Genomic DNA, 57,671 nt, shown 5'->3' on the forward strand with positions numbered 1-57,671 from the left:
TTGTTGATTGCCCCCACTCTTATCCACCGCAACCTGGTAGAAACTCCCAACGATTTGAACAACCTTTGGGCACTGGGTTTTGGTGGGCGCTTTAAACTAAACAAAAGATTGGCATTGAACGCCGAGTATGTAGTACGAAATCCACCTGCCGACGAATTGAAAAGGGCACGCTTTGACAATTTCCAAGACTCTTTTTCTATAGGGTTTGACATAGAAACCGGGGGGCATGTATTTTCGTTGCACCTCACCAACTCCCTCTCTATGATAGAAAAAGGTTTTATTGCTGAAACTACCGAATTATGGGAAAAAGGAGGGATTCATTTTGGTTTTAATATTAGTCGGGTATTTTCTCTGTAGTTGTACCCCATATCATGAGTTCATAGACTAAGAAGCCATCTCGATTTTTAGGATGTTGATGAAAATGGTTGCTTTTGTTCGATAATGATGAAATTTTTTTGAAACATAGCAGTGTTATGGTGATAAAAAACATCGAAGCTAGTGGATAAAATGAGTGCTATCTAATTCATTACTAAAAGTCGATATAGCTTCTAGCTAATAAATTCGCAATTTTCTGAAAATTAAGCGTGTTATGAATTTGTTAGCTACCTATGGAATAGCACCGATATGCATCGGCATCTAAGGACTTGCCCCTGTTAGTTGCTTATAGAATAGGGTGTACCTAGCACCTAGAGCCTAGTCGCTAGAACCCTGTCGGAGTTTCTAACTTAAAAAAACTTTATCATAATTTTTTACATACCAATGAAAAAAACTAATTGTATTTCCCTTATGCTGGCTCTAGTGCTGGTGTGGGGTGTAGGTGTATTGAAGGCACAAGACCGCTTTTTTTTACAGAAGTCACAAATCACGTTTGAGTCTGAAACTCCCGTAGAAACTATCAAGGCAGTAAATGCCAGTAGCCAAGGCGTAGTAATTACTGGCAAAAATAAGTTTTTGATACGCGTGCCTATTCAGGCATTTAAATTTAAGCGAAGACTACAGCAAACCCACTTTAACGAAAACTACCTGGAAAGTAACAAGTACCCCAATGCAGTTTTCAGAGGGCAACTTGATGGCAATTATGATTTGACCAAAGAAGGGACTTACCAGGTAAAAGCAAAAGGAAAACTAGATATACATGGGGTAAAAAAAGACCGTACGGTACCTGCTACTATTACCGTAAAAAATGGATTGGCCAATCTTAAGGCTCAGTTTATAGTAAAACCAGCGGATCACGGAATTAAAATACCTAAAGTAGTGGCAGGCAAAATAGCCAACGAGATTAAAGTAAATATACAATCAGAGTTGAAAAAGAAATAAATTGACGAAATAATGTTTTTGATACGATATATCGTGTAAAAACAGCGGTTCTGATAATCAAAGTTTTTCGTGAAAGTAAAAATATATAAATTTATTTAATTGATAGTCAGTAAGTTAAGAGTTGGTTTCTGGCCATGTTGGTTTTTGGACTTTGGTTTGAATAAAGAGTAATCAAAGATATTTAATAAGCTTTGTGGTTAGGAAAGAAAAACGAGACTCTGTTAGGGCCTCGTTTTTTACTTTAGAGCTTGTTACTATTTAGAAAGTTTTCCCTCCAAATTAAACCTTGACTTTTTCAAACAATCTAAGCAAGCAAAACACTTAGATCACTTATGAAAAAGATTATTTTCCTCATCGCTTTATTTATTATTACTACCGGAGTTCAAGAGGCAGACGCTCAGAGAAGACGTGCGCCCCGCCACCGCCATAAAGTAAGGCATCATAACAAAAGAGTACATCGGGCTAAACGTCGTCAAACTCGACGAGTTATCCGTCGAACAACGTTTCGTAGAGCAAGGCTGGTATACCGGGTGCGTCCTCGCCGAGCCACTGTTAGAACATTGCCTGTGGGTTATTTAACGTTCAATCATCAACGCCATCGGTTTTTCTTCCACAGAGGACGTTACTACAGACCAGTACCTGCGGGCGGTTATGTAGTAGCAGTTGCACCAAGAGGATTAAGAGTCAGGGTGTTGCCAGTGGGGTATCATCGTGTAGTAGTGAGCTCACGCCCTTATTACTATTACCAAGGTACTTACTATACTCAAGTAACCGATCAGAACAAACAAACTGCTTATGAAGTAGCCGCGCCACCTGCCGGAGCTGTAGTACCTGATTTGCCCGACGATGTGGCTCAGGTAACCATTGATGAGCAAGACTTGTACGAATATGACAATACACTTTACCGAAAGGTAGCAACCGACGAAGTAGAAGGCTATGAAGTGTATGGTAATGTGAGTGGCAAAGACTAACGAACGAATTATTCTATATAAATATGGTTGCGCAGTGCATGCGTGCATTGGGCAACCATAAAAAAATAGACAAGCCTCAACGAACCTTGTCTATCTGATACTATAATATATACTATGGTTAAAATATATTACAAACACACGATTTTGTAATGTTTTGTCTCATCTCAGCGATTGTATTGAGTTAATTATCTACACATCGATTACTCCCCCTCGTTTATCATTGTATAAAGTTTCCATTTTTTGATGCTACTCATTTCTGAACCTCAACTCCTTGGTTTTAGTCATTTTTCACGGTACAATTTTAGGAAAAGTAAGATGAAGTTTATAATTCTATATTGCATATAATTATGCTATATTGAATGTAATAGGGTTTTTAATGAAATATAAAGTAAATTTGGTGTTAGTAATGAAGTATATATAGGCAAAGTCATTGGCATCAATTACTCTACCCAGCTTTTAACTTCGCTTAGCTCAGCAAAGTAGCACTGCACCTTTGGTTTTTAAAAACACCGTCCTCGCCAACCAAGCGAAATCTTAAAATAAGCTGTTTTTTGGGTGGTTTGATTTAGCTTTGCTGAGCACCGATATACGTTGGTATCTTAGGGCTTATCAATTCAGTTGTGAGGACAAATCAAAGCGAAAAATAGTAGGATAGACATCAATGTGTTACTTTTTATTTAATATTTTGAATAAACATTTAAATCTGTGTTTTTTATAAATATTTGACAGATAAACCCAAATTATCGCATAATAAAATAGCATTTGCTTATATAAAAGGTGTTTTAGAGAGGTGTTGTCATGTATAAAGTTAAATTGTTAGAGAGAGGTTGTTTAGGTAATCACCTTCACTGTTGTACTATATCAAGATAGAGTATCTTGAGGTTAAGTAAATCAGATTCCACACAAGTTTTTAAACCCTATTGAATTAGACAATGAAAAGAATGGCAGTATTTACCTCTGGTGGAGATGCTCCAGGTATGAACGCCTGCATACGAGCAGTGGTGCGTTCTGCTACCTACCACAATGTAGAGGTTTTTGGCGTAATGAGAGGCTACGAAGGTATGATTCGCGGACGGCTACATCGCATGGAGTCAAGCGCAGTGAGCAATACCATTCAAAAAGGAGGCACTATATTAAAATCGGCGCGTAGCAGTGAGTTCAAAACCCATGAAGGTCGAAAAAAAGCCTACCAACAACTCCGTCACTTCGACATTGAGGGCTTGGTAGCTATCGGAGGAGACGGTACCTTTACTGCCGCCAAAGTATTTCATGAGGAGTTTGGGTTGCCCATCATTGGTTGCCCTGGTACCATCGACAACGACATCTATGGAACCGACTATACCATTGGCTATGATACTGCCGTAAATACGGCACTAGAGGCCATTGACAAAATACGTGATACAGCCGACTCACACAACCGGGTTTTCTTTATAGAGGTGATGGGACGCGACTCAGGCTATATAGCTGTACAATCGGGCATTGGCGGTGGTGCCGAAATTATAGTATCGCCCGAAAACAGCAACACTACCGAAGACATTATCAATGCCTTGCGTAAAGGAAAACTGCACCACAAAGCCTCTGCTATAGTATTAGTGGCCGAAGGAGAAGTAATGGGCAATGCTACTAAACTTGCCGCTGAAGTACAGGCAGCTACCGAAGGGCTAGACATACGAGTAACCACACTGGGACATATTCAGCGAGGAGGGTCACCCACCGCAAGCGATCGTATCCTTGCCAGTCGTACAGGTGTAGGTGCAGTAGAGGGGCTGCTCAATGGTAAGACCTCGGTCATGGCAGGTATTCAAAACAACCACTTGGTATATACACCTTTTGATGAAGCCATCAACAAGAAAAAACCTATCAATCAAGAGTTGCTAAGGATGGTGAAAATTTTGAGTATATAACAAATACGTTCTCCCCAATGGTTTGAGCATCTTGCTCAGGCCAACTTAAAAGCCCCTACAGGGGCAAGCTTTAAGCGACAAGTCGCAAGCTACACCCTGTCCATAGGGAGCTAACAAATTCATAGTATGCTTATTTTTCAGCGGGTTATAAATTTGATAGTTAGAAGGGGCAGTCACCACAGGGCTAATGATCGCTGATAGCCTTATGCTTTACTTTTGTCAATTGCCTGCCTTCGGCAAAAGCAAGCCCACCCACTACTATGATCTGTAGTACCAAAACAATTTTGCCTAAAATGGATGCATTGCCAAAGTGTAGGCAAAGCAAGCCCACACTAATAAGTGCCCAAAGCCAATTGGCGTATACCAGTACAAGTACTAAGCGAGCAATGGTGTTTTTCATAAGAGCCAGCCCTAGTGCGTTGAGCGCATATACCAGAGTAATTGCTGAAACCCATACAATAAATAAGTAAGGCAGACCTAATAGATTGGTGAGTTGGTGGCTAAACATCAGTCCAATGACACCCGTAGAAGAGCCTGCCACAAAGTCAGTCCAGAGGATCTTTTTCAATATTACCGGGTTTTTTATTTCGTATGTCATTGCATTTTACTTTTACTTAAATGTTATTTAATATAAGTTCGGTTTATAATTAGGTCAATAGTATTGCCCAGTGATAGGAGGCAAAAACTGTAAATCCATTTTATTGTATTAATATTGATCAACCATTTTTAGCACAAATAACTTTTTTATGATGATAAAAAAAATAGGCAACTTGTTGATCACCATAATTATTGCAGCACAAACTGCTTGTGGACAACCCCCCAATAACGACCAGGTGCTATATGAAAAAATAAACAAAACTGCTTACTTGCATGCCCCTGTGCCCAAGCCCGGTTACCGCGATTGGCTTACTTTGCATAAAGAGTCAGGACAAAGCTTTAAACAATACAGTGCCTTGGCGCGAAAGTTCAAAAAAAACTCCGCCAATATCTTTTACATTCAGCCCATTGGCAAGTTCAATAACAAACAGCAGGAAATACTCCAACTAACAGGCAAATATCTGAGCATATTTTATCAGTTGCCAGTCAAGTTTTTGCCCTTGATTTCCCCCAAAGAAATTCCGGCAAACGCCCGCCGAAAAAACCCTCATACCAAACAGCCCCAAGTCTTGTCTACCTATTTGTTGTCTGAGGTGCTCAAAAAAAACTTTCCCAAAGATGCTGCCTTGGTCATAGGTTTTACCAGCGAAGACCTATACCCCGCTCCCCAATGGAACTTTGTCTTTGGGCAGGCATCACTCAGCGATAAAGTAGGCGTGTGGTCAATGAGTCGTTTTGGTGATCCCTCGCTGGTAGCTAACTATAATTTATGCTTGTTGCGTACTTTCAAAACTGCCACTCACGAAACTGGGCACATGTTGGGCATTTATCATTGCGTAGCCTATCATTGCAACATGGGCGGTAGCAACCATTTGCAGGAACTAGACAAGAAGCCAGTATGGTTTTGCCCCGAATGCCTCGCCAAAATTTGTTGGAAACAAGGCATTGACCCAGCCAAGCGTTACAACGATTTGGAAAGGTTTTGGCGGATACAAAAGTTTAGCGACTTCAAGAAGTTTTACCGCAAGGCAAGCAAGATAGTCAGGTAATCCTTAGCAAATTGAAAAAAATGTAGTCTTTGTTTATCAAAATATAGAAATTAGCGTTTGAGAATAAAGTTAGACAGGAAAAATAAAAAACAACAAGCAATGAAAAAAAACAAAATATATATACTCATTTTAATCTTTGTATTACCCGTATTGTTAGAGTCATGTCGCCCTTACCGCGATCGTCGTCCGTGGATGCCCAAAAAGCACAAAAAGCAAAAGCTCTCGTCGAAACCGCGTCGTCGATAGTAACCACGTCAAATTACTTACTAATCAACGCCCTATGAATTTTCAAAGAGTGATAAAATATAGCCTCATGATGCTGTTTTGCTTTTCGCTGAGCCTAACGGTAGAGTCTTGCACCACCAAGTCGAGACACAAACGTTACCGCTCTGCCAAGCGCAAAACCCGTAAGCGTCATAAAAAAATTCCCCGCAAGGGCAGAATCCCTTGCCCGATTAAAGATTGTTAATACCTGAAATCAGGAAAAATAAAAACATAAAAAAAGCCCTTGTTATTTGTCGTGGCAAGGGCTTTTTGTGTTACACTTTCGTGTAATTATTTATCTTGATGATTGAATGTGATCTGTCTTACAAGCCGCTTAGTGCAACCAGCCATTTAGCCATACAATCATTACTTGTTTGATAGCATAAGTATGGGCAAGTCTTTTTAGTGGCTCAACGTTACTTATCGCTTGAGGCTAATAGCTAGCTTGTTACTATTTGCCTTAGGTCAACTTCTTATACCTAATTCGCTTAGGACCTTCGTCACCCAAACGCTTCTTACGGTTAATCTCATAGTCAGAGTAGTTACCCTCAAACCAATATACCTGAGAGTCGCCCTCAAAAGCCAATATATGGGTAGCAATACGGTCTAAGAACCAGCGATCGTGAGAAATGATCACTGCACAACCTCCAAAGTTTTCTAAGGCTTCTTCCAAGGCACGCAATGTGTTCACGTCCAAATCGTTGGTAGGTTCATCAAGCAAAATCAAATTACCCCCTTGCTTGAGTGCCATTGCCAAGTGTACCCGGTTGCGCTCTCCTCCCGATAAGTCGCCCACCTTTTTCTGTTGGTCGGTTCCCGCAAAGTTAAAACGACTTACATAAGCCCTGGCATTCATTTCTTTGCTCCCCAATTGAATAATCTCATTGCCTCCCGAAATAGCTTCATAAACGGTGTGTTCCGGTTTCAGGTCATTGTGTTCCTGGTCTACATAAGCAATGTCTACAGTTTCGCCTACTTCAAAACTTCCCTCATCGGGGGTTTCTTTGCCTGTAATCAGTTTAAACAAAGTAGTTTTACCTGCACCATTGGGACCAATGATTCCCACGATTCCGGCTGGAGGAAGGTTAAACGACAGGCCTTCAAACAAGAGTTTGTCGCCATAAGCTTTCGATACACCATTTACCTCAATTACTTTGTTGCCCAAACGTGGCCCAGGCGGAATAAAAATCTCAAGCTTGGCTTCTTTCTCACGAGCATCTTCTCCCAGTAGTTTTTCGTAAGCACTCAAGCGCGCCTTCGATTTAGATTGGCGTGCTTTGGGCGTCATTCGTATCCACTCAAGCTCTCGCTCCAGCGTTTTCATGCGCTTGCTTTCAGTTTTTTCTTCTTCCGACAAACGTTTTTGCTTCTGATCCAGCCACGACGAATAGTTTCCTTTCCAGGGAATTCCTTCCCCACGGTCGAGTTCCAGAATCCAGCCCGCTACATTGTCTAAAAAGTAACGGTCGTGAGTCACAGCTATTACTGTACCTTTATACTGTTGTAGATGTTGCTCTAGCCAATGCACCGACTCAGCATCTAGGTGGTTGGTAGGTTCATCTAACAACAACACGTCAGGCTCTTTGAGCAACAAACGGCACAAGGCTACACGTCGTTTTTCACCCCCTGACAAATGTTCTATTGTAGCATCAGCTGGTGGAGTACGCAAAGCATCCATGGCTCGCTCTAGCTTAGAGTCAAGTGACCAAGCATCGACATTATCCAGTTTTTCTTGCACCACTCCCTGACGTTCTATGAGCTTGTTCATATCGTCATCGCTCATAGGTTCGGCAAACTTTAGGTTGATTTCATCAAATTCTTTTAATAAATCTACCACTTCTTGCACACCTTCTTCTACGATTTCCCGTACTGTCTTTGTAGGGTCAAGTTGAGGCTCTTGTTCGAGGTACCCCACCGAATAACCCGGTGAAAAAACCACCTCTCCCTGATAGTCTTTGTCTATACCAGCTATAATTTTGAGCAACGAAGACTTACCAGAGCCGTTTAATCCCAAAACACCTATTTTGGCACCGTAAAAAAAAGATAAATAAATATTCTTTAAAACTTGCTTTTTAGGAGGATATATTTTATTTACTCCTGCCATTGAAAAGATAATAGTTTCTTTACTCATCTTTTATGTGTAGTTTTACATCTAATACCCTAAAAACTAACAATTAAGCATTTTTTGGTGAACATTTCACTAAACTTGCATAATTATCGAATAATGATCGTTATGAAAAATATAACAAAAGCCAAACTTAGCCGATGGAAGAAATGAACACAACCGATACCACAGCGCACGAATATGGCTACATTCGTGGCAATGAGATTTATTTAAAAGGCTTTTTAGACTTTCCAGACAGACAAATTGGACAAGTAAAAGAATCAGAAGAAGCCTCCATCAAATACTTTGAAAAAAGATTTGACCTGGCAAAAAAGAAAGTGCAAGATCTTGAAACTATGATAGATGAGGCGCAAAACAAAGGTTCATATTTAATGAAGCTTGTTCATATGCGTAAATATCTAGCACAGTTTGATGGTTTAGGAGATTATGTAGCCCTGTTTAAAAAATTAGACGAGCTTGAAGCAGAATTAAGAGAGCTGATTGCCGTTAATAGAATCAAAAATCTCGAAATTAAGAGAGCTTTGATTAGAGAAACTCATGACATTCTGGAAGATGTACAAGATTGGAACGATGCCACCGAGCTGATTCGTGAGGTAAAACTCAAGTGGATCAAAACGGGAGCCGTGAAGAAAGACTTCCAGGAGAGTATTGAAGAAGACTTTAACGAAATGGTGAGAGTTTTCTTTGACAAACGCAAAGATTTCTACAAGAGTAGAAACAACGAGGTAAAAGACCGGGTGCGTATGTACCGTGATATTGTATATCGCGTAGAAAAAATGAAAGACTCTGATCGTTTTGATGAGACTTTCGAGCAGTTCCGTGATTTGCAGCAGCGTTGGAAAACCATAGGAAAAATTCCACACAAACGTGCTGTAGAAATGTGGGATAAGTTTAAGAAAAGTAACGACTACTTCTTTAAGCGTTATAAGTCTTACAAAGCCTTGCGCGAAGAGCACGCAGAGGATGAAGCACCTACAGAGGAGTTTCGTGATATGATTGTGCGCAAAATGTGTGTGAAAGCTGAAGACTTGCTCGAAGATCCTGACATAGACTCGAGTGCTGATCAGGCAAAGGAATTGTTGATGAGCTGGAAGCGAATCAGTGGTATATTCAAAGGCATTGATCGCCACATGAGTAGCCAGTTCAGAAATGCCTGTGACCGCATTTTTGAGATAAAATACCTCATGCGGGTAATCAAAAGAAAGTATCCTTACTTTGATGATAAGCCCCGTGAAGATCAATTACGCATCAAAATTAGTTTTATGCGTGAATTGATTCGTCGTGATGAGCACGATGTACAGTTTGCTGAAAGCAAATTGAGCCAGAGCCAAAGTCAGTATGACAACCGTGGTGGTGGTTATAACAACAACAGGTACGACAACCGTGGAGGTGGTGACCGTTATAACAATAACCGTGGAGGCGGTGGAGGTTATAATAAGTATGACAACCGCGACAAGTACGACAACCGTGGAGGTGGTGACCGTTATAACAATAACCGTGGAGGTGGCGACCGTTACAACAAATATGACAACCGTGGAGGCGGAGGTTATAACAAGTATGACAACCGCGACAAGTACGACAACCGTGGAGGTGGCGACCGTTACAACAAATACGATAACCGCGACAAGTACGACAACCGTGGAGGCGGTGACCGTTACAACAAGTATGATAACCGCGACAAATACGATAATCGTGGAGGTGGCGACCGTTACAACAAATATGACAACCGTGGTGGCGGTGGTAGTTATAACAACAACAGGTATGACAACCGTGGAGGTGGCGACCGTTATAACAACAACCGTGGAGGCGGTGGAGGTTATAATAAGTATGACAACCGTGGAGGTGGCGACCGTTATAACAATAATCGTGGCTATCAAGACAAGGATGAACGCCAACTTCGTAATACGCTTGCCATTCAGAAGCGTAAAATTGAGGTGAAAAAACAAATTTTGGCAGAAATGGAGGCTGAATTGGCAGACTTAATGAATTAAAAATGTAGCTAAAAAGCCTGTTTAAAGAACGTATTTATACATTTTAGTCAACAGGCTTAAAAAAACTATTTTTTTTGTCAAAAAAGAATGGAATTTGTTAAAACAAATTCCTCTGTCAGATAGTATCTGAAAATAAATAGATGTAGAACAATAACCTTTTTCAATTTCTATATATGTACTGGACATTAGAATTAGCTTCATATTTAGAAGATGCTCCGTGGCCTGCCACAAAAGAGGAGTTAATAGACTTCTCTCTTCGAACGGGAGCCCCTATGGAAATCGTGGAGAATCTTCAACAAATTGAAGACGACGGCCAACCTTATGAGAACATTGAGGAAATCTGGCCAGATTATCCAACAAAAGATGATTTCCTTTTCAATGACGATGAATATTAGCGTATGCTTATAACTTCGTATGATTTCAAGAATAGCTATTTATAGACTTCGGTTTATAGGTAGCTATTTTTTTTTGCGTATTTTTAAATATGAGTTCTCTAAGATTTACATTGTTATTTCACTTCATTACACTATCAGGGTGGTTGGTGTCCTGTACTGAAGCAACCACTTCAAGCCAGCCAAAACAGCAAACCGATACGCTGGAAGCCACACCTTATGGCAAACTTTACCTACGGTCTAACCAGCCTCTTGTAAACCTGTTACCCAATGTACCTGACATATTGCCTGATGTGGGCATAGCTACTTTCCCAAAGCAAAAAAAACGTGCAATGATTCGGCTACCTTTTGCTAATAACACTTCTCTGAGAAAATTATTAGTCATTGATAAAAAAACAGTCTGGCAAATTCAACCCTGTCAGGCATTATTGTTTGGCAGTGGTATGAGCATTGACGCTGATGGTTCGCCAAGGGCTTATCACCCTAAAAACACTGGGATTGACGACTTGAAACACGCAGGTAAAGGAGGTAAATGGTGGGCGATTGCTACAAAAAATGGTAAACCAGTAGTGCAGAAAAGTGGTTATTATGTATCTATGACCAGTCTGCAAGATTTTAGGTATGCTCCCTGGGATCAGCGGAGGTATGTCAATGCTGAGACAATACCTTATATAGTATTGCCTCCTAAGGTAAAGCAAAGTGGAAGGGTAAAGTTGGGTGATGTAGCAGTAGTCTATAACACTCGCAACAAGCGTTGGGCGTATGCCATATATGCCGATACAGGTGCCAACACCAGAATAGGAGAAGGCTCTATAGCTTTGGCGCGTTTATTAGGTGTAAATGCCAATGCACGTACTGGAGGCGTAGCAAACGGGATTATTTATGTAGTTTTTCCTGGAAGCGGTCAGGGTAAACCAATGATGTACTCGACCATCCGGTCAATTGGAAAGCCTTTGTTTGATCAGCTGGGTGGGGCAAGGGGCTTGTTGTCCCTCAGTAAGGGGATTCTAACGCCATAGCCCTTGTTGTAAGTAAAAAGAGAGAGGGCAATTTTTCTTGCCAAGTCATCAGTTTTGTATAATAAGCCTCTTTTTTCGTATAAAATTTAATCTTTTATCACCTGACATGAGTTATATTTAAAGTAACACGATTTTAATTGCAAGTATTACTATTATTTATTGAAGTAAAACTTAAAAATGTACATTATGAAACACTACACTTTAATTACTTTGAGTATTATGGGCTTATTGTTTAGTTCTTGTACTGTGGTAAGGCAAGATATGGTAGGGGTGAAGACTAAGTTTGGTAAAGTCAAGCCACGAACTTTAGAACCTGGACTTTATTCCATTAACCCGTTTACCACTAAAATGTTAACACTCCCCGCCAGGTCTATTAATATGGAGCTGAAAATAGATTTACCAAGTAAAGAAGGGCTCACTATTTCTTCAGACATATCTATACTTTATCGCATAAAAAAAGAGGATGCGGCTGAAATACTTAAAAATGTAGGATATGGATATGAGAAAACTCTTATATTACCAGTTTTTAGATCGGCTTCTGCCGATGTGTGTGCCAGGTTTTTTGCCAAAGATATGCATTCAGGAGAGCGGTCGGTCATAGAAAATAAAATTCAAGAGCGCATGAAAGAGCTACTTGATAAGCGAGGTTTTTTGATAGAAGCAGTATTGCTCAAAAGCATAAGTTTACCTGCGAGAGTATCCAAAGCGATCGAACAAAAACTTGCTGCTGAACAAGACGCTATGAGAATGCAGTTTGTTTTACAGCGTGAGCAACAAGAAGCAAAAAGAAAGCGAATTGAGGCTGAAGGAATAAAAGACTTTCAAAAAATCATTTCAAATGGATTGACAAAAGAAGTACTTCAGATGAGAAGCATTGAAGTGATGAAAGAATTGGTGAGGTCTGGCAATTCTAAAGTAATTATTACTAACGGAAAGACTCCTTTGTTTTTGGATGATAAATAGCCTTGATGTTGCTAATAAGAGGGGACAGTAACAGCTCAGGAGAGTTTATAATTTTATTTTTTTTGAACAAAAAAGCTGCGGAGTTGTTATTTTGGTAACATATAACTTTTTTAAAAGGTTATTTTTGATAATAGAGAAAGGCTGACTAGATGGCTATTTTTGCGTTCTATAGGGCATTTGGTTAAATGATAGGTAATTTACTTAATCAATAATGTTAATTTAATATTTTTATTACATTAATAAATTGTTAATTTTGCTTCAGAATTGATCACAATTAGTCAACTAACTAACAAAATAACTGAAAAAACAAGCAGTAATAAAAGTATAAATATAAGAAGAGTTACAATACAGAAAGTATAGGAGAGCCTAAAATACTATCAATCCTAATGTTGTTAGTAACGAACGTACTAATGAGTAGGGTAAGCGCCTAGTAAAAGAAACAAAAACAAAGGTTATCAGTGAGGTAACCCAGCAAGATAATAAGATTACAGCTAATCCGATTTCAGAGGCTATAAAATCTGAAACAGTAGCCAAGCCTTTAATAAAAAGGAAAAAAAGGCTACATCAATTAAAATAAAAGTTTAAAAACATAAAATCCAAAAATATGAAGAAAGCTATCAAAAAAGCAAAATCTAAAGCTGAAAAAGCAGTAAAAGAAGCCAATACTAAAATGCAAGAAAAAATAACTGATGCTAAGAAAGAGGCTAAAAAAGCTAAAGCTGAAGCCGAAAAGAAAGTAGAAAAAGCAAAGGCTAAAGTAAAAGCAGAAGCTAAAAAAGCTAAAGCGGAGGCAAAAGCTAAAAAATCAAAGAAGAAATAATAAAAACAAGCTCTAGAAGCGTAAAAAACAGGCAATGAAAATTGCCTGTTTTTTGTCGGATTCACCTTAATAATTCAGTATGTATAGCCTCTTCAATGACTGGTATACGTATTGCCTACTGCTGATTGCATGATCGGCTCCAGTAATAAAACTAGCCATCAGGCTAAGAAGAAAGCAGTAAAAAGAAAAAATACCACTACCACCTCAGCTAGTACTCCCACGTGCTGATCGAACCGCCAAAGTTTACACATTGAAAGACGCTTTATGGGTAGGTAGGGTAGAGTAGCTAGTGCACTGGGGATTCAATAAATGTGCTATTTATTCGAGGGTATTTTGTTTGCTGACGCACTTAAAAAAGTGCGCAGAGTTAGTTTACAATTCCGATGTATATCGGAACCGGAGCTACGCAAACTTTTTGAAGTAAAGTCAGCGGGCTAAAGACTCCGAAGAACCGAGCCTATTTCTAAATCCCGATTCATTTCATCGGGGCAGCTATGCTGTGGCGAGCTCTGCGAAGCTAACATGGTAGGAATTTAGTCCCCAGTGCACACTAGTACCTTAAATATTAAATAATGGGTTAGGTATTAGGGGGAGCAAAAATAAATACTAAAGAGTCGCTTCTTTAATATTTAAAAAAATAACTTTAGTAATCAAAGTTACAACTAACCATTGTTTCACAATTCCTAAAAAGTGAAACGGTAGCCAAACTTCAATAAAAGTACGCTACAACAATAAAACAAAAATCAAAAATAAAAGTTTTAAAAAATGAAAAAAGCCAAAGAACAAATTAAAAAAGCCCAAGCCAAAGCAGAACAAAAAGCTAAAGAAGCAAACGCTAAAATGAAAGAAAAAATAGCTGAGGCTAAAAAAGAAGCTAAAAAAGCTAAAGCTGAAGCCGAAAAGAAAGTAGATAAAGCAAAGGCTAAAGTGAAATCTGAAGCTAAAAAAACCAAAGCTAAAGCCAAGAGTAAAAAAGCTAAAGCGAAGAAAAAATAATAAATACAAGTTCTAAAATTAAAAAAAACAGGCAATTTTCACTGCCTGTTTTTTTTATGTATTTAGAAAATATACATTGAGAAGTATTCTAAGGAAACAAAATACCTGTTTGGTAAAGCCTGAAATAAATCAAGGTTATAGCTCCAATATAACTAACATTGAGTACAGCAGTGCGATGATAGTTCTTTTTGAAGCAGTACACTAGCCAAGTATAACACTTGGTGGAGTAGGTGAGTTTTCTGGTTTTACTTATAATATAAATAGGTTTTTAGTATACGTGTTGCCCACCATTGATTGCATAATTGGCTCCAGTGACAAAACTTGAGTTTTCAGAGGCAAGGAATGATACCAAATGTGCCACTTCAAAAGTACCACCCAAACGCCCTACCGGAATCTGATCAATTATTTTTTGGCGTACATCTTCGCGTACAGCCATCACCATATCGGTACCAATATAACCAGGCGAGATAGTGTTTACTGTAATCCCTTTTTTGGCTACTTCCATTGCCAGTGTTTTAGTAAAGCCGTGGATACCTGCTTTTGCGGCAGAGTAATTGGCTTGTCCAAACTGTCCTCTTTGACCATTTACTGACGAAATATTGATAATCCGTCCATAGCCTTGGTTACGCATATCGGCAATTACATGGCGTGAGCAATTAAAAACACTGGTAAGGTTAGTACCAATCACAGCGTCCCATTGATCTTTTGACATTTTGTGGAAAGCAATGTCGCGGGTAATACCTGCATTGTTGATCAATATATCGATGACTCCTACTTTCTCCTTGATTTCGGTAATCATTTTTTCAACTGAATCAAAGTCACATACATCACCTAAAAACATCTCTATTTCAAAGCCTTCAGCTTTCATTTCAGCTGCCCATTTTTCTGCTTTTTCAGGGTTACGGTAGTTAGCAAGCACCCTGTAGTTGTCTGTAAAAAGCTGCTTACACATAGCAGTACCCAGACCACCAGTTGCACCAGTAACAAGCGCTATTCTTTTATTATTTGCATCCATATCAGTTTACTTTTGACTTAGGTTATCTATTTGAGAGTGATACAAATGTATTAAAGTTTTCTAATCTTTTCTTACATTGTAATAAAAAAAACTTAAAAATATTGGAATAATCGGATGCTTGTAAATATTACATTTTTTGGCGTAATAAACTAATTTAAAGCTTTTTGTGTATTAGAAAAATTATATTTAAATAAAATTAATGCAATCAGACAAATGCTTTAATAAGTACAATTAAAACTTGATAAAGTGTTTATTTTCGGTTTACACCTTCCAAAATCAAATTATTCATCGGGTTGGTTTCCAGACCTTCAATGTTATTTTGTTTAAGCCATATATTTTCGTCGTAATAGAGTACAATTACCGCAGCTTCATCCATGATCATTTGATCCATTTTGCGATAAGCACTGTGTCGGGTAGATGAGCTTTGGGCAGTACGGGCTGCTTCAAAGAGCTGGTCAAACTGAGTGCTTTGATAGTGGGTTTTGTTAGGTCCATCAGGAGCAAAGTTTTTGCTGTAAAACATTGCCAGGTAATTTTCCGGATCAGGATAGTCGCCCAACCAAGAGCCCCTGAATAACCCTGCTTTGCCAGCATCTACTTTTTGTTGGTGTTTCGAAAACTTCTGACGGTTAATCACTACATTGACTCCAATGTAGCGCCATTGTGACTGAAGGTATTCAGCCAGTTTTTTGTCGGCTAGGTGAGTATGCAAAGTAATGGTTGGCAAACCTTTACCCTCTGGGTAACCTGCTTCTTTCAACAATTTACGTGCTTTTACAATGTTATACCGATAACCCTTGGCACGAGTACTGTAAGAAATAACTTCGGGTACAATGCCATAGTGCCCCGGAATGCCCACTTGATTTCGTAGTTTATTTACCAACCCTTCACGATCGATGGCATAACTAAGTGCCAGACGTAATTTTTTGTTTGTCCAAAGTTTTTTTTCGCTGGGGTGTTCAAATGCAAACCCTATGTATTCAGTATTCATATAAGGTACCTTTTCTACAGTAAACTTCCCCAACCATTTTTCTTTTACAGTACCATCTTCATCTAGCAATAAGTCAGCACTACTTTCTATGGTTCCAGTCAAAAAATCGAGCTTACCTTGAGTAAACATTTTAAAGGCTTTTTTGCGATCTTCTATAAATGAGATACGCACCTCATCCATCAATGGAAGTTTTTTGCCATCATAGGTAAACTTCCAGTAGAGAAGGTTTTTTTTGAGCAGCAACAACTTGTTGGGTTTCCAGAGTACAAATCTAAAAGCACCAGTACCCACAGGGTTTTTACCAAACTCTTTACCGTATCTGGTAACTGCCTCATGAGGCACTACCAAAGTGTATGGCATCGCCAACAACTGGGGTAAATGATCAAAGCGTTGGTGAAGGTATACCCTAAAGCTATAGCGGCTGATTGCTCGAAAACAAGTGTCAGAAATGGATTGATTAGAGTTACGCAGCACTTTATCTTTAAATATCCAGACTCCAGGACTTTTGGTTTCCGGATTCAAGATACGTCGGTAAGTATACACAAAATCGGCTGCTACTACCTCCCGCCTTTTATGGTTAGCAAACACTTCGTGGTTGTGAAACCTGATGCCTTTTTTGATGTGAAAAGTGTATGTTTTACCGTCTTCAGTTACTTCCCATTTATTTACCAGGTCGGGGGTTACTCGGTTGCTTCTTCCAAAGCGAAACAAGCCATTGTAAAGCTGAGTAACTGCCCAGATGTTGGCTCTTTTATTGGCAAAAGCCGGGTCGAGTGAAGTGAGTCCTCCGGTTTGGTTATATCTAAAAACTTTTTTCTTGCCAACTTGGGCTATAGATACGTGTGCAAGGTGGATGAATACAATGCTGAACACAAAAGAAGTTAAGTACTTATTAAATTTTTTAAATAGCATAAGGTCTAAATTCTTAGTGAGTGGTTGTTTGTTGAAATATAAAAAAAAGTCGGTGGAAACACCGACTTTAATATATAAAATAATAAAGATATTGTTTTTAGTTTCAGGCTATTTTGCTTTAAAAATAGTGACTTCATAGTTAAAGTCTTTTGTTTCGCCACTTACTAGTTTTACCCCAGTAATGTTTACCTTGTAGGTTACATCATCGGCAGAGGTAATGTTGATATCTTCAGGAACCCATACCATTGTACGATCGCCAAATCCACCGTTGTTGAGTTGTTCCTGGGTGAGGTTTACTGCATTGCCACTGGCATCGGTCATTGTTACCTTGGCGTTAGAAAAGTCAGCCGAGGGAATAGAAAAAGACCAGCGTGGGTACACCAAATCCTGGGGCATAAAGCCTTTGGGTGGGTAGGCTACAAAGTCGGGCATATTTAAGGGTACCGGACCTATGTCACCAATTACCCACAGGGCGTTGCTACGGTCAGTGTCTCCAGTACCTACTTCTTGTAGTTTGGGGTACAGTATCCAACGACGATGCCCTACAAAATAGTTTCCTGAACCAGCATCTCTAATGTAGGCATCGATCGCCCTAGAGCCTGCCGAACCTAGTGATAAGTTAGACTTGCCACAGGCTTCACGCCCATCGGCAGTATAACACGACCAGGTAGTAGGTGGAGAGTGAGAGAGAGAGTTATTGGCTCGTGACATCAAGGCAGCTTGTTGACATTTATTACTTTTTTCGGTGTTCAATACCACGTTGCCAGGTAAACCTACCAGTTTGCGGTAAAAATTGAGGCGTTGAAGTACCTTATTTTGAGTATTGGTGGGAGTAATACCTGCATTACAGTTGCTTATATTACCACTCCAGCCGATTTCGGTAAGAATGGAGGGAACGTACTCCTCATTATAAAGTTTGAGAATAGCGTCTTTTTGTGCTGTTCCACCAGCGGTGGCAGTAGTGTCTGTTCCGGTGCTATCTGGAGACACCTCATCTATTTTGGCGCAAGATGTTTGCAAGACTATTATAGCAAATAATGCGGCCCAGGTAATACGTATATTTGACATTGATATATAAATCGTTTTCAGTTATGCAGGGATGAATGTTGAATAGGTTATAACAACGAATTGAAAACCCACTTAAGTGTAAAAATACACATTTTCATATTTCTTTTACTGAATACGTAAGTTAAGTCCCGATATTTACCAATTGAGAGCTTTTCTTTTGGTAAATGTGCCCAAAAACACCCCTATTTGACCTTCATTATAGGGCTTTTATAGCTGAGTATTGTTTTTTGAAAAGTTGTAATAATTTGATTATCAATATTTTATATTTGTGTAAGCAACAACAAAAAAGATAAACTAACTTACATTTCTTTGGGCATCACTTTTTTATCAACTATCTTTGCTCACCTTGAGGCAAACCAAAAAAGAGATTATGCTTTTAGATTTTGAAAAACCCATTGCGGAACTAGAGCAAAAGTTGGATGATATGAAACAACTTGCGGTAGAGAGTGATGCCAACGTAGCAGACGCTATCAAAGTGCTCGAACAAAATATATTAAAAGTAAAGAAGGAGACCTACACCAACCTCACCCGTTGGCAGAGGGTGCAGCTGTCTCGTCATCAAAACCGTCCTTATACTTTGGACTATATCCACGAGATGTGTGACAACTTTGTAGAGTTGCACGGTGACCGTAACATTGCTGATGATAAGGCAATGGTGGGTGGTTTTGGCGATATAAACGGACAAACTGTAATGTTTATAGGACAGCAAAAGGGACGCAATACCAAACAACGGCAATACCGAAACTTTGGAATGGCTAACCCAGAGGGGTACCGTAAAGCATTGCGTTTGATGCGGCTTGCTGAAAAATTTGATAAACCTATAGTGACCTTGATCGATACTCCAGGAGCTTTTCCTGGAATTGAAGCTGAAGAAAGAGGGCAGGCTGAGGCGATTGCGCGAAATATCAAAGAGATGTTTACTCTCAAAGTTCCTGTGATATGCATTGTGATTGGCGAGGGAGCATCGGGTGGTGCCTTGGGCATAGCAGTAGGCGACAAAGTAATGATGCTGGAAAATACCTGGTATTCAGTAATTTCTCCTGAAAACTGCTCGACTATCTTATGGCGTAGCTGGGATTATAAAGAACAAGCGGCCGAGGCATTGAAGCTTACCGCTGATGATATGAAAGGCTTCAAACTAATAGATGAGATCATTCCTGAACCTTTGGGAGGGGCACATGCCAACCCTAAATCTACTTATGAGACTGTAAAACAAGTGATTTTGAAAGAAATCAAAGCATTGCAAAAACTTTCTGCCGAAGAGTTGGTCAATCGGCGAATAGAGAAGTTTAGTGGAATGGGTGAAGTACAAGAGTAGTACGCTTTACAGCTTAAAAAATAAAAATAGTGTAAAATTTTAGGGTTTTACACTATTTTTTTTGCCAAAAATTACGTTGATTTCTTATAGTTAGTAATTGATGGTAAAGCCTTAAGTCCTTAGGTGCCGATGCATATCGGTGGTACAAGCGACAGATTGCAAGCTTGTCCCTATTGTTGCTACTAATTCTTAACTAAAAAATATTACAATGAAAATAGGCATTACTTTGTCAGGGGGAGGTTTGCGTGGAGTAGGGCATTTGGGCGTATTGCAGGCGCTGGACGAAATGGGTATCAAAATCAATCAAATCGTAGGTGTAAGCTCTGGATCTATTATGGGAGCCATGTATTCTCAGGGCTATGCTCCTAAAGAGACCCTTGAAATACTAAAATCAGCGAAACTATTACGTTTTGTCCGCCCAAAATTTAGCCGTGGTTTGCTCAACATTGAAAAAATTGAACCTTTGCTACTTAAGTATTTGCCTCATAACTCATTTGAAGCGCTAAAAATTCCTTTAACGGTGGCTGCTTCTGACATTCACCTGGGCGAGCTGGTGTATTTTACCCAAGGCAACCTTGTATTACCGTTAATGGCATCTTCTTGTATTCCGGTCATGTTTAGCCCTATTCATTACAACAACCGGGTGTTGGTAGATGGTGGTTTGGTAAATAATATGCCTGCTGAACCGATCAAAGATTGTGATTTTCGTATAGGGGTACATTGTAACCCTATAGATATCGAACAGCCCATAAAATCTACACGAAAAGTGCTGGAACGTACTATGATTATGATTGGACACAAAGGTATGCAGTCGCAGATCAGGCAATGTGACGTATTTATAGAACCTCCTGCGCTTGGCAACTATACTACCTTTGAGCTTAAGAAGGTAGACGAAATGTTTGATGCAGGGTATGCCCATACTATGGCAATGCAAGAAGAGATAATGGGGGTGTTGGCGAGTAAATAAGTAGTGGTTTTGGTTTCCAGAGGTTGGGCTATATTGGAGCTAAAAGAAACCTAATCTCTTGCTCATAGTATGCTGGTGATCACTATTTGTTGCTTGGTTACGAATAAGACAGCTCATTATTGACTCTTTGATGGCATTGGTATTTGTTAATGCACCTTGCCCAACAACTGTGGGCGCAAGTTTTTCACAGAAAACTGCTTTTGTTGCAAAGCCTCTAGCAAGTCTTCGGGGGTTACCTTCCAGTGATTGCGCTTGAGTGCCATAATACCCAAAAAATCTTTGACTGCCATAATTTGTGCTCCTGTAACGGGTTGGGAGCGCGCCTCGTTGGGCGATAGGCTGGCTTGAGCCTGAGTATGGGCGATGAAAGGCAAGTCAATACCAGGAGCAAGCTCAAAAGGTGCCAACGCCTTTTGCCACAGCTTTAGCAGGCAAGCCTTGTTGGGATAGCGAAACTGAATAGAGGTGTTGAACCGACGCATGAAAGCCTGGTCTATGTTTTGGAGGTTGTTGGTTGCTACCAGCAAAATGCCAGGGTAATCTTCCATTGCCTGAAGTAAATAGCCCACCTCTTGGTTTACGTAAGTATCTTGGGCAGTGCTGGCGTAGGCACTACGGTTAGAAAACAAGCCCTCACCCTCATCGCAAAATAAAATATGATCATAATGCCGGGCCGTGTCAAATACCTGGCGAATTTTTTTAGACGTTTCGCCCACAAACTTACTTACCATCTGGCTAATATCAATTCGCCATACTTCCCGCTCGGTTTTTTGTGCCAATAATCTGCCCAACATTGTTTTGCCCGTGCCCGATGGCCCATACAATAAACACTTATAGCCCTTGCTGTCTGTCCCAAATGATGGGTGGGCGCGTAGTTTGTAGTAGTGTGTTGTCCAGGCAAGCAACTCGTCTACTTGAGCCTGAGTACCTGGAGGTAAAACATAGTCTTCCCAGCTTTGTTGGGTGGTCAATTGTTTCGCCGGAAACTGGTGGCTCAAGGCTGGACGGTACGGCTTGCCCGAAGTAAGCAAGTGCAAGTATTCTGGAGCAACTACCAGCGTACCATTGATGGCGGGTTCGTCGGCAGATACTTTGCCCAAGGTAATAATACCTGCCTGGGCAAACGGATGACTAGGGGTAAATAGTTGGTGCTGAAGCAAGAGTTGTTGTTGATAGTCGAACCCTGCCAGTAAAAATAAAGCGGTTTTGCCGGTAGGCAAAAAATGAGGGTAGGCAAGCCCAATGTTGCCCGGTAATTGAGCAATGTTATCTTTGAGGGTTTTCACCCAATGGTCGAGTACATCGGGCAGCACATGAGGGTAGAGTGCCAGGGCAAGCACTAAACGTTCGGTTTGGTCAAAATCAAATTTGCGAATAAATTCGGCATAAGCTCCTGTGCCCTGATTCAAGTCGGGCATGGGTATAGGTTCAATGGGGGTATCGCTTTGCCCATAGCGGCGGTAGAGTTGGGCAATTTCTTCGTCGGTCAGGGGTTCTCCTACCTCTGCCAGTTTCCAGCCCTCTTCTGCGGTTATTTGGTCGGCCAACGAATTGCTTTCCAGTAATATAGCAGCATTTGCCTGCAACTGCCGCTGAAACACATTGCCCACCCAGGTAAGCTCTTGCTGCAATAGTTGATAATTCTCTTCAAAACTGGTCGAATCCTCCATTTTTTTCGTATTTTGATACAAGTTCAAATCACCCCAATATACTTACATTATGCGATCAAGACAAACAAAACTAGAAAAGGAATATGCCACTCGTTCGAGTACGAAAAATACGGAAGCTGTAGGGAGGATGATGAATGTAATGGGAAGTAAAGTACACAATGAAGAAGAGGCGACAAAGTTTGCTTTAGCCAGGCAAGACAGCAGGCATTCTGGGTTTGGGTCGGCAAACATCTTCAGTAAATTTGATAGTAAGGGTGGTTTTTATGATAGGTTTTATGATCTTGAAGGGAATTATATAACACAAGGTGGTGATGGTAAAACGGACTACATAAGAGTTGTAGGAAAAAGAGCCATAGCTAAAGCCAGGGCTCACTCACAAAAAACATATGGAACACAATGGTTTGAAGATATTGCTACTTCACCTAAACAAGCCTTAGCTTATATTTTGGGCTTTGCTACACTTATTAATAAAACAGAGCTTTCACCCCAGGCAATATCAAAAATATATACACCTATTATAGCAGCTATGCCAGAAGTTGATATAAAACTATTGCATAACGGTGAGCTGTCGGTAAGTACTGGTACAAATATTTCTAGTAAAAGTACAGACTATAAACTGAAGCCGGGAGGTTATAACGATCCATCTCCAGGTCAAGGTGTAGCAAATACAGATAGAAAAAAAGACACAGCGACCTGGCTCCCTAACAACAAGGGCTATAGAGGTGATGAAACTGGCGTAATCAAAGTGACAATTGTAACCAAGCGTGGTATTGTGAACGCAGACTTAAATACAGTATCGGGTGCTCAAAATACATTGGGAATCCATGAGTTTCTAGGCCATGGCGTGAAAGGGTTTGGGTTTAATGACAAAACAAGCTATGACCCCAATGGCACTCACTATAAGGCATATGACTTGCAAAGAAAGCACTCAACCTGGAAAAAGGTGCCAGCGTCTTTTAGAAAAGATTATTTAGAAAGAGCAAAAAAATATGAAGTTCAAAGGAAACGTTAAAATGATTTTATTTTAGGTATTCTTTTTTTGACAAGTGCTTGTTGTAGTCAGGTCAAAAAGAGACAAGTGATGATAATGATTTATCAAAGCCAAGTAGATAGTTACAAGGAAGATAGCCTGGTAGATAATACCATCCCTCCATAGGTTAATTTAGTGGGATACCTTATCAATTACTCTGATTCTACATTGCTTGTGCCCATCAATGGGTTGAAAAAAAAGGAATATAAAAGTAAAATAGTAGCAATACTTGAGGGAGAAACCCTTAACTTCTATGTTTCAAGACCTCAAAAAATCATAGCATCACACGATGCGCAAGGTATTTTCTTACAAATAAACCAAGAAGAGGTAAAGAGAAAAAAGTATGATCAACATAGATACCTCTTTTATAGAGATTATATTGTTGACTTTATCCTTTATGGTGATTTTAAATTTATTTACGACCCTGCGGATGCCAAAAAAACACATCCGATTGCAAGTGAGATTCTTGTGATACGAAAAAAAAACTCACCTATCATCTTCATTGATTCCTGATTCTCTACAAAAATATGTAGCGTAAGTTTGCCACTATCAGGGAGGAAGCATCTTGCTTTCCTACTTTTATAAAAACAAATGCATCCAGTGTACCATCAATGTTGAGTGAGCGTTGAATTGGCTTCAGTAGACACAAGTTGGGAGTGAATTAGAATATATGATAATTCTCTTCAAAACTGGTCGAATCCTCCATTTTTTTCGTATTTTGATACAAGTTCAAATCACCCCAATATACTTACATTATGCGATCAAGACAAACAAAGTTAGAAAAGGAATATGCCACTCGTTCGAGTACGAAGGACGCGAAAGCTGTGGGTAGGATGATGAATGTGATGGAGCCTGGATTGAGTTCAGTAATTGAAAATAAATACGCACCTTGGAGTAGCAAAATCGGAGTGAATTTAGATAGACAATGGTCTAAATACAATCCGCGAGTATCAGGTACAGCAAAAAAAGCAAAAGGTCCAAGGGTAGAAATAAAAGAAGATGAACAGAAAATACAAATATTAATTAGTGTTCATGCGTATGTGATTACAAAGGGGGGGAAAAAGGTAGGAGAAGAGTTGATCAAGAAAAAGCAGTTATCTGATGTAAATGAATATTTGAAAGGAGGGCAGGCATCTTTTAAGCATGGTGGGAAGGTTGTCGAGGTTCAAATCGATACAAGCTTTATGGCTGTTGATTCAATATCAGAGGCAAAAAAAATGATTAAAGCAAATAATAATGTAGGGGTTCTCTTAATTTTTAATGGGAAGTACCCTATGTATAAACCCAATAATCGTATTGTAGCAGGAGAAGAACCAAGAAAAGGGGAGGTAGAGGTTGGCAGGATAGCCCATGAACTAGGGCATAGTTTAGGCTTTAATGAAAGGTATATTGATACTGATGGGGGGGCGTTGGTAATGAAAGACTTTAAAGATGACTTAATGGGCACAGCTCGAGATGCATTAAATCAAAAATCAATAGATAACCTAATAGGAGCTGTTTTGAAGAATCGTGCCAAAACAGGTGATAACTATGTAGGGAAACCTATTGATTTCAGAGAGGACGTTATCGAGGAAAAATATAAGGCTAAGAATAAGGTGCTTTTGGTGGAGTACTATTTGGACAAAAATAAGAATAATAATAAAGAATACATATATAATATTGAATCAGGAAAGATTACACTAAAAAAACAATAGCTACTTTCTTATACAAATATGCCTTTTTTGATTGACAAAAATAACGAATTATACAATTTCATGTCAGTAGATATTGTGTCCCTGTGTGTGGCATAAAATAGGTTAAATTCCTGCTTAATTAATGGAATACTTCAGTTTGTACCCTACTATTGAGAGAGGGTATAATACTCTACTGGCGCCTGTCCTCATCCCCACTGGCTTGTGGCTGAACATCTTTTACAGTACACGCGAAAACGACAAGCATCTATCAAGACCACAACTACTTACAAATACCTAAAAATAGTCCAGAGAATTTTATAACCTGCCATAAACGTACCTTTAATGGTGCCACTTACCTTCGATACGCCAATGCGTTTTTTGTAATCTACTGGTACTTCGGTTACTTTTAGCTTATACTTGGCAGCCTTGAGTTGCATTTCTACAGTCCAGCCATAGTCCTCGTCTTTCATACCTATGGCCAGCAATTTATGAAACTTAATGGCTCTGAAAGGACCAAGATCGGTAAAACGCATGCCATAAAACAAACGAATAAGCCGGGTAGCAAGCCAGTTGCCAAAAATTTGTTGAGGCATCATAGCTCCCTTTTGTCGTTGACCCAACGCCCGCGAACCAATCACCATGTCTATGTCTTGCTCTATGATGGGTGCTAATACATCGGGCATTTGCTGAGGAAAATCAGAGTAATCACCATCGATAAAGACTACAATCTCCGGCGGCATTTTTTTTTCTCTTGCATAGGCAATGCCTTTAAGGCAAGCAGCTCCGTATCCTTGCTGGCGTTGGTTGAGTACAGTTGCTCCGGCAGCTTGAGCCATCTCAGCAGTGCGGTCGGTTGAGTTATTGTTCACCACAATTACCTCCTCTGCCAACCCTTTGGGTATATCAGCAATTACTTTGGCTATAGAGGCTTCTTCGTTATAAGCTGGTATTATTACGATAATATTCGACTTCACTTGGTCTTTCCGCTTTCTTGTTTTTTTGTTCACCTCCAAAATGTTAAAGTCAGGTAAAAAGTTCCATACAGTTTACCAGAGATTGTACTGAGAAATTAAGTTTACCTTGAGTTTTGGTCTGAAGAGAGCCTCTCTAGGACTAGAGTGTATTATAAGTGTTGGCGCAGGTCACGCAACAGCTTATTGGAAAATACAAAGTTATTGAGTTCTTCTACATCTGCTTTAGTGATTTGCTGATTGCTGCCTTCCCAAACCTTATACCCTTTATGCAAAAACATAATATATTCGCCAATCTCCATTACCGAGTTCATATCATGTGATACTATAATAGTTGTAATATTATATTCGGTGGTAATCTCATGAATAAGGTTGTCTATAGTAATGGCTGTGAGTGGGTCAAGCCCTGAATTGGGTTCATCTACAAACAAATATTTTGGTTTCATTACAATAGAGCGGGCAATGCCTACTCTTTTTTGCATGCCTCCACTTATCTCCGAGGGCATCCGCTTTGCGGCATGTTCCAGTCCTACTCTTTCCAAACAAAAATGCACCCGTTCGAGTTTGTCGCTACGCGATTCGTTGGTGAGCATGTCTAGCGGAAACATCACGTTTTCTTCTACAGTTTTGGAGTCAAACAAAGCCCCTCCTTGAAAAAGCATGCCTATTTCTCGTCGAATTTCTCGCTGAAGATCTTTGTTGCCACGGGCAAACTCCCGCCCGTTAAAGTTAACTGTGCCTTCATCGGGACGCAACAACCCTACAATACACTTAAGTAATACACTTTTTCCGGTACCACTGGCACCTATAATCATGTTGGTTTTGCCCTGCTCAAATACCCCACTAATGCCCTTCAATACGTCTTTATCGCCAAACGATTTGGTAATATTTTCTATTTCTATCATAATGAATCTTCTGAGTTAAAAACAAGTAAGTACCACCGTTTGGGTATGCCAAAACAATAGCATCATTGAGTAGATATTATTGAATCTACAACGGGTCACTACTCAAGCTTACTACACCCAATGTTGATTTTTAGCTAAAGTGTTTCATTGTATAGCCAACAAAAACTGCCTATTTTAAGTATTATTGGTAAAATCGCCTTTATTTTTTAGATTTATTCTACTTTAAGGCTTAAAATAGTGTGTTCAAATGTAATATTAACAAATGCCTAACCCAAATCACACTTAATTTTAAATTTCACCCCAAGCTATACAAATTATATAACCATCCTTCAATCAGGCGCATACGATCTATCATACAAAATTGGTTTATTTAAACAAAAATGACTAAAAATTTAACTCTAGAGGCATTTTTTAAAAAGGTGTTGGCTGCCTTTTTATTAGGAACTTATTGTAGCATTGCTCACCACATTCAGGCAACACCCATTCAGAGTTCTTTTCGCATAGGTGACATTAGAATTGAACTAAGTTATCGAGCCAGGCAACAAGTAAATAAAGAAGCGCAACAGATAAGAGCAAGCCCTTATTTTCTGAAAAAACAAGTGCCTTTGGCAAGTTTATACTTACCCTTGGTCAATCAGGAGTTGCGACCCCTGAAAATACCTGCGGCTTTTAAATACCTTGCCTTGGTCAATAATCCGCTGCAAGACAGTATTAAGTTTTGGGCAAATGCCCATGAAATGGCGCCTTTGTTGGGGCTAAGGGTGGGCGCACAACTAGACGAAAGCCTCAATGTAGTAATGACTAGCCATGCACTGGCACTTTACTTTCGTAAAAAATACCAACGTAGCCAACACTGGGTCAAGACTTTGTTGTCTTATGAAATGTCGTCTTACCAAATCCGACGTTTTTTGCGGCATCATTATTCGAGGCACAGCAAGACCTTGCGACTTGACAAAAATACCCCTATGTTTTTAGTCAATTTTTTGGCTACCTGGAGTGTCTATAGCAGTGCATTGCGCAAGAAAAAACAATATGCAGTGACGCTCATCAAGTATGACCTAGTCAATAACAAAACTTTTGATCGTATTGGCAAAGAGTTTAGTTTGCCCGCTGCTTCGGTGCAGCACTACAATGCCTGGTTTAGGGGGCGGGTAATACCCAGTGGTAGAAAATACTATGTGATTATCCCTATGCCTACCCGATCGCCTAGTGGCAACTCTCACGCTATTACCCACACCAAACGCTACACCAGAGCTTCTGTGAAGCGTTATTCACCCACATCAAGAGTAATCAAACCTCTGGCAAATCGTCAGGTAAAACACCGGGTAAGCCGGGGTGAAACGCTTTATAGTATTTCGCGGTTGTATGGGGTAAGCATAGATAAGGTAAAGCAGTGGAACGGACTACACAGTAATAAGCTCAGTGCAGGTCAACAATTGTATATGTCGGTGCCCAAGCACCTGAAAATTGCTTCACAACGTACCCAGTTGCTGGCCAATAATTACAAAAAACACCATACCAGGCAATACGCTGGGGGCACCCAAACCCACCCTCAACATCGCTTGGTGGGCAACAAACTGACGACCTACAGCGCGGTGCCTACCAACAACAATCCAGCAATATTTCACACAGTACAATCGGGCGATAATCTTTATCGAATTTCAAAAAAATACAATGTATCAGTCACTAAGTTAAGAACCCTCAACAAAATGAGGAATAACACCGTGTTTGCGGGTAAAAAACTCCTGATTCGTCCTGCTTATGCCCACGGGGTTGCCAACATGACTCATTTACCAATAAACACCAAGCCACACGGAAGGGTAGAAAGGGCAGCACCCAATTCGCCCCATGTACCTACGGTAATGTATGTAGCTGGTATAAGGTTAAAAATTACTGATTATGCCCAGCGTTTGATCCAGTCAGAAGTTAATCAGTTGAGGAGCCACCCCAGGTTTTTTCAGAAAAAACTAGAGCGTATTCAGGTATATATGCCCATCATTAAAAAAATTCTGCGTAAAGAAAACATCCCCAGTGACTTTAGGTTTTTGCCTATCTTAGAGAGTTCGCTCATTGCCAATGCAGTGTCAAGCTCAAATGCTGTAGGGTATTGGCAGTTTAAAGAGGAGTCAGCGTTGGAAGTAGGTATACAAATAGATGAAAATGTAGACGAGCGTTTAAACATAGTAACAGCTACCAATGGAGCCACACGTTATTTGAACCGAAACCACTTGTTTTTCAAAAATTGGATGTACACGCTTTTGTCTTATAACCTAGGCTTTGCGGGCACCCAAGAGTACCTTGAAGACTTGTATGTAAACTATAGCCCAACCAAAGTAAAAACGATGACAATTGATGGAAATACGCACTGGTATATCAGGCGTTTTCTTGCTCATAAGTTAGTGTTTGAGCAGCCACTCAGCCGTTATATTGCCACACCTACTCGACTTAAACATTTTACTTTACGCAACCGAAGCACTTTGCAACAGATTGCCCGTACAAAAAGGGTAGACCTTGCTTTGTTGCGTAAGTATAACCAGTGGCTCAAAACCTGGAAAACACCCAATGACAAAACATACACAGTGATTTTGCCCCTAAAAAACTAGCTCACTTTGGGGACTAGCACCGATATTCATCGGTATCTAAGGACTTGCGGCTTATCGCTTATACCACCGATATGCATCGGCATCTAAGGACTTGTGGCTGTAGGATAGGGTGAATATAAAGGAGGTGGAATGACTGCCAACTTGTCATAAATAAGGTTTTGGCAAAAAAATTGACTTTTATGCAACCGACTTAAAACGAATTAAACTGAGTGTTGTTATGACCCACAATTCAGAATCAGAGAAAGAACCTGCCACTACCAACCAAAATGGTGAAAACTTGACAGAGCAGGAAGCACAGGCAAATGCCACAGAAGAAACAAGTGCTGACGCAAGCGAAACTAATACCGAAGCGAGTGCCCAACCTCAAGAAGATACACACGCAAAACTTGAGGCTGAAGTACAAGAAGCTAAAGATAAATATGTACGCTTGTATGCCGATTTTGAAAACTTCCGCCGACGTACTGCCAAAGAAAAAATTGAGCAAATAAAATTGGCGAATGAAGGTTTATTGAAAGACTTGTTGCCTATTCTTGATGACTTCGAACGTGCGCTCAAAGCATTTGAAGAAGCAGAAGACAAAGAGGCAATCAAAGAAGGGGTGAAGCTAATTCAGGATAAATTTGGCAAGACCTTGTTAAATAAAGGCTTAAAACCTATGGAGTCGACTATTGGGAAGGTGTTTGATGTAGAAGAACATGAGTCTATTGCACAAGTGCCCGCGCCAAGCGACGACCAAAAAGGTAAAGTGATTGATGAAATTGAGCGAGGCTATTACTTGCATGACAAAGTAGTAAGATTTGCAAAAGTAGTAGTGGGAAGCTAACAAAAACAACAAAAAGATGTCTAAACGGGACTATTACGAAGTACTGGGCGTAAGCAGGGGAGCTTCTAAAGATGAGCTTAAAAAGGCTTATCGCAAGCTGGCAATCAAATATCACCCTGATAAAAACCCAGGAGATTCTACAGCCGAAGAAAAGTTTAAAGAAGCCGCAGAAGCGTATGATGTGCTCAACAACGATGAAAAACGTCAGCGTTATGATCGTTTTGGACATGAGGGCTTGTCTGGCGGATTTGGCGGAGGCGGAGGAATGAATATGGACGACATCTTCTCTCAATTTAGCGATATTTTTGGAGGAGGTGGCGGTGGCGGCAGCCCATTTGACAGCTTCTTTGGCGGAGGTGGAAGAGGCAGAGGAGGAGCACGTGCTCGCCGGGGTTCTAACCTTCGTATTAAGCTTAAACTTACTCTGGAAGAAATTTCTGAGGGTGTAGATAAAAAAATAAAAGTAAAAAGATATACCAATTGTGAGACCTGTGGGGGAAATGGTGCCAAAAATGGTTCATCATTAGACAACTGCGGTACTTGTAATGGCTCTGGCCAGGTGCGCAAGGTAGTGAACACTATGCTAGGGCAAATGGTGTCTAGCAGTACTTGCCCTACCTGTAATGGAGAAGGAAAAACCATTAACGAAAAATGTGGGGCTTGTAGTGGTGAAGGTCGCCAGCTCGAAGAAGAAGTAATACCAGTGAGCATTCCTCCTGGAGTGACTGAGGGCATGCAATTGTCTATGTCGAGCAAAGGAAACGTTCCCCCTCGTGGTGGCGTGCCGGGCGATTTATTGATTGTGGTGGAAGAAGCCCCTCACGAGCACCTGACCCGACGTGGTACTGATGTAATTTACGATTTACAACTAAGCTTTGTAGATGTGTCGCTGGGTATATCAGTAGAGGTTCCCACGATTAACGGCAAAGCTAAGATCAAAGTAGAACCTGGTACCCAAAGTGGTAAAATACTGCGCTTGCGCGGAAAAGGTATCAAAGACATTGAAGGGTATGGCAGGGGAGATCAGTTGATTCATATCAATGTATGGACTCCACAAGCCCTGACTAAGCAGGAGCGAGAACTTTTAGAGAAGTTGCGTGATGCTAAAAACTTTACGCCTAACCCTAAGAAAAGTGACAAAAACTTTTTTGAAAGAATGAAAGAGTTTTTTCAGGGGTAAAGGTGAAACAAATGTATACATACAAAAGCCTGGAGTTAATACAACTTCAGGCTTTGTTGTTTTATGCAGGTGTGGTGTGCCTACACCAGGGCTTCTTGTGCTTTTTTGAAAGCCTGAGCCATTGCCAAGGCTGAAAGGTGAGGCCTACCAGTAGCTTGATCAAATTGAGACTCAGGGTTAAAAGTTCCCTGTTGGATTCCATTGTAAATACCACCAATGATTGTTCCCATAAAATCACCTAAAGCAGCTTTACGCTCTAGTAAATACTCTTCGGTAGTCATAGGCCGATAAGATAGGTTGGTGCCAAACACCTGATTAATATATTCGGTAAGTTGTGCTTGAGTAATAGGTTCTCCCACCAGGTGATATACATGACCATTGTGTTGTTCTTCTTGTAGCATATGGCTATAGGCAACTGCAAGCTCGGTACGGCTGGTATAAGCACATTGACCGTTTCCTGCACAATTGGCTATCTCACCTGCCTTGGTGTAGTGCTCGAGGTACTCAAAATCGGGTTCTATATATAGACCATTTCGCCCTATTACCCAGTCTAATCCCGAACGTTGAATGTCCTGTTCTGTTTGGCGATTACTCTTTACAACAGGGCTAAAAGCAGTTTTTGCTTCTTCGCCTATAATACTGGTATATACTATTTTCTTGACCCCATTGGTTTTTGCTGCTTCTATAATATTACGGTGTTGTGCTATGCGTTTTTCAGGCGCATCCATTCCCGATACAATCAATACTGCATCTATTCCCTTAAGGGCTATATCAAACTGTTCACGGCTATTATAGTCGCCTGGTCTTACTTCTACCCCCAAATGCTTAGCTTTTGCTGGGGTACGGGCTATGCCTACTACCTGGTTTTTGCCTATATCTTTTACAAGTTGTTTTACGATGGTAGCTCCCAATTTTCCACTGGCAGCAGTTACGGCTATTTTCATATCTTACAGAGGTTAATTTGTTAAAGACTCATTTGTACAGGTACAAAGGTCAGACAAAAACCAAGAGCAATAAAGGTAAAAGGATGCGTTTCTATGGTAAATGTATTACCTATGGGTATTTAGCTCGGAAATCGGCCGGGGTTTTACCAGTATGCTTCTTGAAGTACTTCAAAAAATTGGTAGGTTCATCAAACCCACAGGCAAAGGCTATTTCTTTGATAGAGTTAGTCGTGGATGACAGCTGCCGTTGTGCTTCCAATACTACTACATCGTCGATAAATGCCTTGGCAGTTTTTTGGGTAAATTGTTTACATATTTCATTTAAGTGTTTGTAAGAGACTGCCAATTCAAGGGCATAATCTTTAGCATTGCGACTTTGGTGAAAGTATTGGGTTACTTGTTGGTTAAACCTGTTGAATAATTCATAATTGCTGCCATCACGATAAACCAATGCCTGCGTTTGGTTAAGCCGAACAAGCTTGAGCAAATAAATAGATAGGTGTGCCCCAATAATATCGGTTTGAGCAAATTTTTCGGTATCTATCAATACTTCGTTGATGGTGGTCACTAGTTTTGAGCTTTCTGGCAAACTAAAAAAAGATAAGCTTAAGGGGCACTTATACAGTTGGGCTATTTTGGCACATGCTGATTGAGCTACATACTTAAGCAAAAATGCTTCGGTAAATAGCAACAGGTGCCCCTTGTAGGTAGACTGGAGGTCAAAGGCGTGTACTTGCCCTGGCGAAATAACCAAACAATCACCTTGGCGCAAAACATAAGTTGTAAAGTCAAGGTGATGACAAGCTTTTCCCTGATTAATGATCAATATGGCGAAAAAATCAAGCCGGTGAGGTTTATAAGGGTCGTGGTTGATGGGGTGTTGGGCAAACAACTCGTCCAAAGATAAAAGCTCAAAACCTTTAGGTCTAAGAGGCTTTTCAAGAAACGATATGTTTGGAATGTGGTCTATGATCGCCTGGTTTTGTTCACAAACCTATGGTGAAGGTCTTCATTATAAACTGTTTTGCTTTAAAGGCTTTTTACCCTTACTCAACCTTATCCGGTTGCTTCTTTCTTTGGCTTGTTGCGATGTTCCAAAGGCAATTTGTAAAATACCCAATATCACAACACCTAAAAACAGGTACAACATATCACCGTCTGAGGTCATGACATAAGATAGTGCCGCTGCACTGCCCATTAAGAGCCAAAACACACCAAAAATAATGTGGTTGTTAAACTGTTTTGAGGCTTTGGTTTCTTCTACTTTATTCAAGTCTTTGCCTTCGTAAGCAGCCTTTACCCTGTCTATATGGCTACTCAGGTGCAACAATTGGGCATCAGAAATAACCGACTTGGCTTTTACTTGTTTAATCTGTTTAAACAGAGTGGCTATTTCGTGTCGATCGCCATTGGTTTTGGCAGCAAGTTTATTCAAAAAATCATCATCAAACTGGGCAGTAGACAAGTATAAATGGGTGCGTACAAACTCCATAAAATGAGTAATACGCTTTTCTGCGATGTTTTTATGGTTGCGTCGTTGGTAGTACAGTTGCCCTACAGTTTTGGTAAACTCCAGCGTGGTATTAGGCAAAGGCTTGATGATAGGAATGACCCTTTGTTTGCGACGTCCGTCGAAAATGATAAACAACAACAAACCTACCGCAGTTAGCCAAAACGCCCAACGCAACGACTCCCGGCTAAATACAAAGCGCAATCGGTTGTTGTCATGAATACGCCCTTCTTTATAATACTCATCCCAAAACACTGTTTGTCTGGGCAAGTAGCTAAGTATACCTGCCACAAAATGAGCGTTGTTGTTAAACACCATATGATAATTGGCAAAAGCCAATGGCGTGGTATTGATATAAAAATGACCATCGCCATGGGGGTACTTAATCAATATTGGTTGATTGCGACTATTTACTGCCAATACTTTTGACTTTGTTTTATTGTATTTTTCAAAATACTCTGTAACTGTTCCTGGTTTGAAATAGTAGGTTTGGTTGGCAAAAGGGTGAGGGGGAGTGAGCCTTAATGATACTGAATCTTTGGTGTTTAAGAAAAAGTAGCTGGTTTTAATTTCCAGTTCGTCTGCCACTGCTTTGTTAAACAATCTGGCCGAAATAAAAGCCTCTCCTCCATTGTTCACAAATTTTTTTAATATTCTAAAATCAGTTGGGTTAGGATCAAACAATCGATTGATAAAGAGGTAGTTTACATCACCCTGAGCCAAGTGAGTACGTGCCTTAAAATCGCGTTTGAGACTTTCGTAAATAGTACGCTCTTTAGTTTCTATTTTTTGGGCAGGAAACACCTCTGCCAGTTCTTGGTGCAATATATAGGCGCCGTAAGGGTTTTGGTCGCTAGAGGCGTAGGTAGGGTTCCAGTTAATGCGTTTGGGTTGGGCATACTCGGCAAACATAAGTATCATTAGTATGACCACAATCAACAATATAAATACTGAGTTCTGTTTTTTCATAGCATTTATGTATGGGTTGGTTTGGACCTGGTTTGGGTTATACGTGCATTAAACCGCTCAAATAAAGGCGCTGTTTGTGTAAATAAATCGCGGTCGATATGGAAGTCTCCATAGCAAATATATTCAAACCTTACTGTCAGTTCCTGAAAGTCTGACTTCAGTGCGCCGTCCTGCAGTGTTTGTACATATTCCTGATTAGTTTTGTCTATTTCCCAGTGAATGAACCCTTTGTCTGATAATTTTTTGAGCGATTGGAGATATAGCAAACGAATGGCACGCCTGTAGTTCTGTTTAGTTTTTGCCTCTTCTATCAGTTGGGCAAAATTCATCTCATGGATATTCTCATCCACTTCGGTAAAAGAGATTTTATTGGAGGGCTCTCTTCGAAATATTCCCGTCAAATCGGCATTGATGAGTTTAAGAATCGCATACAACAGAATCAGTGCAATTAATAAATAATACACTTTACTTGCAACTGGGTGTTTGTCGGGGTCACTCAATGGCTCCCAGAAGTTACGCCATAGCCATTCTTTGAGCCTGTAAATTGTGGAAGGGCTTGCAGGCTTTTGTACTTCTTTGTACTGAAAGCGGGGATCGTCTTTGTACTTTTGAATTTTAGCTTTGTCAAAAGTAGGCACTTTTTGAGGGACACTTATAGCACTGTCTTGCGCCATTACCCGCCCCAATACAGCAAGCCAAAAGCTTATGAATAGTATACCGTATATTTTGAGTGAATAAGGCAATATATATTGTGCGTTAAAATGATGATATACTTACAAAACTAAGGTTTTTAGCCAAAAAAAGAAGGCTGAATCACTTTTCGTCACAATCAACCACACATTTACCTTTTTTGTTGATAAAAAATGTTTGACCATTTAGTACTACCAAAGCAAGCATCTCTTCTTTTTCCTGATTGTATTTGTTTTTATACTTTTTCAGACGAAAGTCTTCTGCCCGGTCATATTTAAAAGGAATTGCTTCTTTACCATTGATGTCTACAAAGCCCCACTTGCGCTGTTTCCATACAGCAGCTACTCCATCTTTAAAGTTACGTACCGCATCGTAGTCCAGCTGAATTACCTCTTCGCCTTTGGCATCTACAAAGCCAAACTTGTTGCCCAGGGACACCTTGGCGCGGTCTTCAGAAAAGTTTCCAGCCCAATCATACTTCAGTTCTATGACTTCCTTTCCGGTAGTATCTACATAACCATATTTATCTTCTTTCATTACAAAGGCAAGTCCTTCTTTACCAAATTTACCCGCTTGTTCGTACTTTATTGGCTTTACTATTTCTTTGCCGTTAGTGTCTATAAACCCATACTTATCTTTGACCGACACCCTGGCAAACCCGTGGCTAAAGTGGGCGGCTTCGTCGTATTGTGGTTCAGCAATTTCTTGTTTTTGCCTGTTTATATAGCCCCACTTATCGCCTTGCTTTACCTTGGCAAAGCCCCCGTAAAAACTATCTTCAAAGTCGTATTCTTTTACAGGCAATGTTTTTTTTACTATAGATTTCTTTTCCAACTTTTGGTTGGCCAGAATAGAATCAATGCTTGTCAAGCGTTTTTGGATGTATACATCCTTGGGGCTCAACTTAGCAGCTTGTGCATAGTATATTTGAGCGTTTTTATAATCGTTTTTTGCCCAGGCACTATTGGCTTGGTCCAGGGTTTCTTCCAGCTGTTGGGCTTTTTTCGTTTTGGCACTGCCACATTGCACAAACAAAGGCAATAAGGCAAACCAACACAGGTAAAGTAAGGTATTCTTCATGAAAGGTAAGTATAGGTTATGTTTTGAAAACGGGAAGTTAACAATAATGTAGAGATTTGAATAACACACCCAGAGATTTTACGTAAATGCGCCTTCATAGCAAGTACTGGTCAACAGCACACCGTCTGGGCTGCTTCAATCGGTTCAAGATCAAAATGTGCTTACTTCATGATTTTTATCCAACCTTTATAACTCACCCCAGTGTCTTTGTAGGTAAGCGAGTAAAAATACAAGCCTGCAGGAGCACTTCCTCCGTTCCAATCGTTTTGGTAGTCATTCCTTCGGTAAATCACATTGCCCAAACGATTGCTAATGATGAGTTTCCAGCCCGATTTGTCTAGTCCTGGAATTTTAAATGTGTCATTTTTACCATCACCATTGGGTGTAATCACATTGGGTACATACAAGTTACAATTGGCACGGTTTACCACTACCGTATCGCGGGCAGTACAGATGCCTTCGGTTACTGCTACCCAATATAAGCCAGGGTTTGTAATGGTAAGAGTAGGGGTGGTACTGCCATCGCTCCATAAATAAGTAGCTGTGATGCCATCAATGGCCGCCTTGGGTTGTAAGGTGAGCGAACCACCTGTACACAAAATAGTATCGTTGCGGGTGGCTAAACTGGCGTCAGGTGGATTTATAAAACTTACCTTAATACTACCTGTTGCCTCACAGTTATTCAAGCGAACAGTCACAGAATAAGTACCTGCATTAGTTACGCTCAAAGTAGCATCAGTGGTGCCATTGCTCCATAGATACCCCAGCGCCCCTGGCAAGGTGGCATCCAATACCAGTGTTTGCCCGGCACATACACTGGTTTCTGCCCCACCAAAATCAACCACAGGAGGCAATATTTGTAGGCTATCGCGCACCGAGCAAGTGCCAAAAGTAACGTCTACCCAATAGGTACCTACCTTGTCGGCAAAGTAATAGGGTTTGGTAGAGCCATCTTGCCATACATAAGTGGCACCTACTTGATAAGCATCAATAAACTCAGTGGCCCCCTCGCATAGCACCCGGTCTTGCCCCAGCGAAAAACCTACCAAACGATACTCTACATTGATGGTGTCGCTTACAATGCAGTCTCCTTTTTTAACTGCTACCCAGTATTTACCCGATTGAGTAATGGTAAAGGTAGGGTTGGTACTGCCATCTTGCCACTCATAAGTTGCTCCGGCAGAAGTAGCATTCAGCAATAAAGATTCATCGTTGCATAAAATCTGGTCGGCACCAAGGTTGACAGATGGAGGGCTGGTGTATTCGATAAATACTGAGTCGCGAACAGCGCAAGCCTTGAATGAGACTTCTACCTTGTACCAACCGTTTTGAGTAACCACCTTAAAAGGAAGAGTAGAACCGTCGTCCCACAAGTAAGTAGCCCCTACATTGTAGGCATTGAGCAAGACTGATGAGCCAGTACAGGGACGCAAAGTGTCTTGATCGAAACTAAAAGCTTTTTGGAGTACATTGACATACATGGAGTCCATGCGCACACATTGCCCTATAGACACTGCCACTTTGTACCACCCAGTATTACGTGCAGCATAGGTAGGGTTGGTACTGCCGTCTTGCCACATATAATCAGCAAGTTTATTAAAAGCATTTAAAACAATAGAGTCGCCCTGGCAAATGGTCAAGCTATCGGTAGGGAAATTGATCACCGGAGGAATGGCGTGTTCTATAGTAATGGTATCTGTTTTTTCGCAACCTCCCAGCTTTACTGTTACCCAATAGGTGCCAGGTTGGGTAACATTTTTAAAAGGTTTATACTTATTCAAGTCAGTGCGATCGGTGGGAGTGTTCCACTCATAGGTAGCCCCTTGCACAAATACATCTAAAAATACTGCTTCATTTTGGCACACCATCAAGTTGCGCCCGAAGCCAAAGTCTACATTAAATATTGTTACATTGATGGTGTCAATTACACTACATTGCCCTATCGAAGTTTTCACCCAATACATTCCACTTTGGGTCACTGTCAAGGTAGGATTCTTAGATCCATCTGACCATTCGTAAGTGGCGCCCGGATTGAAAGCATCAAGCAACAACGGTGAGCCGTTGCATACCAGTGTGTCTTTGCCCAGGTTTACCTGAGGTGGGTTGGCAATGTCAATGTACACCGAGTCGGTAGAGGTACAACGCCCCAAACTGACTGTTACCTTATACCAGCCCACTGCCGACACTGTAAAAGTAGGATTGGTGCTGCCGTCTTGCCACAAATAAGTAGCTGCCGGGTGAGGGTTTGTTACATCAAGGGTGTAGGGAACACTGGTGCAAATAATGGTACTATCGCCCAGATTAAAGTTGGCATCAGGGTATGACACCACTACAGTATCGGTTTTTTTACAGTCGCCAATAGACACCTGCACGGCATAAGTGCCACTTTGGGTAATTTCATAATAAGGATTGGTGGTGCTGTCTTGCCACAAATAAGTAGCACCAGGGGTGTATACATCCAAAAACAGGTTTTGTCCATCACACAAAATAGTATCTTTGCCTAAGTTAGTAACAGGTGGAATGGTAAAGTCTATGTCAATGGTATCGGTTACTGCACACTTGCCCCTATTTATTTTTACCCAGTATTTGCCTGGAGTATTGACCACAAAAACCGAGTCGGTAGAGCCATCCTGCCACAAATAGGTAGCACCAGGTTGTGCTGCATCCAGTTTGATAGGCTCGCCAGCACACAGCACCTTGTCCGCTCCAAAATCTACCACTGGAGTTTGTATATAAGTTACATTGATCGTATCGGTTTCTGTTTGGCAACCATTGGTTACCTCTACCCAGTATTTACCAGAGTTGGTTACACTGAGGTACCTGTCACTAGAACCATTTTGCCATAAATAATTGGCTTGAGGGTTTCCGGCATCCAGCAGCAAGGTTTGCCCACTACATAAAGTAGTATCGTTTCCTAAACTTACTGGAGTGAGGGGTTGGGTTTGATCAATAATTAAGATGGTATCTTGGGTAATACAGCCTGTACTTGACGTAATGGTGACCCAGTAAGTACCTGGTTGCTTTACAATCAAGCTATCATTGGTAGAGCCATCATTCCACAAATAAGCCGTTGCTCTGGGGTTATAAGCTACCAAAGGCAATCCATTGATTGGGTCGCACAATACAGTGCTGTCTTTGCCCAGGTTCAATGGCAGGGGAAACTCTATAGTTATATTGATTGCATCGCGGGTAGTACAACCCCCACTGGTCACATCTACATAATACAGTCCTCCGTTTCTTGCGATGTAAGTAGGGTTGGTAGAACCATCTTGCCAAAGGTAGGTAGCACTTTGCCCCAACAATGTGGCGTCTAACTTAAGGGTAGTACCAAAACAAATTACGGTATCTTTGCCCAGGTCTACAGTAGGGGGTGGGGTATTATTAATTCCTACATTGATGCTTCCGGTAGCGGCACACCCTCCTCCGGCAACCCTCACAGTATATTCTCCGGTTTGGGTAATGGTATATACCGAGTCAGTACTTACTACTGTAGTAGCTCCAGTAGACGGGTCAGTCACTTTGCGCCAGGTATAAGTAAAGTTTACTCCTTGCACATTTTGGTATACATCCAACCTTAGTGTTTGGTCTTTACACAACACTACGTTGGAAGAAGGCAATTCAATCTTGATAACCGATACTTTAATATCATCTGTTTGGGTACATCCGTCTTTGGTTACCCGTACAGTATACACGCCCTCATCGGCTACTACATATACCGAGTCGGTAGACCCATCTTGCCACTCATAAGTAGCCCCTGGAGTATATACATTCAGGCTAACCGTGTCGCCCAGGCATACTACCCGGTCGGGGCCCAGGTCGAGTGTAAAAGAAGGATCATTGATGTCTATAGAATCGCGGGTAGTACCACAACTATTGGTAACGTCTACCCAATAGGTTCCTTTGGTGTCTACTACCAAAAACGGACGGGTAGACCCATCAGACCAGGCGTAAGAAAAAGCGCTGGAATCAGTAGCATCCAATAACAAAGATTTGTCACAAAGTATTTGATCGGGGCCTAGGTCTACTTTAGGGGGAGAGTCGGTAATGACCACAAAGCGTTCAAATGTTTTTTGGGTTCCATTGGTGTAGGTAATGACCAACGTAACAAAATAGGTGCCTGCGGTGGCATACACATGCGTAGGTTTTCGTTGTATTGAGGTGTTGGCTATTACACCAGATGCCGGGTCGCCAAAGTTCCAGTTTACTTCGAGTACGTCTACAGTATCTGTAAGGGTAAACTCGGTAGCTTGCCCCTTGCAGGTTTTGTCAAAAGTAAAAGCAATGGTATTAAAATAACTTTGCACGAAAGTGGGTAAGCCCAAAGAGCCTACTCTGCCGTTGAGACTGACGCCATCTTCCTGATAAATTGCGGCGTTGCCTTTACCATCAGGATTGTTGATTACATCAAGAGAATAACTGTACTTGGAGCAATAAATTTTACCGTCTGGAGCTAGTTGTAATGCGCCAATGTTGTAGAAAGTAGGCAAGATCACCAACGAGCTGACAATGGCTGATTGATTATGATTAGATATGTCGTATTGGTACACATCAGAGTGATACCTTCGGCTAATGTATAATTTTTTGCCATCTGGCGAAAACTCTACTCCATAAGCATACTCAAGGTTGTCAATAGTTACGGGGTTAGACACTGCTCCTGTATTGTTGTCAAAGTCAAACAATTGGCATATTCCTTCTGTACCAATGGCTACTGCCAGCTTGTTGCCCATAGCCGATGCCTTGAGGTAGCCGTGGGTATTGAATATAAATCCTGAGTGGATGAGCCCGGAATAACTAATGACAGGTTGGGTTTCGAGCCCTTGGGTTGTAATTCTGTAGGCGTGAAATTCGTTGTTTCCCAAGGTTTGGCAATGACCCATACATCGGTACCATTGGCGTGTTGTACGGCAGTAATTTTCTCGGTAGATGGGGTAAACATAGGTATATTCTTGACCACCACATCTCCTTTCCCAGTCTCTTTGGTCATATCTACCATTGAGTAGGCAAACCCATACTGCCCCAGGTTGTTATCCACCGTAAAAATATAATATAAATCTGAGTTTCCTGGGTAAGGAACAATCACCCCCGATTGGGTAGCCGATGGATCTCCAAACAGCCCCGTACCATTGGGCATTTCCTGATGAAAACGATTCCATACCTTGATACCATCCGTGTAAAACAGGAGTTTACCGTCATTGTCACAAATAGTGGCGCAACCTTCATCTGTAATCAATTTTCCGTCGGTGAGTGCGGTAGGTGGTGTATTGTTAAAATCAAGCCCGGCGCCAAAACCAAAATACCAGATATTCCCTTGTTTTTGAGCCTGGAGCGAGAATACTGGAAGTATAAAGGCGAAAATGAATATTTTTAAACGTAACATGTACTATTGGTTGGTGTACATTTAAATACAGGTGTCATAAGTATCTATTGTAACCCTTAAACGGTAAGTAAAGGATTGAATGTTCCAATTAATTTAATAAAACTCTTATAATAATGATATTATTCAGGGGGTAAATGTGTGTAAATGGTAAATATCAAAAAAAATCAGTGGAAGAGGGTGACCTTTTTCAAAGAAAAATATAAAAAGCGAAACTACTATTTCACCAAATCTTAAAAACTGACTTTAAAAAGAAGTGAGAGGCGTAATTACCATAATTACAGTCTCTTTTTTTTTGCCCTTACAGCATAAAAAAAACCTGATAATAAAAGATTACCAGGTTTTTTCAGAATATTTATACAACAAACATTGTGAGAAATTTATTCCCAAACAACTTTCTCTTTTAGCTCATACCATTTCAACAATTGATCTTGGTAATGGGCTTCCAGTATATTTCTTTTGATTTTGAGTGTAGGAGTCAAAATACCATTTTCAACACTCCAGGGTTCCGACACTACCACAAGTTTATTAAGCCTCTCATAGTTTATAAGTGTTGCGTTTACCTCAGTCAATGTTTCGGCAATACTTTCAGTCACCTCTGCTTTGGGTGCCTGCAGTCCTATCTCAGACAATACAACCAACATTACTGGCTGTGGCAAGTTACGTCCCAACACACATACTTGCTCTATGTGGTTGTTTATTGCAAACTGAGCCTCGATGGGGGCAGGCACAATGTATTCACCTTTGGCCGATTTAAAAGTGTCTTTTACCCTTCCGGTAATTTTCAGGAAACCATCCTTATCAAACTCTCCCTGGTCTCCGGTATGCAGCCATCCTCCTTCTTTCAACACCTTTTTGGTAATATCAGGCTCTTTGTAATATCCGGTCATTACCCAGGGAGCACGCATGCAAATCTCGCCTGTGCCTTCTTCTATTTTCATATCACAACTTGGGTATGGCTTGCCTATTGTCCCCAGCTTATTTTCATCGGCAGGCATTACAGTACAACATCCACCATTTTCGGTCATTCCATACGCCTCGCGAATATTCATACCTAATTTTTGGTACCAGGCAATCAAAGTAGGAGGCATTGGTGCTGCTCCAGTGAGCAACAATTTGGTATTGTTGAGCCCAAGGGCAGTGCGTATTTTCTTTTTGACAATACTTGAGATGATTGGAATGTTTAGCAAAACATTCAACTTACCCTGTGACATTTTTTCTAAGATACCCAACTGAAACTTGGTCCAGATACGAGGTACCGCCAAAAAGTGAGTAGGGGCTACATCCTGTAGGTTTTTGGCAAAGGTATCAAGCGACTCCACAAAAGATACTGTTCCGCCTGAATACAAACTGGCAGTTTCTACAATGGCGCGTTCTGCAATATGGCAAAGTGGCAAATAAGAAAAGTAACGGTCAGAGGTAGCACCTACCTTAAGTATAGGTGTAGCACCTGACATAGGGGCAATTGCGGTGCGGTAGCTATGCATTACCCCTTTGGGCATGCCAGTAGTACCAGAAGTATATATAATAGTAGCCAGCTCATCAGGGTCGGCCACTGGGTTACCTTGCAATGGTTCGTGCTTGGCTGTTAGGTCATCCCATTTGTCAAAACCATCGGCTTCTGAGGGGCTATTAGGGTAAGCAATGCAATGAACTCCTTCAGGCACTCCAGCCTTCATTCCTTCCCAATCGTCCAGTTTGCCTACAAAGAGTATTTTACACTCACTGTGGGTCATTACCTGGTTGAGTTGTTCTGCCTGAAGCGTGGGATAAAAAGGTACTGATACGTGCCCACTCATGATAATGGCAAGGTCGTTCATGATCCAGTGTGCACAGTTTTTAGAGACAATGCCTATATTGCTCCGTTCGGGCAAGTTCAGGGCTTGAATGGCTGTAGCCATTCGTCTTACCTGATTTCCTACCTCGGCCCAGGTATATTCTTTCCAGGTATCACCTTTAGGTTGCCTCAAATATACTTCATTAGGGCGTTTTTGCTCCCAATCGTAGAAGTATTCAATCAATAATTTAATATCCTGCTGGTTTGAGGTAGAGGCGTTGCTGTTTTCAAGTGTAGTCGACTGTTTATCCATATAATTAATGCCAATTTTTCTAATATTCTTACAAATCTATCTAATAAATAATTCAAAACAAAGATTGTTTTGTACCAAGCTTATTTGCCGATCATTTAACAAAATTTTATTTATATCAGCAAAATATTCAAAAAGCTTAATATTACAAGAACAACATAAAACACTAGAAAAAGTTTAAAATGCTGACTATCAGTCATTTTAAATCTATTAGTTACATTTGTACCTAAAGTGCCCATCATGGTAAAAAACAATCTTGCTCTGTAGAAGCTATGGGAATAGTTGGGTAAGAAAAATTTATTTATTTTTAAAAAAAAATATTGTTTGGTACAAATGCTGGCACTTTGAGCAACCTAAACGGTAGAGTGCTATTCATAAAGGAATGGCTCATTTAAAATAGTAAAAACAGGGTTTGGAAAAACAAACATCTACTCTAAAACTAGTAAACAAAATATGAGATTAATTGCTAATATACCTCATCCTAAATGTAGTATCACGCTTTTGACTATGAACCAAAAGTACATACTCAAGTTTGAGCAAAATAACCTGGAACAAACTTATAAAATAGGTGAAATGGATGTGACAGGCGAAGCCGAGGTGCGTGAAATCACTGAGGATGCTGGGTTTATTGAAAAAGTTTTGGCTCGTTTTGAGGCAATGGAAGAAGATTTTTATAAAGTGTTGCAAGGCTATTGATGTCGTTAATCATTGCCTGAGCTGTTTTGGGGTGTATAGTCACGTATTTGGTCTAAAACCTAAGCAAAGCAGTAATGGTATGGTTAATTTTACAAATAGTCCAAAGTTTTGACAGGAGTAAGTTTCAGCCTGTGTAGCTGCGTTGAGCTCATCATAACAAGCTGTACTTTGGCAAGAGGGATAACCAAACCAAAAAAGCGGCGGACTATTAATTTCATAAACAACTTAATTAAATCACCCAACCTAATTTGTAAACCATGTATATCAAAAAAAGCTGGATCACCCTATTTGCAATGATTGCTATCGTGCCTTTGCTGGCCTTTACCAAGCTACGTTATGACAATGCAACTAAAAAAGCAGAGGTAAAGCAACACATTTTAAAATCATATATACACGGAGCGTTCAATGAGCTAAACCCCGAAGCAATGGCAAAAGGTTTTCATCCTGAGTTTGCCATTTTTAGCCAAGGTAGTAAAGATAAACTTCGTCGTTATCCGATCGGTAAGTGGGTGGCAGGAGTAAAAAAGAGAAAAGCCAAGCCAGATTTTGACCCAGAAAAAAATAAGTGGGCGCATAAGTTTCCTATGGTAGATGTTACCGGAAATACTGCTTCGGCAAAAGTAGAACTGTATAAGAAAGGAAAACTAGTGTATACCGATTATTTGTCGCTGTACAAATACGATGATGGCTGGCGCATTGTAGCTAAGGTATACCATAAACATAAGAAATAGTCAGGGTTTATTTTGACCAAAATCACCTGTATAGCCGGTCTAAGTTTATTTAACCTGAACTTTGGTCGGCTATTTTGTTGTTAATACATTGAAATAGTTCAAAAAATACGATTAAAAATGAATGATGTTCCTGAGAAGGCTTCAATCAATAGAATATGATTGTAATAAAATGGGAATTGATTGCATTTGTATTTAGATTTGTGTAAAGAAGTGAAGGCTTAGTAAGACGTAAAAAATGAAAGTATTTCAAAGGAACAAAATACCTTATTGATGCATAATGAGGGAGGTTGTTTAAGTGGAATAGATCGTTTTTGTAGTTTTACTTATCAGTCAATCGCACACACCTATAACAAATGCCAGACTGTAGGCTTCACTACTTACAACCCAATTTGAACTATTCAAGCAATCACACACTAAAACTTCAAAAAAACATGAAAGAAGTATATATCATTTCTGCTGTTCGCACTCCCATTGGTAGCTTTATGGGAAGCTTGTCAAGTCTTACTGCTACTCAACTAGGAGCAGCTGCCATCAAAGGAGCTTTGGAAAAAGCTGGAGTAGATGCTTCAGAAGTACAAGAAGTATTTATGGGTAACGTACTTTCGGCTGGTTTGGGGCAAGCTCCTGCCAAACAAGCTGCATTGTATGCGGGCATTAGCAACACGGTGCCTTGTACCACTGTAAACAAAGTATGTGCTTCGGGTATCAAATCTATCTCTTTTGCGGCAATGAGCATTATGTCAGGTCAAAATGATGTAATCATTGCTGGTGGAATGGAAAGCATGTCTAACGTACCTCACTACTTGACCAAGTCTCGTTTTGGTTACAAGTATGGCAATGTAACTACAATAGATGGTTTGGCTTATGATGGTTTAACTGATGCCTACGACCAAGTGGCCATGGGAGTGAGTGCTGATGCCACTTCTGAAAAATATGGGTTTACCCGCGAAGCTCAGGATGAGTTTGCCATTCAGTCATACAAGCGCAGTGCTGCGGCTACCGAAAGCGGCGTTTTTAAAGAAGAAATTGTACCTGTAGAGGTTCCTCAGCGTAAAGGCGATCCTTTGGTAATTACAGAAGATGAAGAGTACAAACGTGTAAACTTCGAGAAAGTATCTAAGTTGCGTCCTGCGTTTAACAAAGAGGGTACAGCCACCGCAGCCAACGCTTCTACTTTGAACGATGGTGCCTCTGCACTGCTAATTATGAGCAAAGAAAAAGCGGAGTCTTTAGGTCTAAAGCCTATAGCCAAGGTAGTAAGTTTTGCCGATGCTTCTCATGAGCCTAAGTGGTTTACGACTGCCCCTGGCAAAGCCGCTCCTAAAGCCCTTGAGTTGGCTGGCCTTAAAAAAGAAGACATTGATTATTTTGAGGTAAACGAAGCTTTTGCTGCAGTAACCATGGCTTTTAACAAAGATATGGGATTGAGCGAAGACAAAGTAAACGTGCACGGGGGAGCTGTTTCTCTAGGACACCCGCTGGGTTGCTCTGGTGCCCGTATTGCCACTACTTTGCTCAACGTATTGAAGCAAAAAGAGGGTAAGTATGGAATGGCGGCCATCTGTAATGGTGGTGGTGGTGCTACTGCGATGGTTTTTGAAAAAATGTAGACCAACACCTTTTTTTGATACAAAAACGCCTCATTATTGAAAAATAGTGGGGCGTTTTTATGTTTTCATAAAACCAATGTTATCCCTATGAAACTTTGATAAATTAGTCCAAAATCTAATCTCCAGCGTTCAAATCCCGTACATCATATCACTGCCAGCTTTTACAACAATAAAACATACCTCCTACCACTATGTGTCTTTTGTATGCCTAAAGCGAGGCAAGTAATCTATTATAAAAATAGATTTTGCCCCCAAAAACATGTATTTTGTATTTATATTGGTGGCTATGTAATAAATATTATTTGAAGTAAAAACAACTCTTTTAACAGAGCCTTACGTCTTTTATATTGAAACACTAAGTAATCTATAAAAACACCTATTTAATCTATGAGAATCTTACATTATAACAAACTATGGTTGCTGTGTGGCTTGCTACTGCTGACTGTGGCAATAAAAGCACAAAATAATACCCAGTTGGTGATAGAACCACAAGGGCATTCGGCTAAAATTTCTGACATTTTGTTTACGCCTAACGGCCAATCAGTGATTTCGGTAAGTCACGATAAAACCATTCGTATTTGGGAGTCGTCCAGTGGCGAGCTCAAAAAAACAATCAGAGGGCAGATTGGAGATGGTTCGCAGGGCAAGATTTATTCTGCGGCACTCTCACCTAACGGACGCCTGTTGGTAGTGGGGGGATTTTTCTCTTATGGTACCAACCGAGAGTATGGAGCGATAAGAATAATAGACCTGAAGAGTAATCAAATGATTGCCAAACTGACCGGACACACTGATGTGGTTTTCTCGGTAGCTTTCTCAAAAGATGGCAGATACATTGCCAGTGGCAGTGGTGATAAAACCATCAAAATATGGGAAGTAAACCGAAAACGTCTGGTAACTACCCTTAAGGGGCACAGCAATAGCATTTATGAGGTAGCGTTTGCACCCAATGGCAACCAACTTATTTCGGGGAGCTATGATAAAACGGTGAAAATCTGGGATTGGCAAAACCGCCAGGTAATCAAAACCCTGACTCGCCACAATAATAGAGTTCAGGTTGTAGCTTATTCACCCAACGGGCGATATTTTGCTACGGGTGGCTACGACAAACGTATATTTTTGTGGGATAACAAAGGAAACTTTCTGAAAGAAATATCTACCAATACTACCATTGTCAAAAAAATTCGTTTTTCCCGTGATAGCAAAAAACTATTGGTCGCAGCCAAGTATCAAAACATTTATAGTGTACCCAGTGCCGACTTGCTTAGCTCTATTACCAAGCACAAGTATGCTACAGGTGCCGCTCTTTGGGGGGCTACCGGTAAGTATATGGCTACCGGTGGAGGAGATGATAAAGAAGTATATGTGTGGAACACGCAAACAGGCAAGGCGGTGTCGCACGTAAAAGGCAAGGGTAAACCCAAGTTTAATATAGGCTTTGCCCGAAAAGGGGCAAAAATAGCATTTGGTAATACCTGGAACAGTGGTAGCAATAAAGGACCACTGACTCAGGCGTTTGACTTTACCAAAATGAAGCTATATGCCGATGGGGTAGATCCAGCAGATTTTCGTAAAGCCCTTATTTTATATAAAAGCAATACGCTGACTAAAGTAGGCAAATACAAACTAAAAATTAAAGACGAGCTTTTTATCAAAAACCGAAGTAGTGTAGATGGTTCTATCAAAGTATTTACCTATACCCCCAATGCTTCCAGAATTATTTTAGGAAATAGTTTCAATATGAACCTATACTCTAGAAAAGGCAAGAAGCTGAAACAATTAGTGGGGCATACCTCTATTATAAGGGCGATATCACCTTCGTCTGACAACAAGCTGCTGGTATCAGGTAGCGATGACCAAACCATTAGGTTATGGAATATAGACAACCCAGGGTTTAGCACCAGCAAGCGGGAACTCAAAACAATTGCCAAGCGATTTACCCACCCTAGCTGGCTTAAAGCCTGGAAACGCAATGGAATCGAAAACCTAATCAATGAACCTGGCATAGAACCTTGGCTGAAGGCAATTGTTGCTTTTCGCAAAAACAATGAAAATACCAACGCCAATATGTATGAAGCCTATCTCTACAAACAGCGTAGAATTAAAGTACGTCCTCTGGCTACCTTATTTGTAGCAACTGACAACGAGTGGGTTTGCTGGACTCCTCAAGGGTACTATGCTGCGTCGGCAGGGGGTGAGCGCTACATTGGGTGGCATATTAACCGTGGAGGCAATAAACTGGGGACTTATTATCCGGTGGCTACTTTCCGCAAAAAATACTACAAGCCCGATTTGGTAAAGCTTATTATCAAGCATGGTTCGTTTGACAAAGCAATGAAGTTATACAATACCAACAATGTACAAGTAACCGAAAACATTGTAAAAAAGAACGAAAACATCATGGATCATCTGCCGCCTAAAGTAGAGTGGGTAAACCCGGCTGAAGGTGACTTGAAAGTAAAAGGTAAAACATTTACTGTAAAAGCCCGCATTACTTCTGGCTCAAAAATTACCGGAGTAAAGCTGTTGGTAAATGGCAGAGCAGTAGCCAAAACGAGAGGGTTTGAAGTAGTAAAAAATAAGTCGGACAAAGAAAAGGTGCTTGAGTATAAGGTAACTCTGGAAGGCCCCGAAACCAACCTTTTAGTATTTGCTTCCAATACGAGTTCTTCTACCTTGTCAGAAGCCCGTACCCTGAAGCGTGAAGCGGGTAGTATCAGTAAAAAGAACAACGATGACCTGGAGTTTGATGTGAAGCAAAATAATATGCTGAAGCCTAACTTGTATGTGGTAAGTGTGGGAGTATCTGATTTTAAGAAACAGTCTTACAACCTTGATTATGCCCACGCAGATGCAGAAGCAATTACTGCCTTGTTTAAAACCCAAAAAGGATTGCTTTATAAAGATGTGCAGGTAAAACAATTGACCAATAAACAAGCTACCCGTGCCAATATTCTGGATGCTTTTTATTGGTTAGAGAAAAATGTAACACATAAAGACGTCGCTATTTTATTCATTGCCAGTCATGGGTTCAACGAAAAGGGTAAGTTTTTTATATTGCCACACGATGGTGACCCCGAAAGGTTGAGAAGCACGGCTGTAAACTGGGCCGATTTTCAAGATGTATTAGGTAATTTGCCCTCTAAGGTAATGCTATTTTTAGATGCTTGCCATAGTGGTGCCTTGGGCGATAACCTGACAAAAACCCGTGGATCAAAGGTAAATAATACCGAAGCCATCAGAGAAATTACATCGGCTGAGCACGGGGTAATTGTGATGTCGGCATCTACCGGAAGCGAGAGTTCACTGGAGCAACCCGACTGGAAACACGGTGCGTTTACTTATGCTTTGCTGAAGGCAATGGCAGAGAAAAAGGCTGACTTTAATAACGACGGCATTGTGTATTTGCGTGAGTTAGATTTTTTTGTGGCAGATGAAGTAAAAACCCTGACCAAGGGCAAGCAACATCCTACTACGCTTAAACCAAGTACCATTAGCCGTATGCCGTTGGTGCAAGTAAGAAAGTAGTGAGCCACTGAGGCTAAAGAGTGTCAAAAGGGGCTGTCAGATAAATGATACAGCCCCTTTTTTGGGAGAGGGCAATCAGGTAGCATTACTTTTTGAAATCGTGCCTTTATAGTAAGAAATATGACTTGTTTTTTACTAAAGTGAGACAGTACTAAACTTTACAAGTCTCCAAAGGTTTTACGCCAATCATTCAAATAAAAAAAGAAAACGTTAGGTTTTTTACTGCTAATTGCTCAGCTTTGCAGCATCATTCACATGATAAAACGGAGCCATTACACAAAGGTCTTATGACCTGAGTATAATGGTTTTTTTATTTTACAAATATTCCATTAAATCCCCTCGCTTGCCCAGCACAATTTCTCTAAATTATTCTTATATTAGAGCAAGCTATTTCACTTCTAAATAATAACCCATGCGAACAACAACAAACGTGTTATATGTAAAAAGCCCTGATGCTGACCCAAATTTACAGTCTTTGGATATTTATTCGCCCGATGAGACCAACAATGCTCAGCCTACATTACTATGGGTACACGGAGGTGGTTGGATGACAAGTGACAAACAAAAAGAGGTGGCAGATAAAGCAGCTTTTTTTACTCAGTTGGGCTATGTGTTCGTATCGGTCAATTACAGGCTCTCGCCTGATGTGCAACACCCTGCCCACACTCAAGACGTTGCCCAAAGCATTGCCTGGGTGCATCAAAACATTGAAGGGTATGGTGGCAACCCACAACAAATCATATTGATGGGACACTCGGCAGGGGGGCATATAGTAGCACTGTTGGGTACCAATGCCCGGTTTATGCTGGAGTTAGGGCTTGACCCACAAATCATCAGGGGGATACTGGTGGTAGATGGGGTAGGGTTTGATGTGGAATCGCGCATGAGGCGACAACAAAAGAACTTCTCGCGTATGTATACTCAAGCTTTTGGAAGCCACGAAGAAGACTGGACCGATGCTTCGCCAGTGTTGCATGTAGGCACACACACCTATACGCCCCGTTTTCTAATGCTTTGTGCCGACCATAGCAACCAGGCACCAGTCGCTGCACATATTTTTTCTGAAGCCCTCAAAGCGGCCAAAATTCCGGCACAAGTCACTGTCATTTCTAACAAAGACCACGGAACCATTAATACCGATATAGGCAAATACAAAGAAGTAATTAATATGGTCATAGAAGATTTTCTGAAAGAATGTTTTTTAGTTGATAGTCAGTAGCCTCTACAGCCGCAAGCTTTTAGCAACAAGTCCTTAGATACCGATGTATATCGGTGCTTCAAGTTTGACGCTGCTCTACAAGCAACTTACCGATTTATAAAACATTGGTTTTTAATGATTCATAAAATCAGTAGATGGAGGGTTCTATAGCCCTCAAGTCCTTAGATGCCGATATATATCGGTGCTTCAAGTTTGACGCTGCTCTACAAGTAGCTACTGATTTCACCTCAAATTGACTTTTAGGAACGTGATCGCAATAACTGTCCGGTTTAGAACATATCCTCTTTCCTGACTTTCGTTACTTTTATTGTCCGTAGCGCTGCTACGCCCGCAAAAAGTGCCTCAGTCAGCCTTGAGTTTATGACCTCAATCTCGACACTTATTTTGAACATGTTCCTTAACGATTCATTCAATTTGTAGGTAGAAGATAGTACTCTTTTAATCGTGTATGTTTTTTCGTTCTTGTAGCCGAGAGGGGGCTAACCTGTTACCCAATTAAAGTCAAAGCTTTCAAAACTTCTTCCCCAATAAAAAAATCATTACAGTGAGCTTAAACTGAAACAAGCGTTGTGCTTCTTCTATTTGTTCTTGCTCCATCGGGTTATCCTGTATCTCAAGGCATACCAGGTTTTCGGATTGGTACAAATGCTTGGGTACTTGTTCAAACTGGTTTTGAGAAAGGTAAACGGTTTCCAGTTTTTTGAGACGACCAATCTGAGCAGGTAAATCAGTCAAGTGATTACCACTTAGGTTGAGCTCTTTCAATCGTTTCAATTTACCAATAGTTGCGGGTATTTTGGTGAGGCAATTGTTTGCCAGGTTCAGTTTTTCAAGCTTGGTAAGTTGTCCGATCAATGTAGGAAACTCGTGCAATTGATTATTACTTAGATTGAGTTCGGTCAGTTGTTTGCATTTTTTAAAGCTATCAGGCAATTGTGACAATTGATTATCTGCCAGCGACAATTGCTTGAGTTTGCTCAGGTTGCCAAAGTCATCGGGCAATGTAGCCAATCCATTTGCCGAAAGGTCTAGTTGTTCCAGGGCAGTCCAGGCAGCGTCAATCTTTGGTATTTTGTCAAAACTATGCCTGGTAAAAGTAAGTGCTTGCAAGTGAGGCAAGCGAAGCAGTGCTTCGGGGAAACGCTCAAACACATAACGGGGAGGTTGTATATGGTCGCCCTCCAGGTGAAAATCCGTAAGGTCTTGAATAGGTGGGGTAATGCCATGTTGAATGCACAAAGTTTTTTTGTAAAAGTCATTACTCATCAACCCATGCAAAGTTGCTGGAACTCCTTGCCCCTCCATCAGCTGAAAAGCCAGCGTTACATTTGCCTTGTCACTGCTTTGTAGCAGTTGTCTGATCTTTTGGGTGTATTCGATTGCTTGCATTGTATTGTTTATTTAAGCTTCAAGTAACAAGTGGTTAGCGTCAAGTATTTTTGTCAATAATTTGTCACTTTTGCGAAGCCTTCGCTAACAACTTCCTGATTTTTTTATAGACTTCCTGGTCGTTTAACTTAGCTTTACCAAAAGCTTGTAACAAACTTTCTACTGTGACAAGGTCAGGCACTATAGTTAGTTCATCTAACACTTGTAGCCAGCGCAAAGCCTCTTTGGTAGTTGCCTTGAGTAAACTATAGTGGGTGGCTTCAAAAATAGTACAAGTCAAGACAGATATTTGCATATTGGCAGGCAATGTTTGGGTCACACGTTCGATTTTCCATTGATCAAATGCTGTAGCAAAACTCTTAGGTGCATCATTTCGGCGCAAAGCCACCACACTCGCATCGTCCTGATATTGAGGCATATATTGTTTGAAAACTTGCTCGGCACCGTGGGCAAAATTGGTATAACGCCACAGCTGTATCAGGGCAGGGGCGGGCACCACAGGGTAAAACCCATCTGACATCAACCAACAAGCATCACCCGGTAAAAATGGCTGAGTTTGTATGTCAAAGTGTACTACTCCAGCCCCCAATGCCTCAGTAATATAACTACGGCTATAGGTTTGCCCGCCTACTGTTTCCGTTTTTTCTATCGAATCGTCTTGAGTAAGCTGTGTCAGAGTACCTTTGTGCTGAAGGTACAATCGGGAGTCGCCTACCGAAGTAAAATACAACAAAGAAGTCTCTACCTGCCATACTACTGCCACAAAAGTAGCCATCATTCCCTGGCAGGCAGCAGAGGTTTGATGTACTCGTTGGTTGGCGTGGTAGGCAGCCGCTTGCATTCTTGCTTTGATGTTGGTTTGGTCAGGGTTATCGCCAAAATGTGTCAAAAAAGCATCCACTGCAGTAGCCGAAGCCTTATAGTCGCAAGGTTTGCTGCCTACACCATCAGCCAAAACCATCACCGCCAAGGTTTGAGTGGTTTCTTCCCATACTTGGCAACGGCAAGCATCCCCGTTTTTAGCTTTGTTGGCTTTCGCCAAAGAGGTAGTAAAAGTTTGAAATGGAGGTATGTTCATTGAATTACGATTTAGTTATTTATGGGTTAAAAGCCCCGATAGGGGCAAGCTTTAAGCGACAAGTCGCAAGTGTACCCTGTTTAACTATGTTGAGCTCATTCCAGCAAGCTGCTGTCGATTCGGTTCGGTAGCTAAATTTCTTCTATCACGTTGATTTTTAGTGATTTATAAAAATCGTAGTTTTGGAAGTTTTTAAAGTATTGATAAATAATTAAATATTAAAACCGCTGACTTATCTTTAAATAACCAATGCCCATCAAGGTATCAACCTGATAAGCCCAACCCTAACGCACGTTTGCCACCTATAAAACAAGCCCTTATTTAGGTGCTTTTGGGTGTTGGTTTGTTTTTGATTTACCCGCAACCTATTATCAAAAAATGTAAAAAATGCTCAATACTTACCTGTTAAAATATAACACTTTATTGACATTGTTATACTGCTAAACAAAGCATTTATTTTTGCTTAAAATAGTGGCTGTTTTTCTTGGTACTATTTTGTTGTTTTTCTTTTTATTATTGAATAATACAATTTATAATAAATAAAATTATATTCTGTTTGGCTTGTAAAATCAAAATAAAGTATTGTAATATAGCTTGAAAACAAAATGCTTACTTTTAATTGTGCCAATAATTCCTTACATTAAGCTTCCTTTTGATATACCTACCTTTTATATAAATATATCAATAATTACATTACTGATAATACTATTTTATTATGCAATTCTACGATCCAAATTATGAAAAATCATCTTGTGGGGTTGGGTTTATAGCCAGCCGTCATACAAACTATAGTTATGAAATTATACAGCAAACCTTACATGCACTTAAGTGCGAAGAACATCGGGGAGCCTGCAGTGCCGATCAGGTAACAGGTGATGGGGCAGGTGTAATGCTCGACATACCTTTCGAGTTATTAGGTTACGAGCGTCAAACTATAGCCTTGGCTACCTTGTTTGCCCCTCAAAACCGTGAAAGAAGACGCAAATCGCTCCGAATATTTGAAGATACCTTTGCTTTTATGGGAATGAAAGTGTTAGAATACCGCGAAGTTCCTGTAAACCCCGAAGTGCTTGGCGAAGAAGCCCGCAAAGGAATGCCCTACATTATGCATGCCATCCTAGACCGCCCTGCACATTGCCGAACCAACACTTCTTTTGATAAATTACTCTACGTAGCCAAACAATATACCCGTACCAAGCTCCAGCAAAGTGAGGCTTGCGAACTGTTTTTTGCCTCCTTATCGGCAAACACAGTAGTATACAAAGGACTGTGCAAATCAAAAGACCTTGATAGGTTTTACCTCGATTTACAAAACCCTGCTTTCAAGAGCCGCTTTGGCTTGTTTCACCGCAGGTTTAGTACCAATACTACCACCTCTTGGGACAAGGCTCAGCCCTTTCGTCTGATTGGACACAATGGCGAGATCAATACCATTACGGGTAACCGTTCGTGGGCATTGTCCAGAGAAATGACTTTGGGGCTTTTTGAAGGTGAACTGTTAACTCACGAAGGGGTCAGCGATTCGGGCAGCCTCAACGAGATGGTAGAGGCACTTAAGTATCGCAGTAGTATTCCACGTTTGGGAGAGATTTTGGCGATTATGATGCCTCCTGCGCACCACGACAACTCTTTCTATAAATTTTGGAGCAGGGTAATGGAGCCCTGGGATGGTCCAGCGTTGATTACTTACTCAAACGGGCGAAGCCTGGGGGCACGACTTGACCGGAACGGTTTCAGGCCTTGCCGCTGGGCAATGACCAACGATTTCTTTTACCTTTCTTCCGAGGCAGGCTCTTTTCAGATCAAAGAAAAAGACATTTTACAAAAAGGAACCTTACAAGCGGGTACTGGGGTGCATTTTAACCTCAACACGGGCAAAGAAGACTTTACCGACCCTAGCCAAACGCCCGAAAATTTTGACGTACATTTCGATCACCGTACCTTTACACTGCCTTACAGCGACACCGAACAGGAAGCGCCCCAGCATTTGCACAAGAAGCACTTGTTTAATTATACTAAAGAAGACTATTCAAAAATACTGATTCCTATGATCACCGAGGGCAAAGAGCCCATAGGCTCCATGGGAGATACAGCACGTTTGGCGGTTTTTTCAACCGAACCCAGGTCATTTTTTGACTATTTTTGCCATAACTTTGCCCAGGTTACCAATCCACCCCTTGACTACCTTCGGGAACGCTATGTCACTGACTTGAAAACCTATTTGGGGAGACAACCCAATATTTTCGCCAAAAAAGACTTGATCCCTCCTCCAATGGCACTAGAGCTACCCAGCCCTGTATTGAGTCTCAAACAGATGGAATATGTAGAAAGTCTAAATGCGCTCAATACTTCGTCAAAAGTAATTTCGAAGGTGTTTGACATTAGCTTTAAGCGGGAGTATGGAGCGGTAGGTTGCCAAAATCGCTTAGATCAACTCAACAAAGAAGTAAAAAAGGCCATTGTAGAAGACGATGTGTCAGTAGTGATTTTGAGCGACCAAAATGCTGATTATGACCACCCACCTATTCCGGTATTGCTTGCCCTGCGCAGCGTGGTAGAGCACATGCGTCAATCGGGCTTGCGTCTCAAGTTTTCTTTGGTCATTCATTCAGGCGAAATACGTACTACTCATCACGTAGCTACTACTATAGGTATGGGAGCCGCAGCAGTGTGTCCTTACCTTGCCCTAGAGGTGGCACGCTACGAAGACGATAAAAAACTGGCAAAACTGTCGCCTAGTCAAAAAGAACAAAACCTGATCAATGCCTATGAAAACGGTTTGCTGAAGATTATGTCTAAAATGGGCATTTCGGTGGTGCAAAGCTACCAAAGCTCTCAGTTGTTTACCTCCATTGGCGTAAGTTGTCAGATTATTGAACGCTACTTTAGCGGGGTTACTTGTGTGCTCAGTGGCATTGCCCTCAAGGGCATTGTAGACAATGTGTTACGTAATACTGAACAGGCAAAACAAGCCGAAGAAGCCGATAAACTCATCAACAATTATTTGTTTAAAGAACACGCTCGTGGACAGGCAGGCGAAAAACACGCCATGACCAATGTGCGTTCCAAGGTAGTGCATGAGTTGGTACGTAGCGAAGGTAATACTACAACTGACCAAAAACTCTATAATGATTACCTAGAACTGGGGCACAACGACGAGCCAGTACATATTCGTCATTTGTTTCAACTAAAACCAGCCCCCAAAAGAGCCCCAAAAAAAGAGGACAAGAAA

45 protein-coding genes (2 of these 45 running past the window's edge) are annotated in these 57,671 nt (G+C 40.8%); 27 read left to right on the top strand and 18 right to left on the bottom strand.

Translation table 11 applies throughout. From position 1 onward, the window contains the following. The 4 genes from M23134_RS13960 to pfkA all read left to right on the top strand — a co-directional run. Positions 1–357 carry the end of a DUF5777 family beta-barrel protein gene (locus M23134_RS13960; RefSeq protein ID WP_045113566.1) on the top strand. 546 nt of this gene lie to the left of the window's left edge, so the window shows 357 of its 903 coding nt (coding positions 547–903); the start codon falls outside the window, past its left edge; the stop codon is at positions 355–357. Between the two features lie 402 nt (positions 358–759). Next, the gene (locus M23134_RS13965) at positions 760–1,317 is read left to right on the top strand and encodes a YceI family protein (RefSeq protein WP_045113567.1); all 558 of its coding nucleotides are present in this window, start codon (positions 760–762) and stop codon (positions 1,315–1,317) included. 332 nt (positions 1,318–1,649) lie between these two features. After that, entirely contained in the window at positions 1,650–2,288 is a 639-nt protein-coding gene (locus M23134_RS41135; RefSeq protein WP_157558480.1) for a DUF6515 family protein, read from the top strand. Positions 2,289–3,220: 932 nt separating this feature from the next. Then, on the top strand, positions 3,221–4,192 hold the full coding sequence (pfkA, locus tag M23134_RS13975; RefSeq protein WP_002697133.1) for a 6-phosphofructokinase: 972 nt from the start codon (positions 3,221–3,223) through the stop codon (positions 4,190–4,192). Positions 4,193–4,376: 184 nt separating this feature from the next. Here the strand turns inward: pfkA and M23134_RS13980 are convergent, their stop codons facing one another. Further along, positions 4,377–4,790, bottom strand: coding sequence for a hypothetical protein (locus M23134_RS13980; RefSeq protein ID WP_002697135.1), 414 nt, complete (start codon positions 4,788–4,790; stop codon positions 4,377–4,379). Between the two features lie 148 nt (positions 4,791–4,938). On the opposite strand from M23134_RS13980, the gene M23134_RS13985 reads away from it, so the two are divergent. The 3 genes from M23134_RS13985 to M23134_RS13990 all read left to right on the top strand — a co-directional run bounded on the left by M23134_RS13985 (position 4,939) and on the right by M23134_RS13990 (position 6,307). After that, positions 4,939–5,838 (top strand): archaemetzincin, encoded by a 900-nt coding sequence (locus tag M23134_RS13985; protein WP_002697137.1) that lies wholly within the window; start codon positions 4,939–4,941, stop codon positions 5,836–5,838. Between the two features lie 99 nt (positions 5,839–5,937). After that, on the top strand, positions 5,938–6,084 hold the full coding sequence (locus tag M23134_RS41140) for a hypothetical protein (protein ID WP_157558481.1): 147 nt from the start codon (positions 5,938–5,940) through the stop codon (positions 6,082–6,084). A 34-nt stretch (positions 6,085–6,118) separates the two neighbouring features. After that, on the top strand, positions 6,119–6,307 hold the full coding sequence (locus M23134_RS13990) for a hypothetical protein (protein WP_002697141.1): 189 nt from the start codon (positions 6,119–6,121) through the stop codon (positions 6,305–6,307). A gap of 255 nt (positions 6,308–6,562) precedes the next feature. Here the strand turns inward: M23134_RS13990 and ettA are convergent, their stop codons facing one another. Continuing rightward, positions 6,563–8,233, bottom strand: coding sequence for an energy-dependent translational throttle protein EttA (gene ettA, locus M23134_RS13995; protein WP_002697143.1), 1,671 nt, complete (start codon positions 8,231–8,233; stop codon positions 6,563–6,565). A 143-nt stretch (positions 8,234–8,376) separates the two neighbouring features. Between ettA and M23134_RS38095 the strand changes: the two genes are divergently transcribed. The 6 genes from M23134_RS38095 (at position 8,377) to M23134_RS14025 (ending at position 14,408) form a co-directional block, all read left to right on the top strand. Further along, on the top strand, positions 8,377–10,218 hold the full coding sequence (locus M23134_RS38095) for a DUF349 domain-containing protein (RefSeq protein ID WP_198145019.1): 1,842 nt from the start codon (positions 8,377–8,379) through the stop codon (positions 10,216–10,218). Between the two features lie 173 nt (positions 10,219–10,391). Then, entirely contained in the window at positions 10,392–10,613 is a 222-nt protein-coding gene (locus tag M23134_RS14005; RefSeq protein WP_045113568.1) for a DUF2795 domain-containing protein, read from the top strand. An 89-nt stretch (positions 10,614–10,702) separates the two neighbouring features. Next, the gene (locus M23134_RS40755) at positions 10,703–11,629 is read left to right on the top strand and encodes a glycoside hydrolase family 75 protein (RefSeq protein WP_085986336.1); all 927 of its coding nucleotides are present in this window, start codon (positions 10,703–10,705) and stop codon (positions 11,627–11,629) included. 186 nt (positions 11,630–11,815) lie between these two features. After that, a complete protein-coding gene (locus M23134_RS14015; protein WP_045113569.1) occupies positions 11,816–12,592 on the top strand; it encodes a prohibitin family protein in 777 nt (258 codons plus the stop codon). Positions 12,593–13,196: 604 nt separating this feature from the next. Then, entirely contained in the window at positions 13,197–13,412 is a 216-nt protein-coding gene (locus M23134_RS14020; RefSeq protein ID WP_002697150.1) for a hypothetical protein, read from the top strand. Positions 13,413–14,177: 765 nt separating this feature from the next. Beyond that, entirely contained in the window at positions 14,178–14,408 is a 231-nt protein-coding gene (locus M23134_RS14025; RefSeq protein ID WP_002697153.1) for a hypothetical protein, read from the top strand. 268 nt (positions 14,409–14,676) lie between these two features. Here M23134_RS14025 and phbB read toward each other — a convergent pair whose 3' ends face one another. From phbB to M23134_RS14040, 3 genes are all read right to left on the bottom strand, one after another. Continuing rightward, complete coding sequence (gene phbB, locus M23134_RS14030) at positions 14,677–15,423, bottom strand: acetoacetyl-CoA reductase (RefSeq protein WP_002697155.1); 747 nt, start codon at positions 15,421–15,423, stop codon at positions 14,677–14,679. Positions 15,424–15,673: 250 nt separating this feature from the next. Continuing rightward, positions 15,674–17,326 carry an ABC transporter substrate-binding protein gene (locus M23134_RS14035; RefSeq protein ID WP_002697157.1) on the bottom strand — a complete coding sequence of 551 codons (1,653 nt, stop codon included), beginning with the start codon at positions 17,324–17,326 and terminating at the stop codon, positions 15,674–15,676. A 108-nt stretch (positions 17,327–17,434) separates the two neighbouring features. After that, positions 17,435–18,394 (bottom strand): CAP domain-containing protein, encoded by a 960-nt coding sequence (locus M23134_RS14040; RefSeq protein ID WP_045113570.1) that lies wholly within the window; start codon positions 18,392–18,394, stop codon positions 17,435–17,437. A gap of 370 nt (positions 18,395–18,764) precedes the next feature. Here M23134_RS14040 and M23134_RS14045 point away from each other — a divergent pair, with 370 nt between their 5' ends. Together M23134_RS14045 and M23134_RS14050 are read left to right on the top strand one after the other, a co-directional pair. Further along, complete coding sequence (locus M23134_RS14045; protein WP_045113571.1) at positions 18,765–19,712, top strand: acetyl-CoA carboxylase carboxyltransferase subunit alpha; 948 nt, start codon at positions 18,765–18,767, stop codon at positions 19,710–19,712. Between the two features lie 208 nt (positions 19,713–19,920). Further along, complete coding sequence (locus M23134_RS14050) at positions 19,921–20,679, top strand: patatin-like phospholipase family protein (RefSeq protein WP_002697167.1); 759 nt, start codon at positions 19,921–19,923, stop codon at positions 20,677–20,679. A gap of 146 nt (positions 20,680–20,825) precedes the next feature. Here the strand turns inward: M23134_RS14050 and M23134_RS38105 are convergent, their stop codons facing one another. Next, complete coding sequence (locus tag M23134_RS38105; protein WP_002697169.1) at positions 20,826–22,349, bottom strand: ATP-binding protein; 1,524 nt, start codon at positions 22,347–22,349, stop codon at positions 20,826–20,828. A 49-nt stretch (positions 22,350–22,398) separates the two neighbouring features. Here M23134_RS38105 and M23134_RS14060 point away from each other — a divergent pair, with 49 nt between their 5' ends. The 3 genes from M23134_RS14060 to M23134_RS14070 all read left to right on the top strand — a co-directional run bounded on the left by M23134_RS14060 (position 22,399) and on the right by M23134_RS14070 (position 25,073). Continuing rightward, on the top strand, positions 22,399–23,361 hold the full coding sequence (locus M23134_RS14060; protein ID WP_157558482.1) for a hypothetical protein: 963 nt from the start codon (positions 22,399–22,401) through the stop codon (positions 23,359–23,361). Between the two features lie 207 nt (positions 23,362–23,568). Continuing rightward, on the top strand, positions 23,569–23,892 hold the full coding sequence (locus tag M23134_RS14065; RefSeq protein WP_157558483.1) for a hypothetical protein: 324 nt from the start codon (positions 23,569–23,571) through the stop codon (positions 23,890–23,892). A 242-nt stretch (positions 23,893–24,134) separates the two neighbouring features. Next, positions 24,135–25,073 carry a hypothetical protein gene (locus tag M23134_RS14070; protein ID WP_045113573.1) on the top strand — a complete coding sequence of 313 codons (939 nt, stop codon included), beginning with the start codon at positions 24,135–24,137 and terminating at the stop codon, positions 25,071–25,073. A gap of 263 nt (positions 25,074–25,336) precedes the next feature. Here M23134_RS14070 and M23134_RS14075 read toward each other — a convergent pair whose 3' ends face one another. Then, on the bottom strand, positions 25,337–26,065 hold the full coding sequence (locus M23134_RS14075) for a glycosyltransferase family 2 protein (RefSeq protein WP_002697180.1): 729 nt from the start codon (positions 26,063–26,065) through the stop codon (positions 25,337–25,339). Between the two features lie 110 nt (positions 26,066–26,175). After that, entirely contained in the window at positions 26,176–26,928 is a 753-nt protein-coding gene (locus M23134_RS14080) for an ABC transporter ATP-binding protein (RefSeq protein ID WP_002697182.1), read from the bottom strand. 380 nt (positions 26,929–27,308) lie between these two features. On the opposite strand from M23134_RS14080, the gene M23134_RS38110 reads away from it, so the two are divergent. The 3 genes from M23134_RS38110 (at position 27,309) to dnaJ (ending at position 31,534) form a co-directional block, all read left to right on the top strand. Then, a complete protein-coding gene (locus M23134_RS38110) occupies positions 27,309–29,531 on the top strand; it encodes a LysM peptidoglycan-binding domain-containing protein (protein WP_002697184.1) in 2,223 nt (740 codons plus the stop codon). A 217-nt stretch (positions 29,532–29,748) separates the two neighbouring features. After that, positions 29,749–30,354: a nucleotide exchange factor GrpE gene (locus M23134_RS14090; protein WP_002697186.1), complete on the top strand. Its 606-nt coding sequence runs from the start codon at positions 29,749–29,751 to the stop codon at positions 30,352–30,354. Between the two features lie 16 nt (positions 30,355–30,370). Then, the gene (gene dnaJ / locus M23134_RS14095) at positions 30,371–31,534 is read left to right on the top strand and encodes a molecular chaperone DnaJ (protein WP_002697188.1); all 1,164 of its coding nucleotides are present in this window, start codon (positions 30,371–30,373) and stop codon (positions 31,532–31,534) included. 80 nt (positions 31,535–31,614) lie between these two features. On the opposite strand, the gene M23134_RS14100 is transcribed toward dnaJ, so the two are convergent. From M23134_RS14100 to M23134_RS14130, 8 genes are all read right to left on the bottom strand, one after another. Next, positions 31,615–32,478 carry an SDR family oxidoreductase gene (locus tag M23134_RS14100; RefSeq protein ID WP_002697190.1) on the bottom strand — a complete coding sequence of 288 codons (864 nt, stop codon included), beginning with the start codon at positions 32,476–32,478 and terminating at the stop codon, positions 31,615–31,617. Positions 32,479–32,587: 109 nt separating this feature from the next. Next, complete coding sequence (locus tag M23134_RS14105) at positions 32,588–33,379, bottom strand: AraC family transcriptional regulator (RefSeq protein ID WP_002697192.1); 792 nt, start codon at positions 33,377–33,379, stop codon at positions 32,588–32,590. A gap of 111 nt (positions 33,380–33,490) precedes the next feature. Continuing rightward, the gene (locus tag M23134_RS14110; RefSeq protein WP_002697194.1) at positions 33,491–34,957 is read right to left on the bottom strand and encodes a DUF4350 domain-containing protein; all 1,467 of its coding nucleotides are present in this window, start codon (positions 34,955–34,957) and stop codon (positions 33,491–33,493) included. A 5-nt stretch (positions 34,958–34,962) separates the two neighbouring features. Further along, a complete protein-coding gene (locus tag M23134_RS38115) occupies positions 34,963–35,700 on the bottom strand; it encodes a DUF4129 domain-containing protein (protein WP_002697197.1) in 738 nt (245 codons plus the stop codon). Positions 35,701–35,770: 70 nt separating this feature from the next. Beyond that, a complete protein-coding gene (locus M23134_RS14120) occupies positions 35,771–36,727 on the bottom strand; it encodes a WG repeat-containing protein (protein ID WP_002697199.1) in 957 nt (318 codons plus the stop codon). A gap of 161 nt (positions 36,728–36,888) precedes the next feature. Then, positions 36,889–41,454 (bottom strand): T9SS type B sorting domain-containing protein, encoded by a 4,566-nt coding sequence (locus tag M23134_RS38120; protein ID WP_002697200.1) that lies wholly within the window; start codon positions 41,452–41,454, stop codon positions 36,889–36,891. Further along, positions 41,433–42,104 (bottom strand): hypothetical protein, encoded by a 672-nt coding sequence (locus M23134_RS42075; protein ID WP_002697202.1) that lies wholly within the window; start codon positions 42,102–42,104, stop codon positions 41,433–41,435. Before M23134_RS42075 ends, M23134_RS38120 begins: the two co-directional genes overlap by 22 nt. Before the next feature lie 377 nt (positions 42,105–42,481). Then, positions 42,482–44,191, bottom strand: a complete 1,710-nt coding sequence (locus M23134_RS14130) for an AMP-binding protein (RefSeq protein ID WP_002697203.1) — start codon at positions 44,189–44,191, stop codon at positions 42,482–42,484. A 450-nt stretch (positions 44,192–44,641) separates the two neighbouring features. On the opposite strand from M23134_RS14130, the gene M23134_RS14135 reads away from it, so the two are divergent. The 5 genes from M23134_RS14135 (at position 44,642) to M23134_RS38130 (ending at position 51,972) form a co-directional block, all read left to right on the top strand. Further along, entirely contained in the window at positions 44,642–44,884 is a 243-nt protein-coding gene (locus tag M23134_RS14135; RefSeq protein WP_045113575.1) for a hypothetical protein, read from the top strand. 257 nt (positions 44,885–45,141) lie between these two features. Continuing rightward, a complete protein-coding gene (locus tag M23134_RS14140) occupies positions 45,142–45,615 on the top strand; it encodes a nuclear transport factor 2 family protein (protein WP_002697207.1) in 474 nt (157 codons plus the stop codon). 431 nt (positions 45,616–46,046) lie between these two features. Further along, positions 46,047–47,225, top strand: coding sequence for a thiolase family protein (locus tag M23134_RS14145; RefSeq protein WP_045113576.1), 1,179 nt, complete (start codon positions 46,047–46,049; stop codon positions 47,223–47,225). A 387-nt stretch (positions 47,226–47,612) separates the two neighbouring features. Further along, the gene (locus tag M23134_RS14150; RefSeq protein ID WP_002697211.1) at positions 47,613–50,753 is read left to right on the top strand and encodes a caspase family protein; all 3,141 of its coding nucleotides are present in this window, start codon (positions 47,613–47,615) and stop codon (positions 50,751–50,753) included. A 412-nt stretch (positions 50,754–51,165) separates the two neighbouring features. Continuing rightward, a complete protein-coding gene (locus M23134_RS38130) occupies positions 51,166–51,972 on the top strand; it encodes an alpha/beta hydrolase (RefSeq protein WP_082226568.1) in 807 nt (268 codons plus the stop codon). Between the two features lie 510 nt (positions 51,973–52,482). Here M23134_RS38130 and M23134_RS38135 read toward each other — a convergent pair. After that, entirely contained in the window at positions 52,483–53,361 is an 879-nt protein-coding gene (locus M23134_RS38135) for a leucine-rich repeat domain-containing protein (protein WP_002697213.1), read from the bottom strand. A 64-nt stretch (positions 53,362–53,425) separates the two neighbouring features. Continuing rightward, positions 53,426–54,439, bottom strand: coding sequence for a PP2C family protein-serine/threonine phosphatase (locus M23134_RS14165; protein ID WP_002697214.1), 1,014 nt, complete (start codon positions 54,437–54,439; stop codon positions 53,426–53,428). A gap of 715 nt (positions 54,440–55,154) precedes the next feature. Here M23134_RS14165 and gltB point away from each other — a divergent pair. Further along, positions 55,155–57,671 carry the 5' portion of a glutamate synthase large subunit gene (gene gltB / locus M23134_RS14170; RefSeq protein ID WP_002697216.1) on the top strand. 1,941 nt of this gene lie beyond the right edge of the window, so 2,517 of the gene's 4,458 nt are visible here — the first part of the coding sequence; its start codon is at positions 55,155–55,157; the stop codon falls past the right edge of the window.

The sequence above is a fragment of the Microscilla marina ATCC 23134 genome, from assembly GCF_000169175.1.
GTDB lineage: Bacteria > Bacteroidota > Bacteroidia > Cytophagales > Microscillaceae > Microscilla > Microscilla marina.

Excerpts from the sequence above, each read along its gene's own strand:
- M23134_RS13965 (WP_045113567.1), top strand. The coding sequence starts at position 760 with ATGAAAAAAACTAATTGTATTTCCCTTATGCTGGCTCTAGTGCTGGTG.
- M23134_RS41135 (WP_157558480.1), top strand. The coding sequence starts at position 1,650 with ATGAAAAAGATTATTTTCCTCATCGCTTTATTTATTATTACTACCGGA.
- pfkA (WP_002697133.1), top strand. The coding sequence starts at position 3,221 with ATGAAAAGAATGGCAGTATTTACCTCTGGTGGAGATGCTCCAGGTATG.
- M23134_RS13980 (WP_002697135.1), bottom strand. The coding sequence starts at position 4,790 with ATGACATACGAAATAAAAAACCCGGTAATATTGAAAAAGATCCTCTGG.
- M23134_RS13985 (WP_002697137.1), top strand. The coding sequence starts at position 4,939 with ATGATGATAAAAAAAATAGGCAACTTGTTGATCACCATAATTATTGCA.
- M23134_RS41140 (WP_157558481.1), top strand. The coding sequence starts at position 5,938 with ATGAAAAAAAACAAAATATATATACTCATTTTAATCTTTGTATTACCC.
- M23134_RS13990 (WP_002697141.1), top strand. The coding sequence starts at position 6,119 with ATGAATTTTCAAAGAGTGATAAAATATAGCCTCATGATGCTGTTTTGC.
- ettA (WP_002697143.1), bottom strand. The coding sequence starts at position 8,233 with ATGAGTAAAGAAACTATTATCTTTTCAATGGCAGGAGTAAATAAAATA.
- M23134_RS38095 (WP_198145019.1), top strand. The coding sequence starts at position 8,377 with ATGAACACAACCGATACCACAGCGCACGAATATGGCTACATTCGTGGC.
- M23134_RS14005 (WP_045113568.1), top strand. The coding sequence starts at position 10,392 with ATGTACTGGACATTAGAATTAGCTTCATATTTAGAAGATGCTCCGTGG.
- M23134_RS40755 (WP_085986336.1), top strand. The coding sequence starts at position 10,703 with ATGAGTTCTCTAAGATTTACATTGTTATTTCACTTCATTACACTATCA.
- M23134_RS14015 (WP_045113569.1), top strand. The coding sequence starts at position 11,816 with ATGAAACACTACACTTTAATTACTTTGAGTATTATGGGCTTATTGTTT.
- M23134_RS14020 (WP_002697150.1), top strand. The coding sequence starts at position 13,197 with ATGAAGAAAGCTATCAAAAAAGCAAAATCTAAAGCTGAAAAAGCAGTA.
- M23134_RS14025 (WP_002697153.1), top strand. The coding sequence starts at position 14,178 with ATGAAAAAAGCCAAAGAACAAATTAAAAAAGCCCAAGCCAAAGCAGAA.
- phbB (WP_002697155.1), bottom strand. The coding sequence starts at position 15,423 with ATGGATGCAAATAATAAAAGAATAGCGCTTGTTACTGGTGCAACTGGT.
- M23134_RS14035 (WP_002697157.1), bottom strand. The coding sequence starts at position 17,326 with ATGCTATTTAAAAAATTTAATAAGTACTTAACTTCTTTTGTGTTCAGC.
- M23134_RS14040 (WP_045113570.1), bottom strand. The coding sequence starts at position 18,394 with ATGTCAAATATACGTATTACCTGGGCCGCATTATTTGCTATAATAGTC.
- M23134_RS14045 (WP_045113571.1), top strand. The coding sequence starts at position 18,765 with ATGCTTTTAGATTTTGAAAAACCCATTGCGGAACTAGAGCAAAAGTTG.
- M23134_RS14050 (WP_002697167.1), top strand. The coding sequence starts at position 19,921 with ATGAAAATAGGCATTACTTTGTCAGGGGGAGGTTTGCGTGGAGTAGGG.
- M23134_RS38105 (WP_002697169.1), bottom strand. The coding sequence starts at position 22,349 with ATGGAGGATTCGACCAGTTTTGAAGAGAATTATCAACTATTGCAGCAA.
- M23134_RS14060 (WP_157558482.1), top strand. The coding sequence starts at position 22,399 with ATGCGATCAAGACAAACAAAACTAGAAAAGGAATATGCCACTCGTTCG.
- M23134_RS14070 (WP_045113573.1), top strand. The coding sequence starts at position 24,135 with ATGCGATCAAGACAAACAAAGTTAGAAAAGGAATATGCCACTCGTTCG.
- M23134_RS14080 (WP_002697182.1), bottom strand. The coding sequence starts at position 26,928 with ATGATAGAAATAGAAAATATTACCAAATCGTTTGGCGATAAAGACGTA.
- M23134_RS38110 (WP_002697184.1), top strand. The coding sequence starts at position 27,309 with ATGACTAAAAATTTAACTCTAGAGGCATTTTTTAAAAAGGTGTTGGCT.
- M23134_RS14090 (WP_002697186.1), top strand. The coding sequence starts at position 29,749 with ATGACCCACAATTCAGAATCAGAGAAAGAACCTGCCACTACCAACCAA.
- dnaJ (WP_002697188.1), top strand. The coding sequence starts at position 30,371 with ATGTCTAAACGGGACTATTACGAAGTACTGGGCGTAAGCAGGGGAGCT.
- M23134_RS14100 (WP_002697190.1), bottom strand. The coding sequence starts at position 32,478 with ATGAAAATAGCCGTAACTGCTGCCAGTGGAAAATTGGGAGCTACCATC.
- M23134_RS14110 (WP_002697194.1), bottom strand. The coding sequence starts at position 34,957 with ATGAAAAAACAGAACTCAGTATTTATATTGTTGATTGTGGTCATACTA.
- M23134_RS14120 (WP_002697199.1), bottom strand. The coding sequence starts at position 36,727 with ATGAAGAATACCTTACTTTACCTGTGTTGGTTTGCCTTATTGCCTTTG.
- M23134_RS38120 (WP_002697200.1), bottom strand. The coding sequence starts at position 41,454 with ATGGGCAACAAGCTGGCAGTAGCCATTGGTACAGAAGGAATATGCCAA.
- M23134_RS42075 (WP_002697202.1), bottom strand. The coding sequence starts at position 42,104 with ATGTTACGTTTAAAAATATTCATTTTCGCCTTTATACTTCCAGTATTC.
- M23134_RS14130 (WP_002697203.1), bottom strand. The coding sequence starts at position 44,191 with ATGGATAAACAGTCGACTACACTTGAAAACAGCAACGCCTCTACCTCA.
- M23134_RS14135 (WP_045113575.1), top strand. The coding sequence starts at position 44,642 with ATGAGATTAATTGCTAATATACCTCATCCTAAATGTAGTATCACGCTT.
- M23134_RS14140 (WP_002697207.1), top strand. The coding sequence starts at position 45,142 with ATGTATATCAAAAAAAGCTGGATCACCCTATTTGCAATGATTGCTATC.
- M23134_RS14145 (WP_045113576.1), top strand. The coding sequence starts at position 46,047 with ATGAAAGAAGTATATATCATTTCTGCTGTTCGCACTCCCATTGGTAGC.
- M23134_RS14150 (WP_002697211.1), top strand. The coding sequence starts at position 47,613 with ATGAGAATCTTACATTATAACAAACTATGGTTGCTGTGTGGCTTGCTA.
- M23134_RS38130 (WP_082226568.1), top strand. The coding sequence starts at position 51,166 with ATGCGAACAACAACAAACGTGTTATATGTAAAAAGCCCTGATGCTGAC.
- M23134_RS38135 (WP_002697213.1), bottom strand. The coding sequence starts at position 53,361 with ATGCAAGCAATCGAATACACCCAAAAGATCAGACAACTGCTACAAAGC.
- M23134_RS14165 (WP_002697214.1), bottom strand. The coding sequence starts at position 54,439 with ATGAACATACCTCCATTTCAAACTTTTACTACCTCTTTGGCGAAAGCC.